This window comes from Mycolicibacterium brisbanense (genome assembly GCF_001570425.1).
Taxonomy (GTDB): domain Bacteria; phylum Actinomycetota; class Actinomycetes; order Mycobacteriales; family Mycobacteriaceae; genus Mycobacterium; species Mycobacterium brisbanense.
Map to the genome: position 1 here is coordinate 114,083 of NZ_BCSX01000015.1, position 56,902 is coordinate 170,984.

General features: G+C 65.5%; 57 protein-coding genes and 1 pseudogene (1 of these 58 only partly in view). 14 read left to right on the forward strand and 44 right to left on the reverse strand.

Going from position 1 to position 56,902, the window contains the following annotated elements:
• Window positions 1-65 carry the 3' portion of an alpha/beta hydrolase-fold protein gene (locus RMCB_RS05825; RefSeq protein ID WP_062828027.1) on the forward strand. The gene continues 1,291 nt to the left of window position 1, outside the view, so the window shows 65 of its 1,356 coding nt (coding positions 1,292-1,356); its start codon lies off the left edge, out of view; the stop codon is at window positions 63-65.
• A gap of 66 nt (window positions 66-131) precedes the next feature.
• On the opposite strand, the gene RMCB_RS05830 is transcribed toward RMCB_RS05825, so the two are convergent.
• Window positions 132-1,658, reverse strand: a complete 1,527-nt coding sequence (locus RMCB_RS05830; protein WP_109784185.1) for a DUF1254 domain-containing protein — start codon at window positions 1,656-1,658, stop codon at window positions 132-134.
• Window positions 1,659-1,931: 273 nt separating this feature from the next.
• On the opposite strand from RMCB_RS05830, the gene RMCB_RS05835 reads away from it, so the two are divergent.
• The gene (locus RMCB_RS05835) at window positions 1,932-4,259 is read left to right on the forward strand and encodes an arylsulfatase (RefSeq protein ID WP_062828028.1); all 2,328 of its coding nucleotides are present in this window, start codon (window positions 1,932-1,934) and stop codon (window positions 4,257-4,259) included.
• 12 nt (window positions 4,260-4,271) lie between these two features.
• Here the strand turns inward: RMCB_RS05835 and RMCB_RS05840 are convergent, their stop codons facing one another.
• The 16 genes from RMCB_RS05840 to rpsJ all read right to left on the reverse strand — a co-directional run bounded on the left by RMCB_RS05840 (window position 4,272) and on the right by rpsJ (window position 18,264).
• Entirely contained in the window at window positions 4,272-5,969 is a 1,698-nt protein-coding gene (locus tag RMCB_RS05840; RefSeq protein WP_062828029.1) for a glycosyltransferase family protein, read from the reverse strand.
• A complete protein-coding gene (locus tag RMCB_RS05845) occupies window positions 5,966-7,453 on the reverse strand; it encodes a glycosyltransferase (protein WP_062828030.1) in 1,488 nt (495 codons plus the stop codon). Before RMCB_RS05845 ends, RMCB_RS05840 begins: the two co-directional genes overlap by 4 nt.
• Entirely contained in the window at window positions 7,450-8,982 is a 1,533-nt protein-coding gene (locus tag RMCB_RS05850; protein ID WP_062828031.1) for a hypothetical protein, read from the reverse strand. Before RMCB_RS05850 ends, RMCB_RS05845 begins: the two co-directional genes overlap by 4 nt.
• A gap of 2 nt (window positions 8,983-8,984) precedes the next feature.
• The gene (locus RMCB_RS05855) at window positions 8,985-10,910 is read right to left on the reverse strand and encodes a cellulose biosynthesis cyclic di-GMP-binding regulatory protein BcsB (protein ID WP_234792013.1); all 1,926 of its coding nucleotides are present in this window, start codon (window positions 10,908-10,910) and stop codon (window positions 8,985-8,987) included.
• Window positions 10,911-10,990: 80 nt separating this feature from the next.
• Entirely contained in the window at window positions 10,991-12,541 is a 1,551-nt protein-coding gene (locus tag RMCB_RS05860) for a hypothetical protein (protein ID WP_062828033.1), read from the reverse strand.
• Window positions 12,542-12,893: 352 nt separating this feature from the next.
• The gene (gene rpsQ, locus RMCB_RS05865; protein WP_029369109.1) at window positions 12,894-13,190 is read right to left on the reverse strand and encodes a 30S ribosomal protein S17; all 297 of its coding nucleotides are present in this window, start codon (window positions 13,188-13,190) and stop codon (window positions 12,894-12,896) included.
• Window positions 13,190-13,423 (reverse strand): 50S ribosomal protein L29, encoded by a 234-nt coding sequence (gene rpmC, locus RMCB_RS05870; RefSeq protein WP_029369110.1) that lies wholly within the window; start codon window positions 13,421-13,423, stop codon window positions 13,190-13,192. The genes rpsQ and rpmC overlap by 1 nt, the downstream gene beginning before the upstream one ends.
• The gene (gene rplP, locus RMCB_RS05875) at window positions 13,423-13,839 is read right to left on the reverse strand and encodes a 50S ribosomal protein L16 (protein ID WP_024453873.1); all 417 of its coding nucleotides are present in this window, start codon (window positions 13,837-13,839) and stop codon (window positions 13,423-13,425) included. The genes rpmC and rplP overlap by 1 nt, the downstream gene beginning before the upstream one ends.
• A gap of 2 nt (window positions 13,840-13,841) precedes the next feature.
• Window positions 13,842-14,684 carry a 30S ribosomal protein S3 gene (gene rpsC / locus RMCB_RS05880; RefSeq protein ID WP_029369113.1) on the reverse strand — a complete coding sequence of 281 codons (843 nt, stop codon included), beginning with the start codon at window positions 14,682-14,684 and terminating at the stop codon, window positions 13,842-13,844.
• The gene (gene rplV, locus RMCB_RS05885) at window positions 14,684-15,172 is read right to left on the reverse strand and encodes a 50S ribosomal protein L22 (protein ID WP_029369114.1); all 489 of its coding nucleotides are present in this window, start codon (window positions 15,170-15,172) and stop codon (window positions 14,684-14,686) included. The genes rpsC and rplV overlap by 1 nt, the downstream gene beginning before the upstream one ends.
• A complete protein-coding gene (gene rpsS / locus RMCB_RS05890) occupies window positions 15,169-15,450 on the reverse strand; it encodes a 30S ribosomal protein S19 (RefSeq protein ID WP_003892827.1) in 282 nt (93 codons plus the stop codon). The genes rplV and rpsS overlap by 4 nt, the downstream gene beginning before the upstream one ends.
• A gap of 12 nt (window positions 15,451-15,462) precedes the next feature.
• Entirely contained in the window at window positions 15,463-16,299 is an 837-nt protein-coding gene (gene rplB / locus RMCB_RS05895; protein WP_029369115.1) for a 50S ribosomal protein L2, read from the reverse strand.
• Window positions 16,300-16,341: 42 nt separating this feature from the next.
• Window positions 16,342-16,644, reverse strand: coding sequence for a 50S ribosomal protein L23 (rplW, locus tag RMCB_RS05900; protein WP_018601839.1), 303 nt, complete (start codon window positions 16,642-16,644; stop codon window positions 16,342-16,344).
• Window positions 16,644-17,291 carry a 50S ribosomal protein L4 gene (rplD, locus tag RMCB_RS05905; protein ID WP_062828034.1) on the reverse strand — a complete coding sequence of 216 codons (648 nt, stop codon included), beginning with the start codon at window positions 17,289-17,291 and terminating at the stop codon, window positions 16,644-16,646. Before rplD ends, rplW begins: the two co-directional genes overlap by 1 nt.
• Window positions 17,291-17,944, reverse strand: coding sequence for a 50S ribosomal protein L3 (gene rplC / locus RMCB_RS05910; protein WP_029369117.1), 654 nt, complete (start codon window positions 17,942-17,944; stop codon window positions 17,291-17,293). Before rplC ends, rplD begins: the two co-directional genes overlap by 1 nt.
• A 14-nt stretch (window positions 17,945-17,958) precedes the next feature.
• A complete protein-coding gene (rpsJ, locus tag RMCB_RS05915) occupies window positions 17,959-18,264 on the reverse strand; it encodes a 30S ribosomal protein S10 (protein WP_003883485.1) in 306 nt (101 codons plus the stop codon).
• Between the two features lie 411 nt (window positions 18,265-18,675).
• On the opposite strand from rpsJ, the gene RMCB_RS05920 reads away from it, so the two are divergent.
• Window positions 18,676-19,161: a hotdog fold domain-containing protein gene (locus tag RMCB_RS05920; protein WP_062828086.1), complete on the forward strand. Its 486-nt coding sequence runs from the start codon at window positions 18,676-18,678 to the stop codon at window positions 19,159-19,161.
• A gap of 4 nt (window positions 19,162-19,165) precedes the next feature.
• Here the strand turns inward: RMCB_RS05920 and RMCB_RS05925 are convergent, their stop codons facing one another.
• Together RMCB_RS05925 and RMCB_RS05930 are read right to left on the reverse strand one after the other, a co-directional pair.
• Complete coding sequence (locus tag RMCB_RS05925) at window positions 19,166-19,519, reverse strand: nuclear transport factor 2 family protein (protein ID WP_062828035.1); 354 nt, start codon at window positions 19,517-19,519, stop codon at window positions 19,166-19,168.
• A gap of 2 nt (window positions 19,520-19,521) precedes the next feature.
• The gene (locus tag RMCB_RS05930) at window positions 19,522-21,162 is read right to left on the reverse strand and encodes a carboxylesterase/lipase family protein (RefSeq protein ID WP_081661359.1); all 1,641 of its coding nucleotides are present in this window, start codon (window positions 21,160-21,162) and stop codon (window positions 19,522-19,524) included.
• Window positions 21,163-21,239: 77 nt separating this feature from the next.
• On the opposite strand from RMCB_RS05930, the gene RMCB_RS05935 reads away from it, so the two are divergent.
• The gene (locus RMCB_RS05935; RefSeq protein ID WP_062828036.1) at window positions 21,240-22,493 is read left to right on the forward strand and encodes a cytochrome P450; all 1,254 of its coding nucleotides are present in this window, start codon (window positions 21,240-21,242) and stop codon (window positions 22,491-22,493) included.
• 8 nt (window positions 22,494-22,501) lie between these two features.
• On the opposite strand, the gene mftG is transcribed toward RMCB_RS05935, so the two are convergent.
• The 7 genes from mftG to mftA all read right to left on the reverse strand — a co-directional run bounded on the left by mftG (window position 22,502) and on the right by mftA (window position 29,072).
• A complete protein-coding gene (gene mftG, locus RMCB_RS05940) occupies window positions 22,502-23,917 on the reverse strand; it encodes a mycofactocin dehydrogenase MftG (protein ID WP_062828037.1) in 1,416 nt (471 codons plus the stop codon).
• A 59-nt stretch (window positions 23,918-23,976) separates the two neighbouring features.
• Window positions 23,977-25,389, reverse strand: coding sequence for a mycofactocin biosynthesis glycosyltransferase MftF (gene mftF / locus RMCB_RS05945; RefSeq protein ID WP_029369124.1), 1,413 nt, complete (start codon window positions 25,387-25,389; stop codon window positions 23,977-23,979).
• Window positions 25,386-26,129 carry a mycofactocin biosynthesis peptidyl-dipeptidase MftE gene (mftE, locus tag RMCB_RS05950; protein ID WP_062828038.1) on the reverse strand — a complete coding sequence of 248 codons (744 nt, stop codon included), beginning with the start codon at window positions 26,127-26,129 and terminating at the stop codon, window positions 25,386-25,388. Before mftE ends, mftF begins: the two co-directional genes overlap by 4 nt.
• 147 nt (window positions 26,130-26,276) lie before the next feature.
• A complete protein-coding gene (gene mftD / locus RMCB_RS05955; protein WP_062828039.1) occupies window positions 26,277-27,470 on the reverse strand; it encodes a pre-mycofactocin synthase MftD in 1,194 nt (397 codons plus the stop codon).
• Window positions 27,471-27,472: 2 nt separating this feature from the next.
• Window positions 27,473-28,666, reverse strand: coding sequence for a mycofactocin radical SAM maturase (gene mftC / locus RMCB_RS05960; RefSeq protein ID WP_029369128.1), 1,194 nt, complete (start codon window positions 28,664-28,666; stop codon window positions 27,473-27,475).
• On the reverse strand, window positions 28,663-28,974 hold the full coding sequence (mftB, locus tag RMCB_RS05965) for a mycofactocin biosynthesis chaperone MftB (protein ID WP_062828040.1): 312 nt from the start codon (window positions 28,972-28,974) through the stop codon (window positions 28,663-28,665). The genes mftC and mftB overlap by 4 nt, the downstream gene beginning before the upstream one ends.
• Window positions 28,975-28,976: 2 nt before the next feature.
• Window positions 28,977-29,072, reverse strand: a complete 96-nt coding sequence (gene mftA / locus RMCB_RS05970; RefSeq protein ID WP_063827636.1) for a mycofactocin precursor MftA — start codon at window positions 29,070-29,072, stop codon at window positions 28,977-28,979.
• A gap of 93 nt (window positions 29,073-29,165) precedes the next feature.
• Between mftA and mftR the strand changes: the two genes are divergently transcribed.
• A complete protein-coding gene (mftR, locus tag RMCB_RS05975) occupies window positions 29,166-29,750 on the forward strand; it encodes a mycofactocin system transcriptional regulator MftR (RefSeq protein ID WP_062828087.1) in 585 nt (194 codons plus the stop codon).
• On the opposite strand, the gene RMCB_RS05980 is transcribed toward mftR, so the two are convergent.
• The gene (locus RMCB_RS05980; protein WP_201028239.1) at window positions 29,751-30,467 is read right to left on the reverse strand and encodes a phytanoyl-CoA dioxygenase family protein; all 717 of its coding nucleotides are present in this window, start codon (window positions 30,465-30,467) and stop codon (window positions 29,751-29,753) included.
• 97 nt (window positions 30,468-30,564) lie between these two features.
• Between RMCB_RS05980 and RMCB_RS05985 the strand changes: the two genes are divergently transcribed.
• Window positions 30,565-31,080, forward strand: a complete 516-nt coding sequence (locus RMCB_RS05985) for an RNA polymerase sigma factor (RefSeq protein ID WP_062828043.1) — start codon at window positions 30,565-30,567, stop codon at window positions 31,078-31,080.
• Window positions 31,080-32,363: a VOC family protein gene (locus RMCB_RS05990; RefSeq protein WP_062828088.1), complete on the forward strand. Its 1,284-nt coding sequence runs from the start codon at window positions 31,080-31,082 to the stop codon at window positions 32,361-32,363. The genes RMCB_RS05985 and RMCB_RS05990 overlap by 1 nt, the downstream gene beginning before the upstream one ends.
• Before the next feature lie 23 nt (window positions 32,364-32,386).
• Here the strand turns inward: RMCB_RS05990 and RMCB_RS05995 are convergent, their stop codons facing one another.
• Together RMCB_RS05995 and RMCB_RS06000 are read right to left on the reverse strand one after the other, a co-directional pair.
• On the reverse strand, window positions 32,387-33,562 hold the full coding sequence (locus RMCB_RS05995) for an NAD(P)/FAD-dependent oxidoreductase (protein ID WP_062828044.1): 1,176 nt from the start codon (window positions 33,560-33,562) through the stop codon (window positions 32,387-32,389).
• 58 nt (window positions 33,563-33,620) lie between these two features.
• Window positions 33,621-34,067, reverse strand: coding sequence for an Rv2324 family transcriptional regulator (locus tag RMCB_RS06000; protein ID WP_029369136.1), 447 nt, complete (start codon window positions 34,065-34,067; stop codon window positions 33,621-33,623).
• Between the two features lie 116 nt (window positions 34,068-34,183).
• On the opposite strand from RMCB_RS06000, the gene ddaH reads away from it, so the two are divergent.
• Window positions 34,184-35,029: a dimethylargininase gene (ddaH, locus tag RMCB_RS06005; RefSeq protein ID WP_084388370.1), complete on the forward strand. Its 846-nt coding sequence runs from the start codon at window positions 34,184-34,186 to the stop codon at window positions 35,027-35,029.
• A gap of 2 nt (window positions 35,030-35,031) precedes the next feature.
• On the forward strand, window positions 35,032-36,267 hold the full coding sequence (gene rocD / locus RMCB_RS06010) for an ornithine--oxo-acid transaminase (protein WP_072278421.1): 1,236 nt from the start codon (window positions 35,032-35,034) through the stop codon (window positions 36,265-36,267).
• Between the two features lie 72 nt (window positions 36,268-36,339).
• On the opposite strand, the gene RMCB_RS06015 is transcribed toward rocD, so the two are convergent.
• The 4 genes from RMCB_RS06015 to RMCB_RS06030 all read right to left on the reverse strand — a co-directional run bounded on the left by RMCB_RS06015 (window position 36,340) and on the right by RMCB_RS06030 (window position 40,863).
• The gene (locus RMCB_RS06015; protein WP_029369141.1) at window positions 36,340-37,188 is read right to left on the reverse strand and encodes a mycofactocin-coupled SDR family oxidoreductase; all 849 of its coding nucleotides are present in this window, start codon (window positions 37,186-37,188) and stop codon (window positions 36,340-36,342) included.
• Window positions 37,189-37,289: 101 nt separating this feature from the next.
• Window positions 37,290-38,534 (reverse strand): arginine deiminase, encoded by a 1,245-nt coding sequence (locus tag RMCB_RS06020; protein WP_062828046.1) that lies wholly within the window; start codon window positions 38,532-38,534, stop codon window positions 37,290-37,292.
• A gap of 31 nt (window positions 38,535-38,565) precedes the next feature.
• A complete protein-coding gene (locus RMCB_RS06025; protein ID WP_062828047.1) occupies window positions 38,566-40,014 on the reverse strand; it encodes a basic amino acid/polyamine antiporter in 1,449 nt (482 codons plus the stop codon).
• Window positions 40,015-40,044: 30 nt separating this feature from the next.
• Window positions 40,045-40,863: an SHOCT domain-containing protein gene (locus RMCB_RS06030; protein WP_062828048.1), complete on the reverse strand. Its 819-nt coding sequence runs from the start codon at window positions 40,861-40,863 to the stop codon at window positions 40,045-40,047.
• Between the two features lie 86 nt (window positions 40,864-40,949).
• On the opposite strand from RMCB_RS06030, the gene RMCB_RS06035 reads away from it, so the two are divergent.
• Entirely contained in the window at window positions 40,950-42,323 is a 1,374-nt protein-coding gene (locus RMCB_RS06035; protein WP_062828049.1) for an MFS transporter, read from the forward strand.
• A 65-nt stretch (window positions 42,324-42,388) separates the two neighbouring features.
• Here the strand turns inward: RMCB_RS06035 and RMCB_RS35805 are convergent, their stop codons facing one another.
• From RMCB_RS35805 to RMCB_RS06090, 10 genes are all read right to left on the reverse strand, one after another.
• A complete protein-coding gene (locus RMCB_RS35805; RefSeq protein ID WP_062828050.1) occupies window positions 42,389-43,621 on the reverse strand; it encodes a hypothetical protein in 1,233 nt (410 codons plus the stop codon).
• Between the two features lie 572 nt (window positions 43,622-44,193).
• Window positions 44,194-45,411, reverse strand: coding sequence for a hypothetical protein (locus RMCB_RS06050; protein ID WP_062828051.1), 1,218 nt, complete (start codon window positions 45,409-45,411; stop codon window positions 44,194-44,196).
• A gap of 376 nt (window positions 45,412-45,787) precedes the next feature.
• Window positions 45,788-46,612 carry a cutinase family protein gene (locus tag RMCB_RS06055; RefSeq protein ID WP_062828052.1) on the reverse strand — a complete coding sequence of 275 codons (825 nt, stop codon included), beginning with the start codon at window positions 46,610-46,612 and terminating at the stop codon, window positions 45,788-45,790.
• A 139-nt stretch (window positions 46,613-46,751) separates the two neighbouring features.
• Complete coding sequence (gene tuf, locus RMCB_RS06060; protein WP_029369150.1) at window positions 46,752-47,942, reverse strand: elongation factor Tu; 1,191 nt, start codon at window positions 47,940-47,942, stop codon at window positions 46,752-46,754.
• Between the two features lie 83 nt (window positions 47,943-48,025).
• Entirely contained in the window at window positions 48,026-50,128 is a 2,103-nt protein-coding gene (gene fusA / locus RMCB_RS06065; RefSeq protein ID WP_029369151.1) for an elongation factor G, read from the reverse strand.
• An 88-nt stretch (window positions 50,129-50,216) separates the two neighbouring features.
• Complete coding sequence (gene rpsG, locus RMCB_RS06070) at window positions 50,217-50,687, reverse strand: 30S ribosomal protein S7 (RefSeq protein ID WP_018601866.1); 471 nt, start codon at window positions 50,685-50,687, stop codon at window positions 50,217-50,219.
• The gene (rpsL, locus tag RMCB_RS06075; RefSeq protein WP_003881867.1) at window positions 50,687-51,061 is read right to left on the reverse strand and encodes a 30S ribosomal protein S12; all 375 of its coding nucleotides are present in this window, start codon (window positions 51,059-51,061) and stop codon (window positions 50,687-50,689) included. Before rpsL ends, rpsG begins: the two co-directional genes overlap by 1 nt.
• Before the next feature lie 281 nt (window positions 51,062-51,342).
• On the reverse strand, window positions 51,343-51,957 hold the full coding sequence (locus RMCB_RS06080) for a TetR/AcrR family transcriptional regulator (RefSeq protein ID WP_029369154.1): 615 nt from the start codon (window positions 51,955-51,957) through the stop codon (window positions 51,343-51,345).
• 101 nt (window positions 51,958-52,058) lie between these two features.
• Complete coding sequence (locus tag RMCB_RS06085) at window positions 52,059-52,574, reverse strand: DUF3558 domain-containing protein (RefSeq protein WP_062828053.1); 516 nt, start codon at window positions 52,572-52,574, stop codon at window positions 52,059-52,061.
• 1 nt (window position 52,575) lies between these two features.
• The gene (locus RMCB_RS06090) at window positions 52,576-53,127 is read right to left on the reverse strand and encodes a DUF3558 domain-containing protein (protein WP_062828054.1); all 552 of its coding nucleotides are present in this window, start codon (window positions 53,125-53,127) and stop codon (window positions 52,576-52,578) included.
• 144 nt (window positions 53,128-53,271) lie between these two features.
• Here RMCB_RS06090 and RMCB_RS06095 point away from each other — a divergent pair, with 144 nt between their 5' ends.
• On the forward strand, window positions 53,272-53,655 hold the full coding sequence (locus tag RMCB_RS06095; RefSeq protein WP_084388372.1) for a DUF3060 domain-containing protein: 384 nt from the start codon (window positions 53,272-53,274) through the stop codon (window positions 53,653-53,655).
• Between the two features lie 18 nt (window positions 53,656-53,673).
• Window positions 53,674-54,087 (forward strand): DUF3060 domain-containing protein, encoded by a 414-nt coding sequence (locus tag RMCB_RS06100; RefSeq protein WP_062828055.1) that lies wholly within the window; start codon window positions 53,674-53,676, stop codon window positions 54,085-54,087.
• Window positions 54,088-54,285: 198 nt separating this feature from the next.
• On the opposite strand, the pseudogene RMCB_RS36955 reads toward RMCB_RS06100, so the two are convergent.
• A pseudogene (locus tag RMCB_RS36955) lies at window positions 54,286-54,498 on the reverse strand (glycerate kinase); the annotation flags it as partial.
• A gap of 126 nt (window positions 54,499-54,624) precedes the next feature.
• Here RMCB_RS36955 and RMCB_RS06110 point away from each other — a divergent pair.
• Complete coding sequence (locus tag RMCB_RS06110; protein ID WP_062828057.1) at window positions 54,625-55,824, forward strand: pyridoxal phosphate-dependent aminotransferase; 1,200 nt, start codon at window positions 54,625-54,627, stop codon at window positions 55,822-55,824.
• On the forward strand, window positions 55,821-56,780 hold the full coding sequence (locus RMCB_RS06115; RefSeq protein WP_062828058.1) for a 2-hydroxyacid dehydrogenase: 960 nt from the start codon (window positions 55,821-55,823) through the stop codon (window positions 56,778-56,780). The genes RMCB_RS06110 and RMCB_RS06115 overlap by 4 nt, the downstream gene beginning before the upstream one ends.
• Window positions 56,781-56,902: the final 122 nt, after the last annotated feature.

Sequence of the window (56,902 nt, forward strand, 5' to 3'; positions counted from 1 at the left end):
CGTGGCTGGCCGGTCGGCTGGGTACCTCTGATGCCGAGCAGCGCCCACTCCCGGGGAATGGCTAGCGCTCTTGGCCGATGCAGCCATCCAGTCCTATCGGTGGCCGCTTCCTCGGGCGCATACGCGCTTCGTCAGCTGGGTTGTACCGCTGGAGGTTTCCACGTGGCATCGACGATGGGTTGCTCGCCCCAGTAGGCGCGGATGTACAGCGAGAAGGGTCCGTCGGGGGCAGGAAGCCAGTTGGATTCGGCGTCCGGCCCTGGCGACTGGGCTCCCGCGTAGAGAGTCAGCGAGCCGTCGGGGCCGCGTTTGAGAGTTTTGTTCTTGGTGCCCAACGAATATCGGTTGAGGGGGTTCGGGTTGAAAAAGTGCTGTTCGTTGTACAACGTCAACGACCAGAACCCCTTGACCGGCGGCTCCTGGCCGGCCGGAAAGACAACCTTGTAGCTGCGCTGGCCGGTCAGCGCAGCGCCGGTCACGTCCCTGTCCGTATAGAAGTACTGAGTTTCGTTCGGCCGGTTCTCGAACATGTTCGACTTCGCCGTGGCCGTTCGGTTGAAGTAGTCGAACCCGTACTGGGCGTTGTTGACCGATCGGTTCCAATTGTTGCCGGCGGGAACCCCGTTGTGAACCCATTGAAGAAACGGCCGGATCACCTCTTCCTCGTTGGCTACGGCCGTGTCGGTCAGCACCTTTGCCAGATCTGGGCTGCCGTGTGCGGCGTCGAGCAACGAGTGAATCTGGGAATAGAGCGCTTCCTCGCCGGGCAGCGGCGCGACCGGCGCGATCACTGTGCCGAGTTGATCGAAGAACTTCTCGGGTACGACCCATTTCGTTTCTCCCCCGCCGTCTGAGGGCGGAGCCGGAAGGTTGGGCAGCTTGGCCCACTCCACCGTCTTGGTCTTACCGTCGAATTCACTCAAGGGGTAGATGTTGATCTGGTTGATCACCGGCTGGATCGCCGCGCGGTCCTCGGGGGTGTCGTCCATGAAGACCCTGGGTATGGCTGCTGCGAGCGCGGTTGACGACCGCAGCACGTTCTCGACTCCGGCGGGTTTGTCACCCTTCCAGTTCGGGCCGGCCAACAGATAGAAGCCCGGCTTGGATCCGTATGGCTTGCCGAGTTCGCCGAACTGGTCGGTCCGATTGTCGTAGAGCGCGTACACCCAGAATCGGTCACCGAAATCGGGAACCTGAATGATCACGGGTTCCTCGTCGAGGGACATGTACGACAGGCCGTAGACCACATCCTGGTTGGGGCATGCGATGAACGTCTGTGCGGGATCGATGTAATCGGACAGCATGGCCAACCGCCCTCGTGGAGCCGCCGGAAGGACCCCGTTGAGCCGACCGGGTTGTGGCACCTGGATGATCGCAGCATTGCGGTTGAACATGTTGACCAGTGGCCATGCCCACACATACGCCGTTCGTGCGAATGTCGTTGCGTACCCGGGCGACATGACGATGCCCGGTGCGGGCTGGGTCGCCGGCGGGGGCGGAGTGGGTGTACTCGGGGCCGCCGGTGTGCTCGGCGACGGGGTGCTCTCCGTGCGATTTTCGGTCGTTGCGCAGGCCGCCACCGCGGCGCCCCCGCCCACCGTGGCCGCGGCCAGTCCTGCCAGGTGCAGCGCCGACCGCCGCGAAATTCCATTGCTCATTTCTGAACTTCCGCTCGTTGGTCCCCAACGAAAGTAGCGTTGATCGACCACTGATGACCCCATTCCACCGATAACGCAATGAAACCGAGTCCCTGATACTGCCCGCGCCGTCTCCACCTCATCCTTTTTGGGCGATGCGTCGGCGTGACGCCATGAATAGTGTTGTCATTGAAGAAGTTGGGTGCGGTGTCCGCTTGAGGTGCACAATGCGCACTACCGCGCACACTGCCAATCGAATTCACGGGCAACGGCTTACGGACGGAAGGCACAGGCATGGCCGATCGGTTCAATGGCGTGATCAACATGGACGTGCGGGACTCCACCGAGGACTGGGGTCCGTTCGCGCCCCCGCAGGCGCGCGACGGCGCACCCAACGTGCTGTATGTGGTGTGGGACGACACCGGGATCGGCGCCTGGGACACGTTCGGCGGCCTGATCGAGATGCCGACATTGAATCGCATCGCCGAGCGGGGGCTGCGGTACTCGAACTGGCACACCACCGCACTGTGCTCACCTACGAGGTCCTCGCTACTCACCGGCCGCAATGCCCACATGAACGGTATGGCCTGCATCGTCGAGGGCGCGGGTGGCTATCCCGGGCAATCCGCGGTCATTCCGCCCGAATCCGGAACGGTGGCCGAGGTGCTCCGGGACAACGGATACAGCACCTACTGCGTCGGCAAGTGGCACCTCACACCGGAGAACGAATCCAACATGGGCGGCTCGCGCCGCACGTGGCCGCTCGGTCGTGGATTCGAACGCTATTACGGTTTCCTCGGCGGGGAGAGCAATCAGTGGTTCCCCGATCTCGTGTACGACAACCACACCGTCGACCAGCCATACCTGCCCGAGGACGGCTATCACCTGTCAAAAGACCTGGTGGACAAGTCGATCGAATTCATCCGGGACGGCCAACAGGTGAACCCCGACAAGCCGTGGCTCATGTACCTGGCTTTCGGTGCCAACCATGCACCCCATCACTCACCGAAAGAGTGGGTCGACAAGTACCACGGTGTCTTCGACGAGGGTTACGAGGTGTACCGCGAGAAGACGCTCGATCGCATGAAGCAACTGGGTGTCGTACCTCCCGACACCGAGATGGCTCCGATCAATCCCTGGCCGGCGCCCGACGTGATCGCCGAGATCGACCTTGTGCGCCCGTGGGACGAGCTGGGCGACGACGAAAAGAAACTGTTCACCCGCATGGCGGAGGTCTATGCCGGGTTCTCCAGCTATACCGACTACGAACTCGGCCGCCTCATCGACTATCTGGAACAGTCCGGTCAACTCGACAACACCGTCATCGTCGTCGTATCCGACAACGGTGCCAGTGGTGAGGGCAGCCCCAACGGTTCGGTCAACGAGAACAAGTTCTTCAACAACTGGCCCGACGACCTGGCCGAGAACCTGCAGAAGCTCGACCTTCTCGGCGGCCCCGACACCTACAACCACTACCCCACCGGTTGGGCCGTCGCGTTCAACACTCCGTACAAGATGTTCAAGCGCTACACGCTCGAAGGCGGTATCGCCGACCCGCTGATAGTGTCGTGGCCTGCCGAGATGTCGGCGGTGGGCGGCCAATTCCGCGACCAGTACCACCATGCGATCGACATCGTGCCTACCGTGTACGACTGCGTCCAGATCACGCCGCCCGACGCGATCAACGGCGTCACCCAGTACCCCATTCAGGGCGTGTCGATGCGGTACACCTTCGATGCACCCGATGCCGAAAGCACCCGGACCACGCAGTACTACGAGATGCTCGGGACCCGCGCTCTCTACCACGACGGCTGGAAGATCGTCGCGCGCCACGGTGCCTTGTCCGGTATCGGCAATTTCGGCAGCGACGTGTGGGAGCTCTACCACACCGAAACGGACCGGGCCGAAATGCACGACGTCGCAGCCGATCACCCCGACAAGGCCTCCGAAATGGTGGGCATGTGGTTCGCCATCGCCGGCCGTAACAACGTGTTCCCACTCGATGACCGAACCGCCCGCGAACGGCTCACCCAAGAACGACCGAGCGCCAGTGCCCACCGCACCGAGTTCACCTACTACCCCGGCACCGCGGACATACCCGAGGGCGTCGCGCCGAACATCCGCAACCGGTCGTTCAAGATCCGTGCCGACATCGACGTCACCGCAGACACACCCGCCGGGGTGATAGTCGCCCAGGGCAGCAGATTTGGTGGCCACTCGCTGTTCGTCAAAGACGGCCTTCTGCACTACGCCTACAACTTTCTGGGTATCGACGAGACACTGATATCCGGCGAACAGGCACTCACACCCGGACAGCATTCGATCGTCGCCGAATTCGTCAAGGACACCGAGGATCCACCCGGCGTGGCCAACGGCACGTTGCACCTGAGTGTCGACGGCACCGAAGTGGGCAGTGGCGCATTGCGGACTCAGCCCGGCAAGTTCAGCCTTGCGGGAGAAGGTCTGGGTGTCGGACGGGACACGGCCGACCCGGTCAGCAAGGAATACCCGGCGCGATTCGAACTCACCGGGCTCACCGTGGACCATGTCACCATCACGCTCGAAGGTGATCACTACATCAACGAGGACATCGAGGCACACGCGATGCTGGTGCGGGAATAGGGATTCGGCGACCTATCGTGCTCCCACGCGCTCATTGACCCGGTAGAGCCGCCAATCAGGCTGGCCGTCACCGTCGTTGGGAATCTCGAGCTCCAGGGTCGCGACGTCGGCTCCGGTGTTGTACAGCGTCGGGTACCGCAGATTGAGCGCGTCGGAGGTGCCGCGGCCGATGGGCGGCACCGCGAGCAGATACCGGATGCCGTTGGCACTCGGATCGTTGAGCAACTCGGTGAAGTCCGGGTCGGAGGGGATCACGAAGACCCGCGGACGTGGCGACGCGGCGAGAATGCCGAAGCCGTACACGGTGTCTGTGATCACCGAGCTGTCGGGCAGGTTCAACGACTGCAGATACTCCGCGATCTTGCGTTCGGTGCCGAAGGTCCGGGCGATGCGGTGTTCGGTGGCCTTGCGCACGGTGACGTTGTACGGGTCCGGTTTCAGCACTGCACCGAGTCCGTATTCCTGTGGGGCGTAGTCGGGTTGAGCCATGCCGACCAGCGTCACGGGGATCCCGATGGCGACGGTGACCGCGACCGCCACGTAGCGCGCGGCCGAGTGTCGTTTCGGTGTTTCGGCCGTGGGTGCGAGCACCTCGGGTGCATACCGGCCGCGGCGGGTCGGCGTCGCGAGAACACCGTCGGGTACCGCGAGCATGGCCAGACATGCTGTCATCGGAATTGCGATGATGAAGAACCGCAGGAACGGAAACGTCGACCCGGCCGCGTAGCTGTAGGCCTGGAACGCGAGCACGGCACCGAACAACGCCACCGGTACCAGCAGCACCTGCCAGTTGGGGCGTCCCCACCGCCGTATCAGCACCCACAACATCAGCGGGAGCAGCGTCGGGGCCAGCAGCATGATGCACACCAGGGCGAACTGCACGCCGTGCGCGAAATTCGGTGCAGTCTGGCCTGATTGCTCCAGTATCGCGGTGTTGCCGTATTGGGAGGTGAACTGCGCGAAGGCCTCACCGGTGATCAACCAGCCTGCGGCGGCCCAGCCCAGGAAGGCCAGTGCGCCCGGACCGCTCACGATCAGAAGATCCAGAATCGCGCGCCGAACACGCGGGCGTGGTGTGGCCCGCACATAGGTGGTCAAGCCCACCAGGATCCCTGCGGCGCCGATGCACGCCGCGGCGTCGTAACGGGTCAGATACGCCAACCCCATTGCGATGCCGCCCGCGGTGACCAGGTGGTGCACATCGTCGTCGACCATCCACATGATGAGCCGGCGCACCGCCCAGGACATGAAGAAGATGAACGGCGCCTCGCTCATGCCGTTCGAGCCGTAGAACACGATCATCGGGTTGAGCGCGAACAGCACCGTGATGGTCAGCGAATACGCCCGGGGCAGACCACGATCGGTGCCCATGCTCAGGATCTGCACGGCGCCGCCCGCCATGAAGGTCGCCGACATGATGGTGCCGGAGAACGCGCGTGCGGCGATGTCCGACCACAGGGTACTCAGTGCTATGGCCGGTATCTGCACCATCGCCGCGACCGGCGTGAAGATGAAGCCCAGGGCAGCGAGATGCGGATCGCGGCTGAACAACACGGATTGGGTGGCCGCCACCCGCGACAGTGTGTCGCCCATGATGAATCCGTGGCGGACCTGCAGCCAGTACCCCACCGCGAGATAGATGAAGAGGAACACGAAGAAGACGGTGAATTTGAGCCGGCGGTCCGACCTTGCCGGCGTCGTGCCGTTCATGCTGCGGCTGCCTCGTCGGTCGTGGTGTCGGCGGGACGTTCGGCCAGTCCGTGAAACGTCTTCTCCCAGAACGATGGCTGCCGGATCATCTGATAGCAGCCTTTGGCCGCGGCCACGCTCATCATCAGCCAGAACAGCGGCACACTCAGCGCTGCCAGCAACAGATCCGACCGGTCGTCCTCACGGAGGGCGACCATGTTCATGTACATCACGGTGAAGTTGCCGATGACCATCGCGATCAGCGCCGGGAAGTAGATGAACACGGGAAACACTTCGCCGACCACAGCGGGCTGGCCGAGGAACCACAACACCGTGATGAACCAGAACAGCAGATTCAGCACTGCGATGATCGGCGTGCCCGCGAGCACCAGGGTGAACCGGATGAAGCTGCGCAAGCCGAGAGTGCGGTACAGCTTGAGTGGCTGACGGATGTGAACCAGCCAGGTCTGCAGATAGCCCTTGTACCACCGGGATCGCTGCCGAATCCAGTTGATCGCATCGCTGTTGGCCTCTTCCAGCGTGAAAGAGTCGATGACTGCGGTGCGGTAGCCGTGCGACGCTATGCGCAGGCCGAGGTCCGCGTCTTCGGTGACGTTGAAAGGATCCCATGCGCCGATCTTGCGCAGGATGTCACGCCGCAGGTGATTCGACGTGCCGCCCAACGGGATCGGTGACGTGCTCACCATCATCCCGGGCAGCAGATAGCCGAACCACAGTGCGTACTCGGCGGTGAACCACGCGGTCAACAGATTCTGATGGCCGTTGTGGTAGACGAGCTTGGCCTGCACACACGCCACATTGTCCGGCAGCTGACGGAACGCCGTCACGACGCGGCGCAGCTGCAACGGTTCGGGCAGGTCCTCGGCATCGAAGATCGTGACGATGTCCCCGGTGGCGAAGTGCAGACCGTAGTTGCACGCTTTGGGCTTGGTACGCGGCTCTGCCGGCGGCACCAGAAGGATTGTGATGACGTCGGATTCGCCGCATGCCTCGGCGGCGTCGATGGTGACCTGATCGTCGGCCTCCAGCAACAGCAGCACCTGCAGCTTGTCGCGGGGGCATTCCAGCGCGTCCATCGCGCCGATGAGGTCGGCGACCACCTCCGGTTCGTTGTAGGCAGGTACCAGGATCGTGTACGACGGCAGATCGGCATCCGAAATCGAGCGGGCGGCCTCGTCGGAGATCACGATGGGCCGGGACGCCAACCCGCGCTTGAAGATCAGCACCCGGTCACCCAACGTCAACAGATAGGCCAGCGTGCACAATCCGATGAGCACGACCGCTGTCTGCATCGGCCGCCACACGCCGAAGGCGATGACGACCACCAGCAGGCCCCACAGCGCGGGCTTCTGCCAGCCCAGCAGCGGCGTCGACGCGGAGTGCACCGGATCGTCTTCCCGCAGGCCGTTGATCGCCCGGTGCAGTGCGTACTCCCGCTGATCGTCGGTGACGGTTTCCGGATCGAAGGTCTCGCCATACCTCATCGGCCGGTCTCCGCCCGCGCGAACTGCTCGGCCACCAGCGCCCGACCGAACTCGGTGAGCAGTTCGGCATCCTTGTACGTCGGCAACCGCTGCACCAGAACCGAGTTGCCGCGGAACAGCACGGTGAGCAGGTTGCGCAGAGTGGACACCAGGCCACGCTGCGGATCGGGGAACGGCGCATCGGGAAGGTGGTTGTCGACTGCGAAGACATCGACGAGTTGGTCTTTGTTCTTGTCGCCCCACGCGAAGCGCAGCACGTCCCAGGTCACCAGCAGGCGGTCGTCGATGGCCGAGAAGAGCTTTCCCCGCACCCCGTGGCCGAGGTCGACGGCGCGCGGAGCACTGAGCCGGGTACCGGTGGTGTCGTACAGCACCTGGCCCGGATAGGCATCGAACGAGAACGGCAGCTCGCTGACGATGCTGTCGACCATGAGTATTCGCGGCGCGGACAGTTTGTCGAAGCGGGCATCACCGACATTGGCGACCATCCGTTGGCGCACAAGGATCGCGTCATCACCGTAATAGCGCGCCACCCCGGTATAGGTCTGGTCCCCGACGGCCGTCCACCCGGGCGGCGCGGACAGGCGTCGTCCTGGGACGAGATCGTAGGGCGCACTGCGGCTTATCTCGGTCGCACTCAGTTGTCGCGGCAACGGCATCAGCGCCAGCGCGACCGCAACCGCCACCACGAGCGGGATGGCCGACCAGATCTGCTTGGCGGCAAGGGGTTCGATTTTGCGATCCAGCAGCTTCTTGGGCCGGCCCCGGCGGGTGTAGAGAAACGCCGAGACTCCGACCGCGACGATCGCCGTGAGCGAGGGAATCATCTGATACGCCAGGACCGGAGCGTCGGGCGCCAGAAGCTGCAGGACGAACAGAAGGACGAACCCGAAGAGGAACGCGCCGGCGGCACCGACTGCCGCGCGCCTGCGATTGCGCCCCACCGCAATGGCGGTCGCGGCGGCCGCGATGAACAGCGTCCCGACTCCAGCGGCGAACTTCCCGCCGCCCAGCGTGATCACCACCACCTGGTACGGCAGCGCCGACACGAGCGACAACAACACCCACACCCAGCCGAATCGGGCGATCGGACGTACGCCGAAGAGCACAATGCTGCTGCTGAGCACGAAGAGCCACATGGCCAGCAGGTCCAGGCGTATGAGGTGAAAGAACTCCGAATAGCGTTTGAGCAGCACGCCCTGGACCATGAGCGCCAGCCCCAAACCGATGATGCCCACGATGACATCGGTCTGCCGGTCGTGGATGGGCAATTCGGTACGGCGGCGGAAGTTCACGCCCACCGCGGCGAGCAGCCCCGCGATCGGAACCATCCACACGTATCCGATGAGGCCGCCTGCCAACGTGGTGTCGATGAGGTTGATCAAGCTGTGCCAGAACGCGACGAGCGTCAGCACAGCGATGAGAAGCCACCGCGACACCAGCCGAACGGTGGGATTGAGGCCGAACCACCACGACTGCAAGGACTCCCATCGCCCCGCGTCGGCGTCGGCGTCGACGGTGACGGTCACGGCTAGCCCCGCGACCGCCGGGCGCGCCAGGCGATCGCGCCGGCGCCGAGGGCAGCCAGCACGACCACGACGGCACCGATACCGAGGTACAGCGCCTTTCGGTCAGTGCTCGCCGCCAGCGACTCCGGTTGTGTTGCCGCAGTGTTGACTTGGATGGGGTCACGGTCAGCCACGGCGATCAGTGCATTGCCGGTCAGGCCGGACCATCGGGCCGTGTCGGCGTTGAGCCATCCGAGCAGCCGATCGAGCTCATCGGGCGTGTTGGTGGATGTCGCGACCAGCAGGGTGCGCCCACCGGAGAAGAGCGTCTGCAACGAGCCGAATCCGATTTTCGGATCCAGCGTGAGGGTGCTGGATGTGCCACTGCCGTCGACATTCTCGACGGTGATGACGTCCTGCGAATCCACCGACACCGGCAGGGTGATCGAGGCGGCGTCCCAGCGGTCGGGGCTCACCACGACAGCGGGGTTCGACGATGTGATGGCGTCCTGGCGGGAAACCACGGCCGTGTCGAACGGACGGGCACTCAGGCGCTGCAGGCCGGTGAGGATCAAGGCCGCGCGCTTGAGATTGGCGAAGCCGTCATCGATGCCGACCTCCAGACGCGGCATCAACGCCTGTGGCAATGCCTGGAAACCGCCAGGGACCGGAGGCTTGGCCAGCTTGCTCTCCACCGGTGTCTCGCCGTCGATGGTCAGGGTGATGGGCTGGAACTCCCCGCACCGCCCGGTGTTTCCCGCCGCATTCACCGCGATGTCCAGATTCGTGTACCGCTGCAACAACCGGTCCGGGACGTCGATCCAGCGGTCGATGCGACCGTCGGTCTCCGTCGCCCACCGGTCGATGGTCTGTCCCCCGATGCTCACGACGACTTGCCCCGCGACGCTGGACGGCAGTGGCGTGTAGGAGCCCTGCAGATGGACTCTGACGCCGTGCACCGACCGGCCGAGCCTGGTCTGATCCAGTGGCACGGTCACCCGCGGATTGACCAGTGCAGTGGCGTTGACTCCCGGCTGTCCGAGCTGGCGGATGGTGGTCATGTCACCAGGCAGCTGCGGAGTTGTCGACAACGGCCCGGCGACGGCTTTCGACCGGACGGCAAGTTTCGAGATGTCACTCGACAGCAGTCGCGCCTGATTGGTCAGCTCCCCGGGCGCCCCCGAAACCACGAGGGCAGGAACGGCATTGGGCCCCTCGAGGCTCAGGCCGGGCGCTTGCCCTTCGCGTACCACGATCTGGCGTTCGAGCGGGGCCGGAGGCGGCACGGGCCCGCCTGCGGCCGGCACGAGGTCGACAGCGGTGCGCTGCGGGCCATAACGCGCCACAGTGGCCGTGACGAGCCGCAGCGCCGCGTCCGACTCGGTCTTCGACGGATTCGCTGGCACGAACACCGTGAGCTTCTGCAACACCGGGGGCAGGAAGTCAGCGATGGTCGCGGGTGGCAGTTCCTGGCCCGCGTAGCGGATCGACGCGTCGACCAGCCGCAGCGGATTCGTCGGGTCGTAGACGCAGTACCCGTCCGGCAGCGTCAGATAGCTGCGCAGCAACACCGTGACGGCGTTGTCGACGACTCGGGCGCCGGCCAGCGGGATGGTTATGGGTCCTTGGTCAGGAGGCAGCGGGACCCGGGCCAGCGTGCGGTCCTCCTGAGTGACTTCGAGTGTTCCGCCCCGCGCGTTGACCGGCAGCACTGCGGTTGCCACCAATTCGGCCGCGGTGAGGCCGGGCTGCACCGGGACCGTCACGGTCTGCACACCTTCGACGCCGTAGAGCGCGATGTCAGGGTCGGAACCCAATGTCCGCAAACTCAATGTCGGCGAATTTGCGAGCGACGGACCATCTTCGGGCGCGGCGGTCGCGGTCCCTGGGAGAGCGGTTCCGGCAGCGATGATCACAGCAGCGAACAACGGCAGCATCCGTGCAGTCACAGGTCGAAGCCTAAGCCGGACGTGGCGGACGCGCCCGGGTTCACAGAAATCGTTACATCCGTAAGCACGGTGCATGAAAGTCATTGGCATGGCCCGCCGCAGGGAAACTGCGCAGCCACCAATGCTCGCCCGAAAAGGGTGAGCAGCTCACCGTCCTTGAAGGTCGGGGTCTGCTCGTCGAGAACGGCGTTGCCGCGGAACAACAACGTGGTCAATGTCCGCACGGTTGACGCGACATTCTCCGACGGATGCGGAAAGGGTGCGTTCGGCTCGTGGTTGTCAACCGCGAAAACCGTCACGCGCTGCGCCAGATCCTTGTCGCCCCAAGCGAATTGCAGCGAGTTCCAGGTCACGAGGAGATTGTCGTCCACCACCGACAGCATCTCGGCGTGTACCCCGTTGCCGAGATCGACCGGCCGCAGTTCGCTCAATCGCGCGCCCGTCAGCCCGTACACGACCCGGGCCGGATACACCCCGAACGTGAACGGACGCTGACTGACGATGCTGTCCACCACGAGGGTGCGCGGCTTGGCCAGCTTGTCCCAGCTCGGGTTTCCGGTATCCGCGCGCATGTATTGCCGCACCAGAACGGCATTGTCGCCATACAGCCGGTGTACCTCGGTGTGGTTTTCGCGAGCTGTCGTCGACCACCCCGGCGGTGCGTCCAGCGGCTGGCCGGGCGACAGCACATTCGGACTGGGACGACTGATGGGCGCGGTGGTCACCTGAGTGGGCAACGAGCAGAACGACAGTGCCACGGCGACCGCGACGACGAGAGGAACTCCTGCCCACACCTGCCTGGCGGCAAGAGGTTCCACCTTGCGGTCCAACCAGCGCTTCGGAACACCCCGGCGCGCCGCCAAATACATGACGACGTTGACCACACAGATCGCCGACAGCGCGGGCAGTTGTTGATAGACGATGAGCGGCGCGGCGGGGTGCACCACGCTGATGGTGATGAGCACCGCGAATCCGAACACCCACGCAGCAACCGACCCGATGACGCCGCGACGAACGGTCCGCCCGACGGCGATTCCGGTACCGATCGCCGCGACGATCAGCGTGGCCGCACCCGCGGCAAACTTCCCACCGCCGAGGATCACCACCGTCAGGTAGTACGGCAAGGAGAACCCCATAGCGAACAACGTCCACACCCAGAAGAACCGCAGTACCGGTCGAAGACCGAACAGCACGATGCAGCAGCACAGTACGAACAGCCATGCGGCGACCAGGTCCAGCCGCAGCAGGTGAAAATACAGCGCGTACCGGTCGAGCAGCGCGGCCTGGATCATCAGCGCCAAGCCCAAACACATGACGCCGACGATGATGTCGGTCTGCCGGTCGTGGATCGGGAGCTCGGTGCGGTTGCGTCGGGACACCCCGACGGCCACCAGCGCGGCCGCCACCGGCACAGTCCAGAGATAGCCGCCGATGCCGCCCGCTCTGGTGGTGGCGACGAGGCTGCCGAAGCTGTCGTGGAACGCGAACGCCGTCAGGCCGATGATCAAGGCCCACCGCAAGGCCAGTCGGTAAAACGGATGGACGTCGTAGTACCGCGTCAGAATCGTCGAGAACCCGGGCCGGTCCGCCGAGACTGTCGACGATGCCGTAGGCGAGGGTGCGGTGGTCATCGCCGACGGCGGGCGCTCATGGCTAACCGTAGCGTCAGCGCGGAGAGCCCGCGTTCAGCCCAATGACCGTGGATACCATGCCTTTTCCCCGCTCCCATACGCGAGATGGTATGACAGCGGCACCCCTGAGCAAACACAAATCAGCGACACAGACGGGACGTTGCCCCGGGCTGCGGATTCAGCAAATCCGGTCGCGAGGAGTGGACCCTGATGGGCGACAGCCTTTTGTCGCGCACTGCGGTGACGGCGAACAGGCGCGTATCATCGTTCGGATCCCGGTGCGACTCAATACCGAGCAAACGCAGAATCGCCCCTTTCCCGAAGGAAAGGGGCGATTCTCTGTCTGCGGTGCTTACTTGGCGCGCTCGAGCACCTCGACCAGTCGCCAGCGCTTGCTGGCCGACAGCGGCCGGGTCTCCATCAACGAGACGCGGTCGCCGATGCCGGCCTCACCGTTCTCGTCATGCGCCTTCACCTTCTTGGTGGTGCGGATGATCTTGCCGTAGAGCGGGTGGCTCTTGCGATCTTCCAGCTCGACGACGATGGTCTTCTGCATCTTGTCGCTCACCACGTAGCCGATGGCGGTCTTGCGACGGCCACGGGGCTGTTCGGTGGCCGGGGTGTGCTTGGGGCCCTTAGTTTCTGCCATTACGAATCCTCACCACCGGGCCCGGAAGCCAGACCCAACTCACGTTCACGCAGCACGGTGTAAAGCCGTGCAATCTCCTGGCGCACAGTGCGCAGCCGACGGTTGTTGGCGAGCTGCCCGGTCGCCATCTGGAAGCGCAGGTTGAACAGCTCTTCCTTCGACTCGCGGAGCTTGCTCGTCAGCTCGTCGTCGGTCAGTTCGCGCAGTTCACCAGGCGAAGTTCCCACTGCCATCAGAACTGCTCCTCTCGGGTCACGATGCGTGCCTTGATCGGCAGCTTGTGGATCGCGCGGGTGAGCGCGTCGCGGGCGATCTTCTCGTCCGGGTAGCTCAGCTCGAACAGCACGCGGCCGGGCTTGACGTTGGCGACCCACCATTCCGGCGAACCCTTACCGGAACCCATACGGGTTTCGGCAGGCTTCTTGGTCAGCGGACGGTCCGGGAAGATGTTGATCCACACCTTGCCGCCACGCTTGATGTGCCGGTTGATGGCGATACGAGCGGACTCGATCTGCCGGTTGGTGATGTAGGCGTGCTCCAGTGCCTGGATGCCATAGTCACCGAAGCTCACCGACGTGCCGCCGCTGGCGATGCCACGCTGCTCGGGGTGATGCTGCTTGCGGTGCTTGACCTTGCGGGGAATCAGCATGTTCAGCTCTCCGTGTTCTCTGCGGAGGGCGCTTCGGCAACGGCCGCGGCCGCTGCGGAAGAGGGTGCCTCCGCGGTCTCCTCGGCAGCACGGCCGGCCTCGGTGCTCGTCGCGGTGGTACCCGACGAACCGCTACGACGCGGACGGCTGCCCGAAGGACGCTCACGACGCGGACGGTCGGAACCGGCCGGCGCGGCGGCAGCGAGCTCACGCTTGCCACCGACGATGTCGCCCTTGTAGATCCACACCTTCACGCCGATGCGGCCGAAGGTGGTCTTGGCCTCGTACAGGCCATAGTCGATGTCGGCCCGCAGCGTGTGCAGCGGAACCCGGCCCTCGCGGTAGAACTCCGAGCGGCTCATCTCAGCACCGCCGAGGCGGCCCGAGCACTGCACCCGGATGCCCTTCACGTTGGGCTGACGCATCGCCGACTGGATGGCCTTACGCATGGCGCGACGGAACGCGACACGGTTGCTCAGCTGCTCGGCGACACCCTGGGCGACGAGCTGAGCCTGCGACTCAGGGTTCTTCACCTCGAGGATGTTGAGCTGAACCTGCTTGCCGGTCAGCTTCTCCAGGTCCGCACGGATGCGGTCGGCCTCGGTGCCGCGGCGACCGATGACGATGCCGGGACGCGCGGTGTGGATGTCGACGCGAACCCGGTCACGGGTGCGTTCGATCTCCACATCGGCGATGCCGGCCCGCTCCAGGCCGGTGGCCAGCAGACGACGGATCGCGACGTCTTCCTTGACGTAGTCCTTGTACTGCTTGTCGGCGTACCAGCGGGACTTCCATTCGGTCGTGATGCCGAGTCGGAAGCCGTGGGGATTGATCTTCTGGCCCACTACTCCGAGCCTCCCTTCGAGTCAGCGGACTTCGCGGCCGTGTCTGAGGCTGCTGCCTTCGCGGCAGCGGAAGCCTTGCTGCCCTGGGCACGACGGCTGCGAGCCGACTGTGCGGACGCACCCTTCTGCTTGGGCGGACGGCTTTCCACGATCACGGTGATGTGGCTGGTGCGCTTACGAATCCGGAAGGCACGGCCCTGGGCACGCGGCCGGATGCGCTTGGCGGTCGGGCCCTCGTCTGCGTAGACGGTGGCGACGACCAGCGTGGCTGGATCGAGCCCCTCGTTGTTCTGCGCGTTGGCGGCAGCGCTCGCGATCACCTTGGCGACCGGCTCGCTGGCGGCCTGGGGCGCCCACCGCAGGATGTCGAGGGCTTCCTCGACGCTCTTGCCGCGGACCAGGTCGATAACGCGACGGGCCTTGGTCGGCGAGATGCGCACGAAGCGCGCCTTCGCCGTCGCTGACGGGTATTCGGTAACAGTGCTCATCGACGCTTGCTCTTCCGGTCGTCCTTGATGTGACCCTTGAACGTGCGCGTCGGAGCGAACTCGCCGAGCTTGTGCCCGACCATCGCCTCGGTCACGAACACCGGCACGTGCTTGCGGCCGTCATGCACCGCAAAGGTGTGCCCGATGAAGTCCGGGATGATGGTCGACCGACGCGACCAGGTCTTGATGACCTGCTTGGTGTTCTTCTCGTTCTGAACGTCGACCTTCTTCAACAGATGGTCGTCGACGAACGGACCCTTCTTCAGGCTGCGTGGCATCGCTATTTACTCCTAGCGCTTCTTGCCGGTGCGCCGGCGACGGACGATGAGCTTGTCGCTCGCCTTCTTGGGCTTACGAGTGCGGCCCTCGGGCTTGCCCCACGGGCTCACCGGGTGACGACCACCGGAGGTCTTACCCTCACCACCACCGTGCGGGTGGTCGACCGGGTTCATCACGACGCCACGGACGGTGGGGCGCTTGCCCTTCCACCGCATACGGCCGGCCTTGCCCCAGTTGATGTTCGCCTGCTCGGCGTTGCCGACCTCGCCGACGGTGGCGCGGCAGCGCACATCGACGCGACGGATCTCGCCCGACGGCATACGCAGCGAGGCGTAGGTGCCTTCCTTACCGAGCAGCTGGATGCTGACACCGGCGGAGCGGGCCAGCTTGGCCCCGCCACCGGGCCGCAGCTCCACGGCGTGGATCACGGTGCCTGCCGGGATGTTGCGCAGCGGCAGGTTGTTACCGGGCTTGATGTCGGCGTTGGCGCCCGACTCGATCACGTCGCCCTGCTTGATGCCCTGCGGCGCGATGATGTAGCGCTTCTCGCCGTCAAGGAAGTGCAGCAGCGCGATGTTCGCGGTGCGGTTGGGGTCGTACTCGATGTGCGCGACCTTGGCGTTGACGCCGTCCTTGTCGTGGCGACGGAAGTCGATGACGCGGTAGGCGCGCTTGTGGCCGCCACCCTTGTGCCGGGTGGTGATGCGGCCGTGGGCATTACGCCCACCGGTGCTGCTCAGCGGACGAACCAGCGACTTCTCCGGAGTCGAACGAGTGATCTCGGCGAAATCGGAGACGCTCGAACCGCGACGACCCGGGGTCGTCGGCTTGTACTTGCGAATTCCCATATCAGTTAAATCTCTCTTTAATCCTCGATAGGATCCCGGCGATTACGCCGGTGCTCCGAACAGATCGATCGGCTTGCTGCCCGCGGCCAACGTGACGATGGCGCGCTTGGTGCTCTTGCGCTGCCCGAAGCCGGCGCGGGTGCGCTTGCGCTTGCCCTGCCGGTTCGCGGTGTTCACCGAATCGACCTTGACGTTGAAGATCTTCTCGATGGCGATCTTGATCTGCGTCTTGTTCGAATCCGGGTGCACCACAAACGTGTACACGTTGTCCTCGATCAGCCCGTACGACTTCTCCGAGATGACCGGAGCCAGGATGATGTCGCGGGGGTCGGTCACGGTAGCCATCAGGCCGACACCTCCTCTTTCGTGTTGGACGCGATGTACGCGTTGAGCGCCTCGACCGAGAACACCACGTCGTCGGCGTGCAGCACGTCGTACGTGTTGAGCTGATCCGGCGAGATCACGTGCACGCCAGGCAGATTGCGAACGCTCTTGGCGCCGACCTCATCGGTACGGCCGATGACGACGAGAACCTTCTTGTTTTCCGTCAGCGAGCCGAGGAACGCCTTGACGCTCTTGGTCGACGGGGTCTGGCCCTCGATCAGCTCGGTGACCGCGTGGATCCGCTCGTTGCGGGCCCGATCCGAGAGCGCACCGCGCAGCGCGGCGGCGATCATCTTCTTCGGGGTCCGCTGGCTGTAGTCGCGCGGCTGCGGGCCGTGGACGACGCCACCACCGGTGAACTGCGGCGCGCGGGTCGAGCCCTGACGGGCGCGGCCGGTGCCCTTCTGCCGGTACGGCTTCTTGCCACCACCGGAGACCTCACCGCGAGTCTTGGTCGCGTGCGTGCCCTGACGCTTGGCCGCCAACTGCGCGGTGACCACCTGGTGCATCAGCGCGATGTTGGGCTCAACGTCGAACAACGCAGCGGGCAGCTCGACGGAACCGTCGGTCTTACCAGCCGGAGTCTTAACGTCAATTTTCAGAGTCATTACTTCTCGCCTCGCTTGATTGCGCTGCGGACAACAACCAGTCCACCGTTACGTCCGGGGATGGCGCCCTTGATCAACAGCACGCCGTTCTCGGCATCGACCTTGTGCACCTTGAGGTTCTGCGTGGTCACCCGGTCGTTGCCCATACGGCCCGACATGCGAGTGCCCTTGAAGACGCGGCCCGGGGTGGCGCAGCCACCGATCGAACCGGGGCGACGGTGCACAGCCTGGGCACCGTGCGCGGCGCCCTGGCCACGGAAGCCGTGGCGCTTCATGGTGCCTGCGAAGCCCTTGCCCTTGCTGGTGCCTGTCACGTCGACGTAAGCGCCGTCGGCGAAGATCTCGGCGGTCAGTTCCTGACCCACCTCGTATTCGGCGGCAGCAGCTTCGTCATCGAGCCGCAGCTCGGCCAGGTGACGACGCGGGTTCACGCCCGCGGCGGCGTACTGGCCGGTGACCGGCTTGTTGACCTTGCGCGGGCTGATCTCGCCATAGGCGAGCTGCACGGCGGTGTAGCCATCGCGCTCGGTGGTACGGATACGGGTCACCACGTTGGGGCCGGCCTTCACGACCGTCACCGGGACGACTTTGTTGTTCTCGTCGAACACCTGCGTCATGCCCAGCTTGGTGCCCAAAATGCCTTTTCTAGCCATTTGATTCGGGTCTCCTACTGGATGTTGACGTCGACACTGGCCGGCAGATCGATGCGCATGAGAGCGTCAACGGTCTTGGGCGTCGGGTCGAGGATGTCGATCAGCCGCTTGTGCGTGCGCATCTCGAAATGCTCGCGCGAGTCCTTGTACTTGTGCGGCGACCGGATGACGCAATACACGTTCTTCTCGGTCGGCAGCGGCACAGGGCCCACCACACTGGCACCGGTACGGGTGACCGTTTCGACGATCTTGCGCGCCGAGGCGTCAATGGCCTCATGGTCGTAGGCCTTGAGCCTGATGCGGATCTTCTGTCCCGCCACGCTTCTCCTACCTCGCTCCTGCTTCGTACATCGGCCGGCCGTCCCGGGGACGAACCCGTCGGGCCTGGTGCCCCGGCGCGGATCGCGCCGAGATTTGCCGCCGCTGTTTACCTGTCTATGGTTCACCGGCCCCCGCGGTCGGGTGTGTCGCCCTCCCGCACACTCGTTCGCTCGGGAAATCCGTCACAATCGAGGCTGGAACCGGATGCGCCCATGTGGACGCTGGTCGGATGCCCGGGCCAGGGAGTACCCAGCTCAAGGCAACCTGAACAGTATGCCTTAGATCGCCGCGGGCTCCAAATCCCTGGTCGAAGTGGCTCGGCCGTTGGGGTCCAGCCTACGCAACACGGCGGTACACGTTGAACGGGCAGCGCGTCCAACCCTATCTTACTCATGAGTAAGATAGGGGTCATGACCACCATCTCAGGGGCGCCGAGCGCCACCTACCGGGCGTGGCAACAATTGGCAGGCAAGCCGCTGGGCACCCGATTGTTCTCCGTGGCGGCCATGGCACGCGTGCCGTATTTCGCCTCGATCGTGCCGCACGTCGTGCGCATGGAGCCCGGCTTGGCCGAGGTGACGGTGCCCAAGTGGTTCTTCATCTACAACCACTTGCACACCGTGCACGCGATCGCGTCGTGCAATGCCGCGGAGATGGCGATGGGCATGCTGATGGAGGCGACGGTGCCCACCAGCCACCGTTGGATCCCCAAGGCCATGACGGTGAGCTACCTGGCCAAGGCCACCACATCACTGCGCGCGACGGCACGACTGGACCCGCCTGACTTCACGCTGATCACCGAAGGCGCCGACGTCGTGGTGCCCGTCAGCGTCACCGACGGCCACGGTGTCGAGGTCGTACACGCCGACATCACCACCTGGGTGACCCCGGCCTGACGCCCTACTCGAGGTAGGTGCCGTGCCCTTCGCGCACGAGTTCACCGTCGAATATCAGCACCTCGTTGACGAGCCCACCGAGGTGGTTGCGGTAGTTGATCACCAAGCTGGATTCGCCGCGGTACACCGCGAGCACGTCGAAATGCAGATCCGGCATCCCCGCGAGCGCCGTGGTCCAGTAGTCGCGCAGCGCGGCCTTGCCCCGCACCACTCCGCGGCTTTCAGGCACGACGCGCGCAGCGACCGGTGAACTGAACACCACGTCGTCGTGGAAATGCGCCAGGACCGCCTCGACGTCGTGGGCGTTCCAGGCCGCGACCCAGGTGTCGGCGAAAGCCTGTGGTGGCGGTGTCGGCATCCTCAGCGGCCTTTCAGTCCGGCCCAGAACGGGCACTGGTGTTCCTGCGCGAAACCGTCGGCCATGTGACTACCGCTGGACTGCAACGACATTCGGGGCGAACCCGACGCACCGTCCCAGGCCGGCCAGCCCGGACTGCCACTGGAGACGAATCGGCTCCAGTCGTCGATCATGGTGTCCGACAACGTCTGTTGCGCGGGGTTCAGGGGCGGGGCACCGCCGATGTCGAACAGATAGCGCAGTTCCAGCGAGTGGCTCGCACCGACCGGGAAAGGCAGGGTGCGGAAAGGATCGGGCGCGGGAGCGTCCCGGTCGTTGAATTCGTAGGCGTACACCGGCCCCGACAGCGTCGCAGCCATCCGGTCTGCCACACAGGAGAAGTCAGCATCGGTCACCGTGGCCGAATATGCCAGTGCCACACCACCATACCGATCGGGAGGATACTGCGCGGCAACCTTGCCGGCGTCCGCGCCGAACGTCTCGGCGAGCAGCCGGGGGTATTCGTCCGCGGTGAAGCGCTCGCCCTCCTGCAGGTAGCGCATCGCCACGAACAACGTGAACTCATCCCGGGTGGTGCCCACCATCACGGGCACCCGAGACCCCTTCCCCGCTGCGAACGCCGCCAACGGCGCAACCGGCAGGACCTTGGTGCCGGTGATCGGGCCGGTCAGCTCATCGCGGCCGATGTTGTAGTACCAGACCGGTTTTCGCAGCCGATCCACCGGAAGGGCGCGCAGGCAGGCCGCCGCGGTCGCCGGGTCGGGGCAGCCGACAGCAGCCGCGTAGTCGAGGCTTCGGCGCTGCGCGGTGGCCAGGTCCGCCTGCGCCTGACACGGCGCGCTCATCAGGATCGCCGCCCGGAAGAGCCCTGCCGAGCCTGGCGCCACCAGGTGATTGCAGACCGACATCCCGCCTGCGGATTCGCCGGCGATGGTCACCTGATCGGGGTCGCCGCCGAACGCTGAGATGTTGTCATGCACCCACCGGAGCGCAGCCTGCTGATCGAGCATCCCGTAGTTGCCGACCTCGCCCGCAGGCCCGAGTGCGGGATGAGCCAGGAATCCGAGAGTGCCGAGGCGGTAGTTGATGCTCACGACGACGATGTCGCCGCGTGCCGCCAGCCAACGGGCGTCGTACACCCCGCTGCTGCCGTTGACGAACGCGCCGCCGTGGATCCACACCATCACCGGCCGACGCTCGCCGGATGCGGGCGGCGTCCAGACGTTGAGACTCAGGCAATCCTCGGAAGTGTTACGTCCCCGCTCGGGGTCGGCCGTCGGATCCTGCACGCATCGCGGCCCGAACACCGAAGCGTCGCGCACCCCGGCCCAGCCGGGTGCCGGAGCCGGCGGCGCAAATCGCAATGGTCCGACAGGCGCTGCGGCGTAAGGGATCCCGGCGAACAACCGGTGGTCGGCCGCCACGTTACCGCGCAGCGTGCCCTGTGCGACGTGGACGTACGACGGGTCCCCTGCCGGTTCCGCCGACCCCGACACGGTCCGACCTCCGCTGCGCCCGCACCCGGCGAGCACCAATCCCAGGATGACCACGACCACGGCGAGGACGGCTGTCAGACGCCGACCCGGATGGCGCACCTTTGCTGGCTGCACAGTCGCCGAGCCTAGCCGGTGGTGATCCGACATTCCGGTGCCCGAAGTGGCGCCGATCACATAGACTGGCTACTTGACACCCGTCAACTGCTGCTAGGAGGAGTATCGGGATGAGCGCGCCTGCGATGGATGACGCCGCCAGGGTCCTGGCCGATCCAACGGCCTACGCCGACGACGCCCGCCTGCACGGGGCGCTGACCCGACTGCGCGCCGAGAACCCGGTGGCGTGGGTGGACAACCCGCCATACCGCCCGTTCTGGGCGATCACCAAGCACGCCGACATCATGGCCATCGAACGCGACAACGATCTGTTCATCAGCGAGCCACGGCCGCTGCTGGCCACCGCGGCCGCCGACGATCTCGCCCGGCAACAGCTGGAAGCCGGGATGGGTCTGCGGACCCTGATCCACATGGACGATCCGCATCATCGCAAGGTTCGGTCCATCGGCGCAGACTGGTTCCGCCCCAAGGCAATGCGAGATCTGAAAATCCGCGTCGACGAACTGGCCACCCGCTATGTCGACAAGATGGCCGCCGCTGGGCCGCAATGTGATTTCGTCACCACCGTGGCGGTCGACTTCCCGCTGTACGTGATCATGTCGCTACTCGGGCTGCCCGAAGAGGATTTCGGTCGCATGCACATGCTGACCCAGGAGATGTTCGGCGGTGACGACGACGAGTACAAGCGCGAGGGCGGGTCGCTGGACGACCAATTGGCCGTGCTGCTCGACTTTTTCGCGTACTTCTCGCAGTTGACCGCGTCGCGACGGGCCAACCCGACCGGAGACCTCGCGTCGGCCATCGCCAACGGCCGCATCGACGGGGAACCCCTGTCGGACGTCGACACGGCGTCGTACTACGTGATCGTCGCCAGTGCAGGCCACGACACCACCAAGGACGCGATCTCCGGAGGGCTGCTTGCGCTCATCGAGAACCCCGGCGAGCTGCAGAGGTTGCGGGCCAACCCCGGCCTGATGGGCACCGCGGTCGAGGAGATGATCCGGTGGTCGACACCGGTCAAGGAATTCATGCGGACGGCGACGGCCGATACGACGGTGCGTGGAGTGCCGATCGCCAAGGGCGAATCCGTCTACCTCGCTTACGTTTCCGGCAACCGCGACGAGGACGTGTTCGCCGATCCGTTCCGCTTCGACGTCGCGCGGGACCCCAACAAGCATCTGGCTTTCGGCTACGGCGTCCACTTCTGCCTGGGCGCGGCGCTGGCCAGGATGGAGATGGCGAGCCTGTTCACCGAACTGCTCTCGCGGCTGGACCACATCGAATTAGCCGGTACGCCCGTGCTTTCCGCCACGACCTTCGTCGGAGGGCTCAAACACCTGCCGGTGCGCTACTCGTTGCGCTGACACCTCGCTCAGCCGGCGATGAACTCCGCGGCGCGATGGCCGATCATCGCGATGGTGGCGTGCGGCCCACGGCTGGTGATCGCGGGCATGATCGAACCGTCCACCACCCACAGCCCGGTGATCCCGTGCACTCGGCAGGTCGGGTCGAGCACGGCGTCCGGGCCGTTGCCCATCGGGGCGGTGCCTGCCAGATGCTGTGACGTCGACCACGACGGTGCACCGACTTCCGCAGTGCCCCCGATCAATTCACGAGCCATCTCCGCGCCTTCGCGGAGCGCTTCGACATCGGAAGCCACGCTGTCGTAGCGGTGTTCGATAATCGGAGCCGTCGTCGGGTCCGTCGAGGCGAGCCTGACCCGGCCGCGGGACCGCGGCCGCATGAGTGCCACCCCGAGGTGCGGCAACTCGGCGGGATCGTGCTCGGGTCCATGCACCATCGCCGCGAAGCCCGCCGTGTACGGGCGCACCTCGATACCGTCTGCGGTGGTGAGCACGGCCTCCAAGGGCGGCAGGTCGTGGGTGGGCGTCCAGTCGACGGGCAGCACCCACTCGGGGTGGTCGACCGTCGCGGCCCCGACCGGCAATCCCGCCACCACTGTGATGCCCAACCGTTCGAGATCGACGGCCGGGCCGATGCCGGACAGCATCAACAGCTGAGCAGACCCGATTGCCCCGCTGCACAACACAATTCGGTCGGCAGTAAGGGTCTCACCGCCGAGGCACTCCACGCCCACGGCGCGGGTTCCCGCGAAAAGGATGCGGCAGACCCTGGTGTCGGCACGGACTTCCAGGTTGCGGCGCTGCAATGCCGGCTGCAGGTAGGCACCGCCCGGGCCGAGGCGAGTTCCGCCGTTGATGTTCAGCGGTACCGCGCCCGCCCCTGCCGGCAACGTCGCATCGATGTCCGATCCGTTCAGATCAGGCAGCCAGCCGAAACCCGCCGCCGTCGCCGCGGATACGAAAGAGGCCGTACACCCGTCGAATTCATGCACGCGCCGGACCAGAATGGGTCCGTCGGAGCCGTGCAGTGCGGTATCGAAGTCCAGATCCGTCTCGATCGCAAGGAAATGCGGTAGCACATCGCGCCAACTCCAGCCGGGGACCGCCCAGCCGTCGAAGTCTCCGGGTAGTCCGCGGCAAAAGTAGCCCCCGTTGACCGCTCCCGAACCGCCGACGACCGAACCGCGGATGATCTCGGTGTGGCGGGGCGGATGCTCGGTCAAGGTCGACCGATAGTGGCGCACGACGCCGCTGGCAGTGCCGATCGGTAGCCGCAACCCGTCGGTGATCTGAGCGGCCACCCGCGGGTCCGATGGGGCGGGCCCGGCTTCGACGACACACACGCGACAGTCGGGATCGGAGGAAAGTCGTTCGGCCAAGACGGATCCGGCGCTGCCGGCGCCCACAATCAGTACGTCGCGCACGTGAGGAGCAGATGAGGAGGGGCGCACGTGAGGAGCAGAAAACGCATCAGGCCTCAGCGCTAACTCCGCAGCTGCGGTTTGAGAGCGCCGAGGTTGCGCTCGCGCACGACGCCGGCCCACAGACCTGTGCCATACGCGATGTCGTCGAGGCGCTTGAGCATGATGTGGGTCAGCAGGCCGACGGGCTTGGTGTCGTCGTCGGCGTTGCCGCGTCTGGTCGCCCAGTCCACCACCCCGTCGACCACCGCCGCCAGCAACACCGCCTGGCGGGCCCGGCGGAAGAGCAGCGCGGCGATCAGCGCGATCGGCCAATAGTGCCGACAGATCGCTGAACACAACTGCAGGGCGGCGGACCACAATCCGGTCGCGGTGACGACGGCGACGTCGCGGGGTTCGGTGTCGACCGTGCTGAGCGAGCGCGCGATGCGCCTGCCGGTCATGACAGCGACGACCAACGAGGCCAGATAGCCGACGCACGAACCGACGGCCAGCAACAACCAGACCACCAGGCTCCAGCCGGAGATCACCAGCGGCGCCGTCTTCCCAGGATGCCGCACGGTCAGCGGAGCAGCCGATGTGCCATAGAACGCCTTGCGGCTGAACCACTCTCGAAGATCGGTGCGGTGATCGTGGGCCACCAGGGCGATGGGTTCGTACCGTAGCCGGGCGCCGGCCTCGACGAACCGCCAGCACAGGTCGACGTCTTCGCCGGACTGCATGGTCTCGTCGAATCCCCCGACACTGAGCAGCGCCGAGCGCCTGCAGATGATGGCAGCGCTGGGCACGTAGGACACCGTGCCGTACGGGACCACCGGCGCCTCCCGGACACCGAGGTCCAGCGATGACCGCACAGCCTCGTACCGGGCAACCAGATTGTCGGTCGTGTGCAGCCCGACGATCCGGGGCGCGACCAACGCCACGGCTGGATCGCAGAAGTGGCCCAGCAACGCTTCGAGCCAACCGCGGCGCGGGACCACGTCAGAGTCGAGGAACGCCACGAAGTCTGTCTCGCAGGCCGCCAGGCCAGTGTTGCGGGCAGCCGCGGGTCCGTTGCTGCGGGCGTGCCGCAGGACCTGGACATCGCAGTGCATCGAGGCGAACTCCTCCTCGGACACCGGCACCGCGGAGCCGTCGTCGACCACGATGACCCGAAGGCCACGCAGCGTCCCGATCAGCCGATGCAACCCAGATACGTTGTCTCGTACCGGAATAACCACGGTGACGTCGCGATGCGACGGCCCACTGGCGGGACGCGGATGAGCGACTGTGGCGTCGAGCAGGGTGCGGGCGAGTTGCGCGCTGACAGCGTCGTGGACCTCGAGGCGACCGCCGTTGAGCATGGTCTGTGCAGTCGGGGCGAGTCGCAGCAGACGCGTCGGCGAACCACCCAGCAGAGCTGAGCCCTCACCGAGCACCTTGACGCGACGATCCACCTGAACGGCAAAGCCGTCAGGCAGCCTCGGCCCGGTCACGTCAGCATCCCGTTCCGGTCGGGCCGCCAGCGACGGATCCGATCCGTACACCCCTCGACCATCTCAGCAAAGATACGCTCCCCCTCGGACGCAGTGGCGGTGGTCGGATCACCGAGCACTCCTGCCGCGCTGACCGCGGCAACGCCACCACGACGCAACTGCGGCATCAATTCCGCCAGTGGCGCGGTGTTCCCCGGTGCGACCTCGTCGCACCACACATCGCTCGGTGAAATATGTAGCAATACAGAAGTTTCGGTATGGCCGGCATGCGCGTCGGCGCCGACCGCCGCGCACGGTACCCAGGCGACGTCGCGGCTCTCGGACCGGAGCAGCGCAGTCGCCGTCGCCAGCGCCTCCACATTGCCCCCGTGGCCGTTGACGAACACCAGGCGCGACACCCAGCTCGTTGCCGACCTGCCGTACTCCACCAGCAAAAGCCGCAAAGCCTCGGTGCCGATCGATATGGTGCCCGCGAAACCCTCGTGCTCGCCGCTGGCTCCGTAGCCGATCGCCGGCGCGACTACCCAGTCGGAACCGGACCCGCCGCCGAGCCGCTCCACCGCGGCGCGCGCCACCGCCGAGGCGATGCGCGTGTCGGTGTCCAGCGGCAAGTGCGGTCCGTGCTGTTCGGTAGAACCGACCGGGATTACCAACATGGGCGACACGTTGCGTAGCTGCCTCGTCGTCGAGTTCCCGAGCTCGCTGGGGAAAGCCACGTGCCGATGGTAGGCCGAATTCACCTGGAGTGCGCCAATTGTTGAAGCATGAGCAGCAATTGATTTCCCGGAACTTCTCCGCCGGCTCCCCAAAGCCATCTCGTGCGCCTCTCCAGCCACCCCTGTCACGGGGAGGTTACGCGCTACGGACCGTCCCGACCAGTCCCCCGGTCAAATGCCAGTGGTCGGTGGCACGCCCAGCGACCGCAGGAATCCCGGCGGCACCAAGATGTCATCGGGAGAAAGATCGTGGATCGAGGCCTTACCGAGCCCACGCAGCGCGGAGTCGATCCCGCCCGACAAGATGTCGAGCACGTTCTCCACTCCGGCCTGTCCGTTGGCCGCCAGACCCCACAGATACGCCCGACCGATCATGACGGCCCGCGCACCCAGCGCCACGGCCTTGACGACATCGCTGCCGCGCCGGACACCGCCGTCGAGCAAAACCTCCACCTGGTCACCGACGGCCTCGGCGATCGCAGGCAGGCACCGAATCGCCGCCGGCGTGCCGTCCAGGTTGTTGCCGCCGTGGTTGGACACCGTGATCGCCGAAACCCCAGCGTCGACAGCACGTTTGGCGTCGTCGACCCGCACCATGCCCTTGAGCAGGAACGGACCACCCCACTGCTCGCGCAGCCACGCGATGTCCTCCCAGGTCGGCGGCGGCGTGCCCATCCACTGTCCGTACGCCTCGAAGAACGTCGGCCCCGGCTCGCCGCGTCGCCCCTGATTCGGAACCCGCAGGTCCGGCGGACGCAGATGCTTGCCGAAGCTCCACAGCCAGCGCGGCTTGGTGAGCACCTCCGGCGACATCTTGATCATCGTCTTGAGATCCATGCGCTCCGGAATCTTGGGGCTGCCCCAGTCACGGCCGTGGCTGAAGCTCCAGTCGGTCGTGGCGATCAAGCCGACCGCGCCCGCGTCCTTCGCACGCTGCACGCGCTCGGCGATCTCGTCGCGGCTGCCGAGCCAGTAGATCTGGAAAAAGATCTTGTCGTTGACGGCGGTGACTTCTTCCATCGGCTTGCTGGCAAACGACGATAGACCCATCGCGGTACCGCGTGCGGCCGCCGCACGGGCAACCGCCACCTCGCCGTCGGGATCGATTGCCTGCACACCGGTCGGCGAGATGATGACGGGCATCGAAATGTCCTGACCCATCACGGTTGTCGCCATCTCACGCTTCTCGGTGACCCCGACCACATGCGGGGCGAAGCCGAGTTGGGCAAAGGCCTCGACGTTGTCGGAGACCGACACGCCCTTCTCACTGGCCGAGATCAACGACGAGTAGGCGGAGCGGGGCAGACGTTTCTTCGCTCGCTGCTGAGCGATGGCGACGGTTTCGAACCAGGTATCGCGGGCCATGATCAGATCGGACTTTCGTTGCAGAATTTCTTCGGAGGGACGGTGAGGAGCTTGAGCGGGATCGGCCCCTTACTCGAGCGGGAATGGTCGACGCTGGACTTGGGCTTGTCCCGCTCCAGCGCGAGTGCGGGCTCACCGTAGCCCTGCACACACTCGGGATCGGGCCCGTCCATCGGCAGACCGGTGAAGAACTTGGCGGCCATGCAGCCGCCGCGGCAGCTGTCGTAGTGCCCGCAGCTGCCGCAGGCACCGGCCGACTGCGGTTCCCGCAGCTCGCGGAACAACGGCGCGTTTTGCCATACGTTCTGGAAACCGTTGTCTGACAGGATGTTTCCCGCGAGGAAGCGGTCGTGGATGGCGAACGGGCAGGCGTACACGTCGCCCACCGGGTCGATCAGGCAGACCACCCGGCCGGCTCCGCACAGGTTGAGACCGGCCAGCGCACCCGGTTCGCCGAGGCCCGACAAGTGGAAGAACGAATCCCCCGTGAGCACCCGCTCACCGTGAGCCACCAGCCAGTCATACAGCTGACGCTGCTGGGCCGCGGTGGGGTGCAGTTCGTCCCAGACGTCGGCGCCGCGCCCCGAGGGCCGCAGCCGCGTGATGCGCAGCGTGGCGCCGTACTGATCGGCCAACGCCTTGAAATCGTCGAGCTGGTCGACGTTGTGGCGAGTCACCACCACCGAGATCTTGGCGTCCTTGAAACCGGCGGCCTTGAGGTTCTCCAAGGCCCGGATGGCCATGGCGAACGAGCCGGGTCCGCGCACCGCATCGTTGATCTCGGCGGTCGCTCCGTCCAGGGAGATCTGGACGTCGACATAGTCGCTGGCCGCCAGTTTCGTTGCCACCTGTGGCGTGATGCGCACGCCGTTGGTGGAGAACTTCACGCCGACGTGGTGCGCGGTCGCGTAGTCGACGAGCTCCCAAAAGTCCGACCGCACAGTGGGTTCCCCGCCACCGATGTTGACGTAGAACACCTGCATGCGTTCGAGCTCATCGATGATGTCCTTGCACTGCTGCGTGCTGAGCTCACGCGGATCGCGTTTGCCCGAGGACGACAGGCAGTGCACGCACGCCAGGTTGCATGCGTAGGTGAGCTCCCAGGTCAGGCAGATGGGCGCGTCGAGGCCATGCTCGAACTGCTCGACCAGTCGCGGTACGGGCGCCGGCGCGGGTGCCGAATCCAGAACGGTCATGGGACCTCCTTGAGAACGAGCATCTTGGACTGGGCGAGCACACCCAGGGCATGCAGGTACGGGGCCTGCTGATCGTCGCCGACCCCGGCGGCCCGGCACGCCGACCGGACATCGGGATGGTCGGCCAGAGATTTGACCACCGTCACGATCGTCCGGTTCTTCAGGAACGAAAGCTTGCGCGTACCAAAGTGATACAGCAATGCACCGAACGGCTCCGGCCGCACCGCCACCTGGTGGTGCAGCCGCCAGCCGCGTTCCGGATCGAACGACGGTGCCGCACCGGTGGGTGCGGACACAGGCCCGGCCATGGTCAGTAGACCCCGCACATCCCGTCGATCGACACCTCTTCGACGAGGGTCTCGGTGACGAGTTCGGTGTCGGATTCGACCTGCTGATTCGGCTCCATGGATTTACCCCTTTCGTACGATGGGCCTCGACTATTGTGACCCAGGTCGCAACAATATGGCATCGAGTGCCGAAATGGAAGGCCGGGTTTCAGATGAGTGCGGGACGGCGTCGGTCGACCACCCAGGACCACATCGCCGGAGTGGCCATCGAGTTGTTCGCGGCCCGCGGGTTCGACGAGGTCAGCGTCGACGACGTGGCCGCCGCGACGGGCATCTCGCGGCGCACGCTGTTCCGGTACTACCCGTCGAAGAACGCCATCCCGTGGGGCAACTTCGATGCCCACCTGCAGCAGTTGCGTGAACTGCTCGCGACGCTGAGCCCACGCGTGACTCTCGAGGAGGCTCTGCGCGAGGCGCTGCTGGCGTTCAACACCTACGAGGCCGACGAGATGGCGCAGCACCGGCAGCGCATGCGCGTTATCCTGGAAACCACTGGGCTACAAGCCTATTCGATGACCATGTACGCAGGCTGGCGCGAGGTCATCGCCGGTTACGTGGCGGTACGCACCGGTCGGGCATCCACCGACCTGATCCCGCAGACCGTGGCATGGCTGATGCTCGGCGTCGCGCTGTCAGCCTATGAGCACTGGCTCGCCGACGAGGCGGTGTCGCTGACCGACGCCATCGGCGAAGCATTCGACATCGTCGCGCCGGGACTTGACGTGCTGGCCGGGTAACTAGCGCCATACGCAGGAGAGCACCGTATCGCCGGCAGGAGAGAGCGGTTCGGTCAGCACAATCGGGGCCTGCGACATGAATCTTGGTGTGCTGCCTCGATGTTCGTCGGCCGCATGCACGGTGAACGGGTGCAGCAGATACATGTCGCCGGGTAACCCCGTCGCGTGAGCAACCCGCCGGGCACGACTGACCGCGTCGACCATCGCACCCGCCGTGACCGCGTCCACCGGCTCCCAGCCCAGCACCGTCGCGACGTCGTGGTGTGACCCCACCCGAATGCGGGTCGGCGCGTCGTCGGGCCCCACTTCCGACAGCAGCGTCAGCAGCAGCATCGTGTGCGGCCGACCGCTGACCATCCAGCCACCGGTCGAATCCGGCGTGTTGAGGTCGATGTGCCAACCCCGGTCATCGGCGGGCGGACGCACCGGAAACCGCACCGGGATGTTTCCGAGCGCGTGCCGAGGCTGCCAACCACCGGCACCGCACACCGCATCGAGCGCCGCGGCCAGCCGCGCACTGGCCACCAGTTCACCGAACGGGCCGGCACCGGTCAGATCAGCGGTCCAGACCACCGGCTGCGTCCACGACTGCGGCAGAGCGGGTGACAGTCCCATCTGACGCCACAGCAGATTCCTTGCCTGATCGGCGATCTGGCGAGGTGCCGCCTGTTCCACCTTGACGAACCCGTCCCGGATGAAAGCGTCAACGTCGACCACGGCATCCACCATCGCCTACACGCAGCCTGACAGGCCAGCGATTTTTCGTCGAAAATTGGGGTGTCGGAGTTCGGGCTCCAACGGCGACGATAGAGATGTGAGCGCCGAAACAGACGCTCCGCGGGCACTGTTAGCCCTCTATGACGAGGCGCTGCCAGTGGTGTACGGGTATTTCGCCCGGCGCTGCGGTGACCGCGGAACTGCCGAGGACCTGACGTCGGAGACGTTCCTGGCGGCGATGGATGCCGCCCGCAAACCGTCCCCGCCGCAGCTCTCGGTGCCGTGGCTGATCGGGGTGGCCCGGCACAAGCTCGCCGACCACTACCGGCGCCGCCACGACCGATTGACCGTCCCGGTCGCCGAGTTGCCCGAGCCGGTCGACCCGGCCGACGACTGGGATGCCGAGCTGGACCGCATCGTGGCCGAAAGTGTGCTGGCCCGGCTGCCCGAGCAACATCGCACCGTGCTCGCACTGCGCTACATGGACGACTGCTCAGTGCCCGAATGTGCCGAGCTGATCGGTCGCACCGTGCAGGCCACCGAAGCCCTGTTGGTACGGGCCCGCAGGGCGTTTCGAACGCAGTATCCAGGACCGGAAGGAGGGAAGTCATGATCAACAACAACCACGATCCGCTGACCGTGCTGACTGACGCCGACCTCCCGGTTTCCCCCGATCCGCAGTTCGCGGCGCGGCTGCGAGCGCGTCTGGAATCGGCTCTCACACTTCCGAATCGAACGCAAGGAGTTGTCATGACCGGCACCGATACCGCTATCGCAGACCTCAATGCACCCGGCGTCACCGCGCAGGAACCACCCCGCAGTGCCGCACTCCCTTACCTGGCCGTGCCCGACGCCCGCGCCGCCATCGCGTGGTACATCGAGGCACTCGGTGCGGTGCAGGTGGGCGAGCCGATCGTGATGGATGACGGCCGCATCGGCCACGCCGAACTCAGCCTCGCCGGGGGCCGGTTGTACCTCGCCGACGAATTCCCGGAGATCGGCATCAAGTCCCCAGCGCCACAATCGGTTTCGGTGAGTCTGATATTGCACGTCCCCGACACCGACGCAGCGTTGAATCGAGCCCGCCGCTACGGCGCACAGGTGCAGCGAGAACCGTATGAAAACTACGGATCGCGCATCGCGACCATCCTCGACCCTTCCGGCCACCGCTGGATGTTGTCCGGCCCGATGACTGGTGCCCCGGCCCTGATCCAGCACGGTGACGTCGGGTACATCTCGGTGTGGGCCCCGGACCCCGACAAGGCCGCGGCGTTCTACGGTCATGTGCTGGGCTGGATCTACGACCCGGTCGCCCGAAAGGTCACCAACACCGTGCAGCACGTCGGGATCTATCCGATGCCCGGTGCGCCAACGCTGTTCTGCTGCTACGCCGTCGACGATCTCGATGCAGCCCGGCAGGCCATCATCGCCGGGGGCGGCACGGTCGGGGAACCCGACGCACGCGAATTCGGCACGATCCTCGACGCCACCGATCCCAGCGGAACCGCCTTCGCCGTGTTCCAACCGTCCACCGAGGTTCCCCGCCCCGCCCTTAATGGCGCAGGGCCAGGCGAACTTTCGTACCTCACCTACGAAGTGACCGATTCAGCGGCGTTCAAGGAGTTCTACGGCCGGGTGCTGGGCTGGACGTTCGAGCCGGGGCGGATCCAAGACGGCTGGGCCGTCGAGGGCAGCCAACCGATGTCGGGAATGGCCGGCGGCAGCGCGACCACCACGACCGTGCCGATGTGGACCGTCACCGACATCGAGGCCGCTGTCGCGCGCGTGCGGGAAGCCGGCGGGACCGTGCTGCAGGAACCGAGCCAGCAACCGTACGGATTGATGGCCGAGTGCACCGACGACCAGGGCAGCCGGTTCTACCTCGGCCAGTTCTAGAACGAGCCGTTTCCAGAGGGAAGTCAGCCGAGGACGTCGGCGATGGGAGCGCCTGCGGCGATCTTGCTGCGGACCTTCATCACCTTGCCCGGCATACCGCCGCCGACCACTCCGACGAGCACGCCGTCACGCTCGTAGTAGGCCAGGAACTTGCGGCCGTCGTCCTCGACGACATGCACGGTGTCCTCGGCCTCTGGCTCGCCGAGGCATTGGATCTTGACGTCGTACTGGTCGCTCCAGAAGTACGGCACCGAGCTCACCGACGACGCCTCCTGGCCGAGCAGCGCAGGGACCAGAGCACGCGCCTGATCGGCAACGTTGCTCCAATGTTCCACGCGCACTTGGTCTCCGACGGCGGTACGCCATGACGCCACATCGCCGATCGCCCACACATCGGCGATGTTCGTCCGGCCGACCTCGTCGCACACCACGCCGTTGTCGAGCGCGACTCCGCTGCCGTCCAGCCATTCGATGGCCGGATGCGAGCCGATGCCCACCACGACCAGGTCGGCGTCCAACTCGGTGCCGTCGCCCAGCACCACCTGCTCGACCTTGTCGGTGCCGCGGACCTCGGTGACACCGACGCCGCAGCGGACATCGACCCCCTCGGCTTGGTGCAGCCGGGTGACCAGAGCGCCGATCGTCTCGCCCAGCACCGACGCCAGCGGCGTCGGCTGCGGCTCAACCAGCGTGACCTCCACACCGAGCTTGCGCAGGCTCGCTGCCACCTCACAGCCGATGAAGCCGGCCCCGACCACCACGGCGCGCCGGGCCGATCCGGCATCGGCACGCAGCGCCAGGCTCTCGTCGTAGGACCGCAGCACTCGGATACCCGGCAGGTCCGGGAAAGAGCGAATGCGCTTGGGTACCAAGCCCGTCGCGATGATCAGCTGGTCGTAGACGACGACGCTGCCGTCGGCCAGCGTGACCGACTTGGCACCGGTGTCCACCGACTGCGCGGCCGAACCGAGGCGCAACGTGATGTTGTTGTCTGCATAGAATTCGGCGGGCTTGAGCGTGACGTCATCGGTTTCGGCGCGCAGCACTTCCTTGGACAGCGGTGGCCGATCGTAGGGCAGATGGTCCTCGTCGCTGACGATCGTGATCGCTCCGGAGTACTCCGAACGTCGCAGCTGCTCGGCGGTCCGGGCAGCCGCGAGGCCGCCTCCGACGATGACGATGCCCCCAGGTGTAGTCACGAGGGGGTTTCTACACGATCATCCCGCAGGGTGGTAGGCCACCCTACTCAAGGCGCTGTTACGGTCTGGCCCGCTCGATGAGCCTGGAGAGCACCACGATGCTCTCGCTGCGCTCGATGTCGGCACTGGCCCGGATGCGCTCCAGCGCCTCCTCGAGGTGCCGCATGTCGCGCGCGAGGACATGCAAGATGGCGTCGGCGGTGCCGGTTACCGTTGCGGCACTGACGACTTCGGGAATGCCGACCCACGCCGCCCGCAGCTCGGCGGGCGCGATGGTGCCATGGCAGAACACCTGAACGTAGGCCTCGGTACGCCATCCCAGTGCGTTGGGATCAACCACGGTGGTGAAGCCACGGATCACCCCGTCGGCGATCATGCGGTCCACTCGCCGTTTGACCGCGGGCGCCGAAAGGCTCACCCGCTGTCCGATCTCGGCGTAGGTGGCCCGGGCGTGTTCGGCCAGCTCGGCGAGGATCTGCTCGTCGGTCTCGTCAAGACGTTCCATGTCGTTCCTCTGCACGCAACAAAACACCGCAACGCTGCTGTTGTTGCAATGTATCGCTGGTATGCGCGCAATAACCAGCGATTGATTGCGTGACGGCGGGTTTCTATGGTCGATTCATGACAACACTGCACGATGTCATGCCCACGTCCGCGCCCACACCTCGCCGGGCCACCACCCGCCGCTACGCCATGACAGAACCCCGGTTTTTCGCCGTGGAGTACGCGATCAATCCATGGATGGACACCTCGAACCCGGTTGACCCGAAGCGCGCGGTGCAGCAGTGGGAGGCGCTGCGTCGGACCTACCTGGACCTCGGCCATACCGTCGACCTCGTCGCGCCCCGCGCGGGCTTACCCGACATGGTGTACGCCGCCAACGGCGGCATCATCGTCGGCGACACCGCCGTGGTCGCGAGGTTCGCGTACCCGCAACGCGCGCCCGAGGCCGACGCCTACGCCGATTGGATGGCTGCACGTGGCTTCACACTCGCCCGTACCCGACATGTTAACGAGGGTCAGGGCGACCTCCTCGTCGTCGGATCAACCTTGTTGGCGGGCTGGGGTTTTCGCACAGAACGCGACGCGCACGACGAGATCGCCGCCATCACAGGACTGCCCGTGGTGAGCCTGGAACTCGTCGACCCGCGCTTCTACCACCTCGACACCGCGCTGGCCGTGCTCGACGACACCACGGTCGCCTACTACCCGCCGGCGTTCACCGATGCCGGCCGGACTCAGATAGCTGAGCTGTTTCCCGATGCCATCGAGGTCGGCGACGCCGACGCCCATGTGCTGGGCCTCAATGTCGTCTCCGATGGACGTCACGTCGTGATGCCTGCGGCAGCCACCGGTTTCGCGACCCAACTCCATGACGCCGGTTTCGAGCCGATCGGCGTCGACCTCACCGAGCTGTTGAAAGGCGGCGGATCCGTCAAATGTTGCACCCTGGAACTACACCCGTGAGCATGCTGGATGGCGTGGACACCGACACCGTCTCCGCAGCCATCGCACTCGACGATCGCTACGTCGCACACAATTACGCGCCGCTGCCGGTGGTGGCCGCGAGCGCTGAGGGGGTGTGGATCACCGATGTGACCGGCCGCCGGTACCTGGACTTCCTCGCGGCGTATTCGGCCGTCAACTTCGGCCATCGTCACCCGGAGATCATCGCGACCGCGCACGCCCAGCTCGACACCCTCACGCTCGTCAGCCGCGCATTCCACTCCGATCGGCTGGCACCCTTCTGCGCCGCACTGGCTGGGCTGTGCGGCAAAGACATGGTGCTACCGATGAACAGCGGCGCCGAGGCCGTCGAGAGCGGAATCAAGGTGGCCCGCAAGTGGGGCACCGACGTCAAGCGCGTGGCCCCGGACGCTGCCAATATCGTGGTCGCCCAGAACAACTTCCACGGCCGGACCACCACGATCATCAGCTTCTCCGACGACGAGACCGCGCGCCGCGGCTTCGGCCCGTACACCCCCGGGTTCCGCGCGGTGCCGTTCGGTGACGCCGACGCACTGGCCGCTGCGGTCGACGACAACACGGTCGCGGTGCTGATCGAGCCCATCCAGGGCGAGGCCGGGATCATCGTCCCGCCCGCCGAATTCTTGCCGCGGGTCCGCCAGATCTGCACCGAGCGCAACGTGCTGATGATCGCCGACGAGATCCAGTCCGGGCTCGGTCGCACCGGACGCACGTTCGCCTGCGAGCACTGGGACGTCGTCCCCGATGTCTACTTGCTGGGCAAGGCACTCGGTGGCGGCGTCTTGCCACTGTCGGCAGTGGTGGCCGACCGCGACGTGCTGGGTGTGCTGCATCCAGGCGAGCACGGTTCCACCTTCGGCGGTAACCCACTGGCCGCCGCGATCGGCAGCACCGTGGTGACCATGCTGCAGCGTGGTGAATTCCAGTCCCGCTCAGCAGAACTCGGCGAGCACCTGCACAGCCGGCTACGGAGCTTGATCGGTCACGGCGTTCAGGCGGTGCGGGGTCTCGGGCTGTGGGCAGGCGTGGACATCGACCCGGAACTCGGCACCGGCAAGCAGCTGTGTCTGGCGCTGGCCCAACGTGGCGTGCTCGCCAAGGACACCCACGGGTCCACGCTGCGGTTCGCCCCGCCCCTGGTGGTCACCGCTGACGAGATCGACTGGGCCATCGATCAATTCGCCGACGCGCTCACCGACGCGCGCCAGTCGCGTTAGCTGGGCGAGCAGACACCGCGGTGCGCCAACCGCGGCGTGTCGCGGACTTTGACGTCTGCTCGCGGGAGAAACTCAGTACTTCAGCACACCGCGGTCGACGGCGATCTGGCTGCCCGACAGCGTGGCCGAGCCGTCCCCAGCCAGCCAGGCCACCACGTCGGCGACCTCTTCGGGTGTCATGAAGGTGGACAGCCCCTTGCCGTCCTGCCCCACCGGCTGCAGTGGCATGGGCGCGAAGCTGTGCAGATAGTTCGGGTACTTCGAGAACACCGCGGCCATGGCCTCCGGCTCGATCATCGGGGTGTCGATCGAGTAGGGGTGGATGGAGTTGACGCGAATCCCGTACTCCCCCACCTCCAAAGCCAAGGCATTGGTCAGCGCCACCAAGCCGTGCTTGGACGCCGAGTAATGACCGTTGCCCGGCGTGGCCTTGAGACCGGCCGACGAACTGACGATGACGATGGACCCGCCGTTGCCGGCCTCGATCATCGCGGGCACCGCGGCGCGGATGGTGCGCCAGGTGCCGTTGAGGTTCACGTCGACGACGGTGTCCCACTGCTCGGGCGACATCTCGAAAAGCCTGCCCCAACTGAGCACACCGGCATTGGCCACGACGATATCGAGACGGCCGAACTGCTCGACACCGTCGGCGACCACTTGTTGTTGAGCGGCCAGGTCCCGGATGTCGACCTCGCGGGCCAGCACCTTGCGGCCCGCGGCCTCGACCGCTCGGACCGTCTCGGCGAGATCCTCCGGCGTGGCCGGCGCATAGGTGATGGTGTCGTCCACCGCGCGGCACACGTCGATGGCGATGATGTCGGCGCCCTCGTTCGCGAGGCGCACCGCATGGGCCCGGCCCTGACCGCGGGCCGCCCCGGTCACGAATGCCACCCGACCCTCGAGCGTTCCACTGTCTGCCACGTCACCGGTCCTTTCGCTGAGCCAGCGACCAGGCTAACAGCAAAAGTAGAACGTGTTCTAGCCCCAGTCGCGACCTGGCCGGATACGAAGTTGTCCGCCCGTCACCACTGCACCGGGTCGCGGATGATCGGGCAGGTCATGCAGTGCCCGCCGCCGCGGCCTCGGCCGAGTTCCGCGCCGACGATGGTGATCACCTCGATGCCCGCCTTGCGCAGCAGCGAGTTGGTGTGGGTGTTGCGGTCGTAGGCGAACACCACGCCCGGTTCGACGGCAACCAAGTTGTTGCCGCTGTCCCACTGCTGACGCTCGGAATCGTATTTCGTGCCACCGGTTTCCACGACGCGCAGGCGACCGAGCCCCAGCTCGGCGGCAACCATCTCGACGAACGGTTTGGTGGCTTCCTCGACCTCCACCCCCGGCGCGGTATCGCTGGGGCGCAGCACGAACGTCTGGATCGCATCGACGATCTCGGGATAGATGGTGACCACGTCACGGTCGGCGAAGGTGAAGACGGTATCGAGATGCATCGCCGAGCGCAGCTTCGGCATGCCCGCCACGAGCACTTTCTCGGCCGCTTCGTTGGCGAACAGCTCAGCTGCCACCTGCGTGATGGCCTGCCGCGATGTCCGCTCGCTCATCCCGATCAACACGATGCCGTTGCCGGGCACCATGACGTCCCCACCCTCGATGGTCGACAGCCCCCAGCTCTCTTCGGGATCGCCCCACCACACGGTGGCCCCGACATAATCGGGATGGAACATGTAGATGGCCTTCATCAGCAGCGTCTCGTCGTGACGGGCCGGCCAGAACAGCGGATTGAGCGTCAGGCCACCGTAGATCCAGCAGGTGGTGTCGCGGGTGTAAAGGGTGTTGGGCAACGGCGGCATGAGGTATTCGGTGATGCCGGCGGCCTCCCGCGCCAAAGAGCGGTAACCCGAACACATTTCGGGAGGAAGGTCACGTATCGACATCCCGCCGATCAACAGTTCGGCGAGCCGTCGTGACGTGAGTGAGTCGAGGAAGCCGCGGGTGTCGTCGACCAGGCCGAGGCCGACCTCGTTCGGCACGATCTTGCGGTCCAGCAGCCATGCCCTGGCCTCGGGTATGTCCATGGTCTCGGTCAGCAGGTTGTGCAGCTCGACCACTTCGACCCCACGCTCGCGCATCTTGTCCATGAAGTCGAAATGGTCGCGCCGGGCATTCTGCACCCACAACACATCGTCGAACAACAAGTCGTCACAATTGGTCGGGGTCAACCGTTCGTGGGCAAGGCCGGGCGAGCACACCAGCACCTTGCGCAGCTTGCCCACCTCGGAATGCACGCCGTAGTCCTCGGCCGAATCCATGTCGTTTCCTCTCGTCGCACCCTCGAAATGGCTAGATCTGAATAGCTCCCGAAGCCAGGCCGTACACGCCGCCCGCCGCCCCGATCAGGATGACCGCGAAAAGTGCCGCCTCGGCGGGACGGAACACGCGCAGGCCACGCTCGCGCCGTGCGGTCCAATACAGCAGGGCCCCAGGGGCGTAGAGAATGCACGACAGCAGCAGGTGATCCCACCCGGCGGCGTAGACCAGGAACAGCGTGTAGAACGTAGCCAGCGCCGCAATGACCGAGTCGGGAACCAGTGAACGTCGGTCGCCGTACGTCTCGCGCGTGATGGTCAGTTTCAGGGCGTACCCCGCGGCCAGCAGGTACGGGATGACCGCCAGCGCCGCCGTCAGATCCAGCATGAAGTCGAGAGCCTCGGACGTGAACAGCAGCAGGATCAGCAGCAGCTGCACAAGCCCACCCGCCATCACCAGTGCCGTAACAGGTGCGCCCTTGGCGTTCTCCCTGGCCAAAAACCTCGGCATATCGTCGGTTTTGGCCGGAATGTAGAGGATTTCGGCAGCCATCAATGTCCACGCGAGATAGGCGCCGAGCACCGACAGGATCACCCCGACCCTGATGAAAATCGAGCCCCAGTGCCCCACAATCGATTCCAGCACCGATGCCATGGACGGCTGAGCGACTCCGGCCAACTCGGACTGCGGCAGCACGCCATAGGACGACAACGTCACGAGCATGAACACCGCCAGCACCGACAGAAAGCCGATCACGGTGGCGCGGCCGACATCCTCGCGCTTGCGGGCAAACCGCGAATACACACTGGCACCTTCGATACCCATGAACACGAAAACCGTGATCAGCATGGTGCCCTTGGCCTGATCGAAAAGCGAAGCCCAAGAGTAGTTTCCGTCGCCGCCCCAGAAGTTGTCGGCAAACACTCCGCCCTTGAACGCGATCAGGGCGATCACGATGAACACCAGGATCGGGACCACCTTGGCGAAGGTCGCGATCCGATTGATGATCGCGGCTTCCTTGACGCCCGACAGGATCAGGGTGAAGAACAACCAGACGCCCACCGACGAGCACAGCACCGCGATGACCGTGTCCCCGGCGCCGAGCGCGGGAAACAGCGCGCTCGTCGTCGTCATGATCAAAACCCAGTACGACGTATTACCCGCGCACGCCGACGCCCAGAACCCGAACGCGGAATTGAAGCCGACGTAGTCGCCGAATCCCGCCTTCGCGTAGGCGTAGATACCGGCGTCCAGATCGGGCTTGCGCGTGGCGAGCCGCTGGAACACGAACGCCAGCATGAGCATGCCGGTACCTGCGATGGCCCAGGCGATCAGTGCACCGGCGACGCCGGTCTCGACGCCGAAGCGGCGCGGCAACAGAAAGACACCAGAGCCGACCATCGATCCGACGACCATGGCGGTCAACGTCGGAAGGCTGACCTTTTGATCCTTCTCTGCTGTTTGTTGGTCGGATGCGACCACTGCCGTCCCCCCGAGTTGATCTGCCGGCTCTCAGAACTCCGCGATGATCTGCTGGCGTTTCGCCGTGTACTCCGTGTCCGTGATGGCGCCGGTGGCGCGCAGAGTCTCCAGCTCCTGTAGCCGTTGCGCGGTCGACGGTTCGGGAGCGGGCATGGTCGGTGCCGGCGCCGGTGCGGCCGCCGGGGCCTGCTGTGCTGCCGCACGCCGCACCACGTTGGTGACTTGTTGGCGCACCACGGGGTTGGACCTGATGTCGACGGTGCCGTTCATCGGAACGTTGTTGGCCTTGAGAATCCGCAGGATCTCCAGCAGCGGCCCGGCCTGCCCGGACAAATCGTAGGTCCGGTGGTCTTCGTCCACGGTGAACTGGGCCGGCACCAAACCGCCCACCAAAGCACTACGTTGCCAATCGATTTGATAGTCGTTGGTGGCAGGGTCGACGAGCACGACGAGTTTGCGGGAAGTGATCAGCGGCAGCCGCGTCACCGAGGCGATGACCCGGTCCTGGCTCTCGAACGGGGTCAGACCCGGCCCCTCGATCCGGAGATCGAGCTTGACCAGTGGTTGGTCGTTGATCTGGGTGCCCGTCTCGGCGATGCCGATGACCTGAGCCAGTGCGAGCACACCCTGCTGCTCCAGGAACTGCGATTTGGCAGCCGACTTGGCGCCGTAGTTCGTCATGGCCAGCGCGACCAGGACGTCCGCCGCGGTGATCAGCAGACCGGCCCAGAACATCCACCGCACCAGGTCGCTCTCACCGATGGCGAAGTACACGATGAGGAAGATCGGCCCGACCAGGCCGCCGCACAGCAGCACCCACAGCTGAGCCTTCAAATACCGCCCGACCACGTGACCCTCCTCGGATCGCCGATACGGGTGTCAGATTATCGCCATTCATGCTCGATGTCTGGGGTGCGCGCAGGAAACTTACGGCTGTGACAGATCACCGGGCGGCGACCGCACCACGCCACCGCTGGATTCTGGCGGCGGTGTCGACCGCGTTGCTCTGTGTCCAGTTGGACTATTTCGCCGTCAATCTCGCACTGCCCAAGATGGCAGAGGACCTGGGTACCACGGCCACCGACCTGCAGTGGGTGATCAGCATTTACATGCTGGCACTAGGAGCATGCATGGTGCCCGCCGGTCGCATCGGTGACATCTTCGGTCGCCGCCGCATCCTGCTCATCGGCATCGCCGTCTTCGGTGCGTCGTCGGCGGTGTGTGCCGTCGCCCCGTCCGCAGCGTGGGTGATCGGGTCGAGAGCGGCCCAGGGAGTGGGCGCGGCGCTGATCTTCCCCGTCTCGGTCAGTGTGCTGACCAACGCGTTTCCGGTGGGTCGGGCGGCCAGGGCCATCGGATTGGCCTATGGGATAGGCGGTTTGGGCAATGCAGCGGGCCCGTTGGTCGGTGGCCTGCTCACCCAGACCGTCGGATGGCGCGCCATTTTCTGGTTGCTCGTGCCACTGGCCCTCGTCTCCGCGGTGATCGGCGGCATCACCATGCCGGAGAGTTCCGACCACACCGTGCCACGCCGGGTCGATCTCAGTGGGCTCGCTCTGATCACCATCGGCATCGGCCTGTTCACGCTGACGTTCGATCGCGGCCCGAGTTGGGGTTGGTTGTCGCTGCCGACGGTGGCGGCGTTCGTCATCTCGATGATTGCCATGGCGGCGTTCGTCGTGACCGAACGCCGGGTCAAGTGGCCGCTGGTGGATCTCTCGCTCCTACGGGACCAACGGTTCACCATGCTGATTGTCACGGGCACTGTCGCCAACATCGCCTATGTGGTGGCGATATACCTCTCGACCTTGAATCTGCAGGAGGTTCGGGGCCTCGATCCCTTGACGGCCGGGCTGGCATTCCTGGGGCCATCGGCGGGCGCAGCGGCGGGCGGTGTGTTCTCGGGACGGCTGGCCACCAAGTATCCACCCATGGTAGTGATGGGTACGACAGGCGCCGCCGCGGCGATTTCGCTTGCCGTGCTAGCCCTCTCGCACAGCTGGCCGCTCTATCTCATCGCACTGACGGCCTGCGGCTTCACCATGGGGCTGGTGTACGCGTTCACCACCGTGGCGACGCAGGCGGTGGTTCCGCCGGAGCAGGCCGGCGCCGCGGCGGGCGTGGCACTGACCTCCATGGTGACGCTCGGTGGCGTCGGGATCGCGGTAACCGGCACCGTACTGGAGATGCTTGAGCACGCGGGATCGCCTGCCAGCAGCGGTACTTCGGCCATCCTCTTGACGATTGCGATCCTGCTGCTGCCCAGCTCGCTCCTGGTGCTGGGGCGGGCCAAGCGGACCAACCGGTGAGAGAAGCGCTGGACCGCCGCCGGTGACGGCGACGGTCCAGCCTTCAGTGATTCCTTTTCGCGGTGTCAGCCGATCTTGACGCTGCTGCCGTTGCCGTTGAACTTCGAGGTGTTGACGCTCGTCTTGTTCTTCGACGTATTGCCGCTGTTGGCGCTCGAATTAGCCGAGCTGGTCGCACTTCCACTGGTGGCACTGCCACCCGTCGCGGTGCTGGTGCTCGACTGGACCGAGCCGGCGCTGCCACCCTTGGTGGTGCCGCCCGTGGTGTTGCCGGTAGTGGCGTTACCACCGGTCGTCGCGCCGCCCGTGGCCGAGCCGCCCTGACCGCCACCCGATGTCGCGGATCCACCTGTGGCCGCGCCTCCGGTGCCTGCACCGGCGGTCTGGTTGGTGGTGGCGCCGCCGCCCGTTCCGCCGCCTGCCGTCTGGGCATTGGTCACCGCACCGCCCGTGCCGGCACCGCCGGTCTGAGCAGTGGTCGCACCGCCACCGGTCGCCCCACCACTTGAGGTGTCGCCACTGGTGGCACTGCTGGTGGTGGTCGGGCCGGTCGGGCCGCCTGCCGTCGCGGTGCCGTCTCCGGTGCTGATGACGGCTGCTGTACCGCCAGTCTGGGTGTTGACCGGTGCCGTTGCGTCAGTCGCCGGGTTGGCGCTGACGACGGCGTCCGTCGCCGGGCCGCCCGTGGTGGCACCGTTGACATTGGAGCCGCCTGCTCCGACGCCGCCGGTGTCCACGGCCGCGTTCGTACCACCGGTCGCGGGTCCACCGGTGGTGGCGCCGTTGACATTCGAACCGCCGACACCTGCCCCGCCGACTCCCGAACCACCCGTCGAAACGCCACCCACGCCGGCTCCGCCGACCGCCGGGCTGACGCCCGTCGTGGTGCTCGCCGCCGTACCGCCCGTCGTGGGGCCACCGACAGCCGCGCCACCCGTGTTGACCGCGGTATTGGCCGACGTGCTCGTGCCGGCTCCGCCGACCGCCGACGACGTGGCCGGGCCGCTGGTGGACACGCCGCCGATGGCCGGGCTCAGCACGCTGGCCTGCGGGTTGTTGATATTGCCCGACGCGGTTGCCTTCTGGGTGGTGTTGCCATTGCCCGTGGTGCCGACCACCGTGGTGGTCTTGGGGCTCGGGTTGAACAGGTTGGAGAAATTGAACAACGAGGCGTTGGCCATCGGTGAGTCCAACGCCGCCAGGGCGCCGAATCCCAGCGCGGTGGTACCGGCAACAGTGCCAGCAGCGAGCGTCTTGTTCCACGATGTCGGCTTGCGAGGCTTGGTGTGCTTACCCATTTTCTGAGCTCCTTAATATTTGCTGTTTTTGGGCATGGCTGTATTAATTGAGGGACCCGTTTAGGTCCGATTCGCGAAATGCATTCGTATATGTCCGGCCTGCATCAGCCGCCAAACAGAAAAGGCGTCGACCCCGCCTAACCGCCAGGTGGACTACGGCTTATGTCTTCCAATTCGTACGCACTGGGCCTGCAGAGTGTCATACCTATGCACCTCCCCTGGAATGCCATTCGCGCTGGAATCTATTGCGGTTACACAAGCGTGTCAAGCATTTAATTTCGCTCGTGTTGTTTGCTTTTTCAATTGCAAACATAAACCCAGCGATTATCGTTTCGCGGGGTCACACGCACGCGAAAGCACGTCACAGCAGATTAAATTGCGCGTCAAATGCACCGCAGGCAGCATCGAATTGCAGCACAATTCAACGGGCAGCCGTCGGCGACAATTAAGCCCATCGTCCATCGCATAGAAGGCGATGGCTCATCGACGGCGCCCGCACGGGCCCGTCCGCGGTAAGTCAACCAGCAGGCGCCCTCACGGCGGCAGGTCGGTGTGCTGCTGATAGCGCGGTGTCATCCGTCGGCCTTCGCGTGTCGCGGGGCGCCACCGGACTGACCGGACAGCTTTGAAGCGATCGACCGCAAACCGCCCAGCGCGCTACCGGACGAGGTGGCGCGCGTCTTCGGCGCCGGCGATGACGCGGCCGATGCGGAAACAGACGTGACGCCCGCCCCCGTGGACTGCGTCGACGCCGGACCGGAAGTCGACGTCGGCGGCCGGAACGACAGAGATGGCAGAGCCGAGGTCGTCTGGCGATTGAAGATCTGCCCCGAACGGGTGGACTGCTGGGTGGTGTTGCCGTTACCGGTCGTGCCGACGACGGTCGTCGAACCGCCGCCCCCGCTCACATCGGTGCTGCTGCCGTTGCCGTTCCCGCTCGACACATTGCTGGTCGTCGTGTTGTTGCTGGTGTTGCTTCCGCCAAAGCTGCGCTGCGGATTGATGATGTTGAAGGACAGGAAGGACGTCTGGACGGTGTTGCCGTTTCCGGTGACGCCGCCGACGGCGGTGGTTCCAGATCCGCCCGTCGAGCCGACCGTGGTGCTGCTGTTGTTGCCGTTGCCTGCGGATATGTTGCCGACTGTCGTGTTGTTGCTGGTGTTGCTACCGCCGAAGCTCCACTGCGGGTTGATGATGTTGCCCGACCCGATGGCGATCTGCGTTGTGTTGCCGTTGCCGACCGCCGCGCCGACCATGGATGTCCCGGCGCCCGAGGTCACCGTGGTGCTGCTGTTGTTCCCGTTGCCGGTGGCGACGTTACTGACCGACGAGTTGTTGCTCGTGTTGCTGCCACCGATGCTGACCTGCGGGTTGATGACGTTGTACGAGAAGATGTCGACCTGAGTGGTGTTTCCCGTCCCGGTCGTGCCCGCCAGGTTGATGGTCTGGGACCAGAACGTCGACCCGCCGACGACCGTGCTGTTGTTGCCGTTGCCCGTCGCAATACCGCCCGCTGTCGAATTGCTGCTGACGTTGGACCCCGGGATCGCAATCTGAGGGTTGATGATGTTGCCCTCGAGGATGTTGAGCTGGGTGGTGTTCCCGGCACCGCCGGCCGGGAGAATGATCGACAGCGCTTCGGCCGCGGGGGTCTCCGCGACGGCGCCGATACAGAAGGCCGCACCCCCGGCGGCGACTGTCCGGGTGAGTATCGAGTGTTTCGCCTGCATCCTGTGCGCACCACGGGTGCGTCGCGGGTTCTTGCCAGGACTGTGGTCGTTACCAGCCATCAGCGTCGCTCCCCTCAACTGACAGCACTGTCAATTTCGATTTCGCAAGCAGACAGTAAGCTTTGCCATAAGGTGTGTCAAGGATCACGTTGTAATCAAGTGGGGAGATGTGCGGCAAAGCCCGATAGGCCTTGTCGGAGACCTCTCTTGCCTTCGCATCGGTAGCCCAGAAACTGATATATGTGCAGCTCAAGCGCTATATCAACGCATCGAAGCCTCCGGTCCAGCAAAACGATCGCATTACCCACAGCAAACTTTCAGCTAAACTCAAGCAGGCACGCTCGATCTAACCGTTATCTGCCAAAAAATTTGCCAGAATCGCCAACTCAGGTGCGATTCAACTGGTAAGGTGATCAGCCGCTCTGCGCGGGGACCGTCACATCGGCGGTCCGGCGGCGCCGACAGTGCCTGTCGGCAGCGCCGATCCCAGCAGCTGGTACAGGGGCCAGGTCCACGCGTATCCGCCGGACCGGGCCCGCGCATAGCTCGTGTGGATGGCCACCCCGGCGGGCGTCACCTCGTCGTCGTCCGTGATCGCGTCACAGACCGGATCGCCGACGTCACACACGCTGATGGTGCGGGAGCCGACGGATACCGGCAGCGGAGTCGTCGGCGCATGCGCCATGAGCGGCCACTGTTGGGCCATCCCCTTCCCAGCGGCACCTCGCACAGCGGTCGCACTGCCGAGGTTGTATGTCGGGTCGGCGGGCAACCGGTCACCGTCGGCGATCAGCAGAACAGCCGCCAGGTTGGGGTTGCCAGCCAGGGATTGCAGATTCCGGTGGACCACCATCGCGCCCTGTGAATAGCCGGCGAGCACGACCTTGGTGGCGGGGCACTGCTGGGTGAAGGCGGTGTACTGATTGGCCAGCGCGGCGACGCCGGTGTCGACACTGCTCATGAAGCCTGCCCAGCCGAGCAGATTGCCGGTGTCGGGCACCGCCACCGCCGGATAGTTGACCGCTTCGGCGGTCATGGTCCTGCCGTCGCTCTGCACCTGCTGGGACAGGTCCTGCAATGACTGGTACACCACCCGGCCCATGCCGCCGTACGAAGCCGGATCGTCGCGTTCACCCGAGCCGGCAACGCCCATCCAGTGAACGTCTGGACACGCCACGGCGTTGGCTGGGGCGGCCGTCGATCCGATGAGCCCGACGACGCCGACCGCACAACACACGGCCACGAACAGACGACGAATCACAGCGGAACCCCCTACCCATACACAGCAAAGCTACCTGCACTATCGCCCCAGTAGTCACAGGCGTTACGCAATCGCTGCGCAAAACGCAGAAACGGCGCCCACCCGAAGGTGAGCGCCGCTTCTGGCGCAGTCAGATCAATTACTTGTTGATCTTGGTAACACGGCCGGCGCCGACGGTACGGCCACCCTCGCGGATCGCGAAGCGCAGGCCCTCGTCCATGGCGACGGGCTGGATCAGCTTGACGGAGATGTCGGTGTTGTCACCGGGCATAACCATCTCGGTGCCCTCCGGCAGCGTCACAACACCGGTCACGTCGGTGGTGCGGAAGTAGAACTGCGGACGGTAGTTGTTGAAGAACGGCGTGTGGCGGCCGCCCTCGTCCTTGGACAGGATGTAGACCTGGCCCTCGAACTCGGTGTGCGGGGTGGTGGTGCCGGGCTTGACCACAACCTGGCCACGCTCGACGTCCTCACGCTTGATACCACGCAGGAGCAGACCGACGTTGTCACCGGCCTGGCCCTGGTCGAGCAGCTTGCGGAACATCTCGACACCGGTGACCGTGGTCTTGGTGGTGTCGGGACGGATGCCGACGATCTCGACCTCTTCGTTCACGTTGATCACGCCACGCTCGACGCGACCGGTGACCACGGTGCCACGACCGGTGATCGTGAAGACGTCCTCGACAGGCATCAGGAACGGCTTGTCGGTCTCGCGAACCGGATCCGGGATGGACTCGTCGACCGCGTCCATCAGTTCCTCAACCGACTTGACCCACTTCTCGTCGCCTTCCAGCGCCTTGAGCGCCGAGACGCGGACGACCGGGGCCTCCTCGTCGAAGTCCTGCGCAGCCAGCAGCTCGCGGACCTCCATCTCGACGAGCTCGATGAGCTCCTCGTCGTCCACCGCATCCGACTTGTTCAGCGCGACCAGGATGTAGGGCACACCCACCTGGCGGGCCAGCAGCACGTGCTCGCGGGTCTGCGGCATCGGGCCGTCGGTGGCGGCGACCACCAGGATGGCGCCGTCCATCTGGGCCGCACCGGTGATCATGTTCTTGATGTAGTCGGCGTGACCCGGGGCGTCCACGTGGGCGTAGTGGCGCTTGTCGGTCTGGTACTCCACGTGGGAGATGTTGATGGTGATACCGCGCTGACGCTCCTCAGGCGCATTGTCGATCTGGTCGAATGCGCGCGATTCGTTCAACTCCGGGTACTTGTCGTGCAGAACCTTGGTGATTGCTGCAGTAAGCGTGGTCTTGCCGTGGTCAACGTGACCGATGGTCCCGATGTTGACGTGCGGCTTCGTCCGCTCGAACTTCGCCTTCGCCACTGTGGTGTCCTCCTGGACTGTGTTGGTGCTTGTACTTAAGCAGTGTTGATGTGTTCAGTTGTGCGGTCTGCGAGGCTACCGGGCTACTGACCCGTCGCCTTCGCAATGATCTCCTTCGATACGTTCGCCGGAACCTCGGCGTACGAATCGAACACCATGGAGTAGTTCGCCCGGCCCTGGGTCTTCGACCGAAGGTCGCCGACGTAGCCGAACATCTCCGACAGCGGAACCTGCGCCTTGACGACGCGCGCACCACTGCGCTCCTCCATGGCCTGGATCTGACCACGGCGGGAGTTCAAGTCGCCGATCACGTCGCCCATGTAGTCCTCGGGCGTGGTGACCTCGACGGCCATGATGGGCTCGAGAATGACCGGCTGAGCGGCCTGCGCGGCCTTCTTCAGCACCTGCGAGCCGGCAACCTTGAATGCCATTTCCGAGGAGTCGACCTCGTGGTAGGCGCCGTCGAGCAGGGTGACCTTGACGTTCACCAGCGGGTAGCCGGCGAGCACGCCGTACTGCATGGCGTCCTGCGCACCGGCATCCACCGAAGGGATGTACTCGCGCGGGATGCGGCCACCGGTGACCTTGTTCTCGAACTCGTAGGTCGCACCGTCTTCGCCGTGGAACGGCTCCAGATCGATGAGGACCTTTGCGAACTGGCCCGAGCCACCCGTCTGCTTCTTGTGGGTGTACTCGACCTTCTCCACCTTGCGGCGGATGGTCTCGCGGTAGGCCACCTGCGGCTTGCCGACGTTGGCCTCGACCTTGAACTCGCGACGCATGCGGTCCACCAGGATGTCCAGGTGAAGCTCGCCCATGCCGCCGATGACGGTCTGACCGGTCTCCTGGTCCAGGTGCACCTTGAAGGTGGGATCCTCTTCCGCGAGCTTCTGGATCGCGGTGCCCAGCTTCTCCTGGTCGCTCTTGGTCTTGGGCTCGATGGCCACCTCGATAACCGGGTCCGGGAAGGTCATCGACTCCAGCACAACCTGGTTGTTGGCGTCGCTCAGGGTGTCACCGGTGGTGGTGTCCTTGAGGCCGATCACCGCGTAGATGTGACCCGCGGCGGCCGTCTCGACCGGGTTCTCCTTGTTGGCGTGCATCTGGAACAGCTTGCCCAGACGCTCCTTCTTGCCCTTGGTGGCGTTGATGACCTGCGCACCGGACTCGACCTTGCCGGAGTACACACGCACGTAGGTCAGCTTGCCGAAGAACGGGTGCACGGCGATCTTGAACGCCAGCGCGGCGAACGGCTCGTCGGTGGACGGACGACGCAGGATCTCCTCGTCCTCCTTGCCCGGGGCATGGCCACGGACCGACTCGACGTCCAGCGGCGAGGGCAGGTAGTCGATGACCGCGTCGAGCATGGGCTGCACGCCCTTGTTCTTGAACGCGCTGCCGCACAGCACCGGGTAGAGCTCGCTCGACACGGTCAGCTTGCGGATCGCGCCCTTGATCTCTTCGACGGTGAGTTCTTCGCCGCCGAGGTACTTCTCCAGAAGCGCCTCGTCGGTCTCGGCGACGGTATCCAGCAGCTCGCTGCGGTACTCGGCGGCCCGGTCGGCCAGCTCAGCGGGGATCTCGACGGTCTCGTAGCTCTCGCCGAGCTTGGTCTCGCCGCGCCAGACCTTGGCCTTCATCTCGACCAGGTCGACGATGCCTTCGAAGTCGTTCTCGGCACCGATCGGCAGCTGGATCACCAGCGGCTTGGCGCCGAGGCGGTCCTTGATGGTCTGCACGGTGAAGTAGAAGTCCGCACCGAGCTTGTCCATCTTGTTGACGAAGCAGATACGCGGCACGTCGTACTTGTCGGCCTGGCGCCACACCTGCTCGGACTGCGGCTCCACGCCTTCCTTGCCGTCGAACACGGCCACGGCGCCATCGAGAACCCGCAGGCTGCGCTCCACCTCGACGGTGAAGTCGACGTGCCCGGGGGTGTCGATGATGTTGATCTGGTTGCCGTTCCAGAAGCACGTCACAGCGGCGGAGGTAATGGTGATACCCCGCTCCTGCTCCTGCTCCATCCAGTCGGTCGTGGAGGCACCGTCGTGCGTCTCACCGATCTTGTAGTTGACGCCGGTGTAGTAGAGGATGCGCTCAGTCGTCGTCGTCTTGCCGGCGTCGATGTGCGCCATGATGCCGATGTTGCGGACCTTGCTCAGGTCAGTCAGCACGTCCTGTGCCACGGAAGTCTTCCCACTCTTTCGCTTGCTTGATTAGGTGTTCGGATGCACCCTCGCGGGCGTCCGACACTGGACGCCCGGAGGGCGGACATCACCAGCGGTAGTGCGCGAAAGCCCGGTTCGCTTCAGCCATCTTGTGAGTGTCCTCACGACGCTTCACAGCGGCGCCGAGGCCGTTGCTCGCGTCGAGGATCTCGTTGGCGAGCCGCTCGACCATGGTCTTCTCGCGACGGGCCTTGGAGAAGCTCACCAGCCAGCGCAGGGCCAGCGTGGTGGAACGATCGGGGCGCACCTCGACCGGCACCTGGTAGGTGGCGCCACCGACACGGCGGCTACGCACCTCGAGGGCAGGCTTGACGTTGTCGAGCGCACGCTTGAGGGTGACGACCGGATCGGTGCCGGTCTTGTCGCGGGCCTGCTCCAGCGCACCGTAGACGATGCGCTCGGCCAGCGACTTCTTGCCGTCCAGCAGAACCTTGTTGACCAGCTGGGTGACCAGCTGCGACCCGTAAACCGGATCGTTGACCAACGGACGCTTCGGCGCGGGACCCTTGCGCGGCATCAGCTCTTCTCCTTCTTGGCGCCGTAACGGCTACGGGCCTGCTTGCGGTTCTTGACACCCTGGGTGTCCAGCGACCCGCGGATGATCTTGTAACGGACGCCGGGGAGGTCCTTCACACGACCACCACGCACCAGCACCATCGAGTGCTCCTGCAGGTTGTGACCCTCACCCGGGATGTAAGCGGTGACCTCAACCCCACTGGTCAGCTTCACGCGGGCGACCTTACGAAGCGCCGAGTTCGGCTTCTTCGGGGTGGTGGTGTACACGCGGGTGCACACGCCGCGGCGCTGCGGGCTGCCCTTGAGGGCCGCGGTCTTGACCTTCGCGACCTTGTCGCGGCGACCCTTGCGGACCAGCTGGTTGATGGTTGGCATGTACCGGCTTTCTGTGTGTTGCTTTGTGCTGCTCTGTTGTTCTTCAAGTCTCTGTACTGCAGTTACCCCCGAGGCGCGTACCCCGCGGCCGGGCGTGTCGCACGTGCCCACACCGGAGAAATTCCGATGCGTGTAAGACATGCGAATTGGCCCGGCGTGCGGGCACGCTTGCGAAACCACTCAGCCGCATGCGCTTACCGGCCAGGCACGATCCACCACAATACCAGGGCCGACCGCGACGAACCAAACTCGTGCGCAGTCGACTAATCGCAGGTCAGAGCCTACGCCTGTCGACGCTGCATGCCGGACGCCAGGCGCAGCAGCATGTCGGTGAACACCGCATCGGTGTCAATATCGTCCATCACGCCGGTCATCTCCAGCAAGACAAAACCGTGCAGAGCCGACCAGAATTCCAGCGCGGCATAGAACGCGTCCTCCCCTTCCAGCCCGAAGGAGGCCAGGACATCGATCACCGGTCCGGCGGCGGCCTTGGTGGCCGCGGAGTACTGCGGGTCGTCGCCCCCGAACGGCATCCGGGTGAACGCCGAATACCGGCCCGGGTGGTGATGGGCATAGCTGCGGTACGCGCTGGCCATGGCCACGATGGCGTCTTCGCGGGTGCGGCCCTGCCCGACGGTGTTGAGCATCCCGATGATGTCGTCGATGACCCGCATCCGGACCGTGCGGCGCAGGTCTTCGAGACTGTCGACGTGGTTGTACAGCGACGGCCCCTTGGTGCCGAGCTGGCTGGCCAGTGCGTTGATGGTCAACGCGTCCCAACCGTCGCGATCGAGGAACGTCAAGGCGGCGTTCACGATCGCGTCACGGCTGAGCCGGGTGGTCCGCGCCGGGCGCGGTCGGCCACCGGCCGCCTGCGATTCCGGCCGAGATGACATGTGCGCTCCACCTAGTCGGGTCGACGGGACGTTTCGGGTCGACGGGAATGGACCCTGAACTGGGTCGCGGTGAAACTCTAGCCGTTCCCTGTCGGTAAACGTCAGTTCACGCGGTCCTGGCTGACTTGGGCGAGTTGCCCGGTGACAGTGCACAGATCGGGCAGAACAGCAGGGTTCATCGACTGGATCGACCAGGTGATGACGTCGCTGCCTTTACTGACATAGATGCTGCAGACATTGGCATCCTGGGCTTTGAACCCCTTGTTGCCGTTGATCGACACTTCGGTCAACGTGCGTCCGGCGCGCTGCTCCAACATCCGCTCGGCGTCCATGTCGCTGCCCCGGTACCACCAGGTCGATATCCCCATGCCGGCCCCGAAGGTGCCCAGCAGGGTGTTTTCCTGCCAGAAGCAACCGGTGTCGTTGACCACGGCCTTGGTGAACATCGAGCCCGCAGCCTTGGCCACATCGGCATCGGTGATGCCATTGCAGTCCACCGAGTGGAAACCCCCACCGGACGCAGGGGCGGCCGGTGGGTTGGGCTGCTCGGACGGTCCGCACGCCGTCAGGACCGCCGCGCCGACCGCGGCGCCGAGGATCAGGGTTCGCGCCGCCATCTCAGAGCTCCGCCTGCAGGGTCTTGGACAGCAGCATCTGGGCGTCCTTGCACGGATCGCCGCTGGTCTGCCCGCGGTACTGCACCCACCAGCTCAGCACGCCCGATCCCGCCGCCGCAGTGGCGGCGCATGCCGCGCCGGTGACGTCGCGGCGTGCCAGGAACGCCTGATGGCGCTCGACGACGGTGTCGGTGATCTGCGCTTTGCGCTCCTGCGCCACCGCCCGTTCCCGCTCGAGCGATCCGGACTCGAACCAGGAGAAGACGACATCGAGCATGATCGGCGACGCGTTGGGGCCGGCCTTGCGGGACAGCACGTACTGGCAGACCGCGCCGCTGTAGGGCCGGACGATGTTGTCGGCTTTGAGCAGTTCCTGGACCGAGCTGTCGGTCAGCAGACCGCAGCGGTCGTCGACATATCCGTAGCCGCGGTCGGTGCCTGCACCGCCGGAATCGGCCCGTTGCGCCGTCCCGCCGACGGTACGCGAGCACCCCGCGACAGTCACTATCGCGGTGACCGCCACGGCAGCAGCCTCCACAACACGCCGACGCATCGGACAACACGGTACCGAGCACTGCGAACTCCCGCGACTGATCAGCCGGGCGCACCGAACCGCCCAAGCGCCGCCGAAGCAATGGCGGCGCAACGTACGCTTCCCTGCAACGGATGTCGTTGCACCGGATTCAGACGAAGGGGAATGACCGTGCGTTGGACAGCTGCGTGCCGGAGAGTGAGTGCGGGCTTGGTCGCGGTGCCACTTGCGCTGGCCGCAGGTGTGGCCCCGGCCTCCGCCAAGGATGGCGACACCCACATCACGGGGCAGGGCATCAACCAGACCATCGATTGCAACGGCGCGACACTGTTCGTCAACGGCACCGGCAACACGATCAACGCCCTCGGAACCTGTTATGCGGTCACGGTGCAGGGCTCGTCGAACACCGTCGTCGCCGACAACATCATCAACGACGTCACGGTTTACGGCTTCGATCAGACGGTGTTCTTCAAGGGCGGTGACCCGGTCCTGGTCGACCGTGGCCGTGAGCTCGGGATGACGAACCGGCTGGATCGCGTACCCGCCTGATACGGAAAGTGAGAGACCATGCATAGCTACACCACCGGGATCATCGGCGTCGTCGCGGCAGGTGCCGCCGTTTTCGCGCTGTCCGCATGCGGCGGCGGATCGGACAACAAGAACTCGTCGCCGTCGGCGACGGCGGGCACGTCTGGCCTCAACGTCGAGATCGGCAACACCATCAACTACGCGTCGGTCGGCACCACCGCCGACATCGATTGCGCCAGCGGCAAATCGCTCACGGTGGGCGGCACCAACAACACGCTGACCGTCAAGGGCACGTGCAGCAGCGTCAACATCGGCGGCTCCGACAACAAGATCACCTTCGAGAAGGTCGACAAGGATCTGGCCGTGCTCGGCTTCAACAACACCGTGACCTACAAGGCCGGCGACCCGAAGGTGACCAACACCGGTAGCAACAACACGGTCAGCAAGGGCTGACCGGACCCTAGCCTTTCGACGGCTCGGCACAGCTCGACCGCAGTGCGCCGGCGGCCATCTCGCGGCCGATCTCTCCGAGCAACCGCGCCTCCGCGAAATCCGCTGCCCGCCAAGGCTTTTCGTATGGGGCGGCACACAGAGGCTGCGCTCGTCGAACGATCCCCCGTCGTCGACGACGGGGCCTGCGCCGACGAGTCGGTGACGCAGGCGTACGAGGTCGACGACTACTTCGACGCCCGGTCGCCGCGCGGCACCCGACGCGAGCAGTGCGGCGAATCCAACGCCACCCGCCGCTCCGGCGCCAGGCATGAGCGCGAGGTCGCGTTCGCCCAGTGGGCGGCTTCTTCCGCCCCGAGGGCGCCCTTGAACCTGTCCGGCGCGATGACAATGCGCGCGGTGTTCCCGAGGCATGCGAAATTGATCCGCTTTCCCCTCTCGACGTGCTGATACATCAGTAATATACTAGTCGCACGCCAACCATATACCAATGGCGAAACTCGGCCATCGCCGTGATCAGCTGATGAGGAGTACGACAGGATGCATCAACTCGCCCACCGGCTCGAACGTCTGGGGACCGAGACGGCTTTCAGCGTCGCGCAGGCCGCCGCGGCCTGGAAGGCGAAGGGACACCGCGTGTATCCCTTCCATCTGGGCGACATCAATATCCCGACGGCCCCGCACATCGTGGACGCGATGAACAGGGCGATCGCCGACGGCTACACGGGCTACTGCCCGGGCCCCGGCATCCCCCAGCTGCGGGAGGCCCTCGCCGAGGACCTGGGGTCCGCCCGCGGCATCGACCTGTCCCCCGACAACGTCGTCGTGATGACGGGAGGCAAGCCCGTCATCACGAAGTTCCTGCAGACCATCATGAACCCCGGCCAGGAAGTGCTCTACCCGAACCCCGGCTTCCCGATCTACGAATCGCAGATCGAGTACCTCGGCGGCACAGCTCTGCCCTACCGCTACGTCCCCACCGACGAGGGCTTCGCGATCGACCTCGATCAGCTGCGGGCCTCGATCACGCCGAACACGGTCGCCATCATCTACAACGACCTGCAGAACCCCATCTCGGCCGAGTCGACGGCCCCCGAGCGTGAGGCCATCGCGCAACTCGCGCAGGAGCATGACCTCTGGGTGCTCTCCGACGAGGCCTACTTCGAGACGCGCTACGAAGGCGTCTCGAGTTCCATCGCGTCACTTCCCGGCATGCTCGAGCGCACGGTCATCCTGTACACGTTCAGCAAGAAATTCGCGATGACCGGCTCACGGCTCGGCTGTGCCGTCGCCCCCGTCGATGTCGCGAAGGTGTTCAGCACGCTCAACACCAACGACGAGTCGTGCACGACGCACTACGTGCAGTGGGCAGGCGTCGAGGCGCTGCGCGGCACCCAGGAACCCGTGCAGCAGATGCTCAAAGCCCTGCGCGAGCGCCGCGACGCGGCATGCGAGGCGGTGAACGCCATTCCGGGTATGAATGTCGCTGTGCCCCACTCGACGTTCTACTTGTTCCCCGATGTCACCGAGGCCATGGATCGCATGGGTTACACCGCGGTCGGCGATTTCGCCGCCGTCGCACTGCACCAGACGGGCGTCTCGTTCTGCACCCGCGAGCACTTCGGCCGCCGCCAGCCGGGCGAGGAACGCCAGTACATCCGCCTCGCTTACTCGGGTATCGAAGTCGACGACATCCGCGAGGGCCTCGGCCGTCTGAACGAGTGGATCAGCGCCAAATGAGCCGCGTTGTGGTCACCGGGCGAGTTCCGGATGCCGCCCTCGAGAAGCTGCGCGTCGAACACGAGGTCGACGCGTGGCCGGGCCCGGAGTCGATCAGCCGCGATGAGCTGCTGCGCCGCGTGGCCGGCGCCGACGCCATCCTGACCCTGCTCACCGAACGCGTCGACGGCGAGCTCCTCGACGCCGCCGGTCCCCAGCTCAAGGTAGTCGCGAACGTGGCCGTCGGCTACGACAACATCGACGTCGCGGCGTGCCGCGAGCGCGGCGTGGTCGCGACGAACACGCCGGGCGTGCTCACGGAGGCGACCGCCGACATCGCATTCGCCCTCATCCTCATGGCCACCCGCCGACTCGGCGAAGGCGAGCGCATCATCCGCGACCGCCAGCCGTGGAAGTGGGGCATGTTCTTTCTCCTCGGCACCGGCCTGCAGGGCAAGACCCTCGGAGTCGTGGGCATGGGCGGTATCGGCCAGGCGACCGCACGCCGCGCCAAGGCGTTCGGCATGGACGTCATCTATCAGTCGCGCAGCGAGATCGATGCCGACGTCGCGGCCGAGCTCGGCGCGCGGCGGGTGGACCTCGATGAGCTGCTGGCCGTCTCCGACGTCGTCTCGCTGCACTGCCCCTACGGGCCGGCCACCCATCATCTGATCGGCGCCGAGCAGCTCTCCGCAATGAAGAGCTCCGCATACCTGGTCAATACGGCGCGCGGACCGATCGTCGACGAGGCGGCGCTGGCGACCGCGTTGCGCGACGGCACTATCGCCGGCGCAGGCCTCGACGTCTTCGAACGGGAGCCCGAGGTGCACCCCGAGCTGCTTGAGCTTTCGAACGTGGCGCTCGTGCCACACCTCGGGTCGGCGACCATCGAGACGCGAACCGCCATGGCGACGCTTGCGGCCGACAACGCCCTCGCCGTGCTGGGCGGCGAGCTGCCACCCACGCCGATCGGCTGACCACTGGCACCCGACTACCTTCGGGTGGTCGGGTGCTTTCGGGCGGAGGCGAATTCAGCCCGTACGCAGGATCACGTGGCCGACGCAGTCCCGAGGCCGCACACAACATTTTTCGCAAACTC

What these genes read in the sequence shown, in the direction of transcription:
- rplC (WP_029369117.1), bottom strand. Translation starts at nt 17,944, where the DNA reads ATGGCTAGAAAAGGCATTTTGGGCACCAAGCTGGGCATGACGCAGGTG.
- rpsQ (WP_029369109.1), bottom strand. Translation starts at nt 13,190, where the DNA reads ATGGCAGAAACTAAGGGCCCCAAGCACACCCCGGCCACCGAACAGCCC.
- ddaH (WP_084388370.1), top strand. Translation starts at nt 34,184, where the DNA reads ATGACAACACTGCACGATGTCATGCCCACGTCCGCGCCCACACCTCGC.
- rplV (WP_029369114.1), bottom strand. Translation starts at nt 15,172, where the DNA reads ATGAGCACTGTTACCGAATACCCGTCAGCGACGGCGAAGGCGCGCTTC.
- RMCB_RS05845 (WP_062828030.1), bottom strand. Translation starts at nt 7,453, where the DNA reads ATGAGGTATGGCGAGACCTTCGATCCGGAAACCGTCACCGACGATCAG.
- RMCB_RS05935 (WP_062828036.1), top strand. Translation starts at nt 21,240, where the DNA reads ATGAGCGCGCCTGCGATGGATGACGCCGCCAGGGTCCTGGCCGATCCA.
- RMCB_RS06080 (WP_029369154.1), bottom strand. Translation starts at nt 51,957, where the DNA reads ATGTCATCTCGGCCGGAATCGCAGGCGGCCGGTGGCCGACCGCGCCCG.
- rocD (WP_072278421.1), top strand. Translation starts at nt 35,032, where the DNA reads ATGCTGGATGGCGTGGACACCGACACCGTCTCCGCAGCCATCGCACTC.
- RMCB_RS05925 (WP_062828035.1), bottom strand. Translation starts at nt 19,519, where the DNA reads ATGCCGACACCGCCACCACAGGCTTTCGCCGACACCTGGGTCGCGGCC.
- mftA (WP_063827636.1), bottom strand. Translation starts at nt 29,072, where the DNA reads ATGGAGCCGAATCAGCAGGTCGAATCCGACACCGAACTCGTCACCGAG.
- RMCB_RS05920 (WP_062828086.1), top strand. Translation starts at nt 18,676, where the DNA reads ATGACCACCATCTCAGGGGCGCCGAGCGCCACCTACCGGGCGTGGCAA.
- RMCB_RS06115 (WP_062828058.1), top strand. Translation starts at nt 55,821, where the DNA reads ATGAGCCGCGTTGTGGTCACCGGGCGAGTTCCGGATGCCGCCCTCGAG.
- rpmC (WP_029369110.1), bottom strand. Translation starts at nt 13,423, where the DNA reads ATGGCAGTGGGAACTTCGCCTGGTGAACTGCGCGAACTGACCGACGAC.
- rpsS (WP_003892827.1), bottom strand. Translation starts at nt 15,450, where the DNA reads ATGCCACGCAGCCTGAAGAAGGGTCCGTTCGTCGACGACCATCTGTTG.
- rplP (WP_024453873.1), bottom strand. Translation starts at nt 13,839, where the DNA reads ATGCTGATTCCCCGCAAGGTCAAGCACCGCAAGCAGCATCACCCCGAG.
- RMCB_RS06090 (WP_062828054.1), bottom strand. Translation starts at nt 53,127, where the DNA reads ATGCGTCGGCGTGTTGTGGAGGCTGCTGCCGTGGCGGTCACCGCGATA.
- rplB (WP_029369115.1), bottom strand. Translation starts at nt 16,299, where the DNA reads ATGGGAATTCGCAAGTACAAGCCGACGACCCCGGGTCGTCGCGGTTCG.
- rplD (WP_062828034.1), bottom strand. Translation starts at nt 17,291, where the DNA reads ATGACTCTGAAAATTGACGTTAAGACTCCGGCTGGTAAGACCGACGGT.
- rplW (WP_018601839.1), bottom strand. Translation starts at nt 16,644, where the DNA reads ATGGCTACCGTGACCGACCCCCGCGACATCATCCTGGCTCCGGTCATC.
- RMCB_RS05860 (WP_062828033.1), bottom strand. Translation starts at nt 12,541, where the DNA reads ATGACCACCGCACCCTCGCCTACGGCATCGTCGACAGTCTCGGCGGAC.
- RMCB_RS05830 (WP_109784185.1), bottom strand. Translation starts at nt 1,658, where the DNA reads ATGAGCAATGGAATTTCGCGGCGGTCGGCGCTGCACCTGGCAGGACTG.
- mftD (WP_062828039.1), bottom strand. Translation starts at nt 27,470, where the DNA reads ATGGCCCGCGATACCTGGTTCGAAACCGTCGCCATCGCTCAGCAGCGA.
- RMCB_RS05835 (WP_062828028.1), top strand. Translation starts at nt 1,932, where the DNA reads ATGGCCGATCGGTTCAATGGCGTGATCAACATGGACGTGCGGGACTCC.
- mftB (WP_062828040.1), bottom strand. Translation starts at nt 28,974, where the DNA reads ATGGCCGGGCCTGTGTCCGCACCCACCGGTGCGGCACCGTCGTTCGAT.
- RMCB_RS06020 (WP_062828046.1), bottom strand. Translation starts at nt 38,534, where the DNA reads ATGGATTCGGCCGAGGACTACGGCGTGCATTCCGAGGTGGGCAAGCTG.
- RMCB_RS06000 (WP_029369136.1), bottom strand. Translation starts at nt 34,067, where the DNA reads ATGGAACGTCTTGACGAGACCGACGAGCAGATCCTCGCCGAGCTGGCC.
- RMCB_RS06085 (WP_062828053.1), bottom strand. Translation starts at nt 52,574, where the DNA reads ATGGCGGCGCGAACCCTGATCCTCGGCGCCGCGGTCGGCGCGGCGGTC.
- mftR (WP_062828087.1), top strand. Translation starts at nt 29,166, where the DNA reads ATGAGTGCGGGACGGCGTCGGTCGACCACCCAGGACCACATCGCCGGA.
- RMCB_RS06050 (WP_062828051.1), bottom strand. Translation starts at nt 45,411, where the DNA reads ATGGCTGGTAACGACCACAGTCCTGGCAAGAACCCGCGACGCACCCGT.
- RMCB_RS06100 (WP_062828055.1), top strand. Translation starts at nt 53,674, where the DNA reads ATGCATAGCTACACCACCGGGATCATCGGCGTCGTCGCGGCAGGTGCC.
- mftC (WP_029369128.1), bottom strand. Translation starts at nt 28,666, where the DNA reads ATGACCGTTCTGGATTCGGCACCCGCGCCGGCGCCCGTACCGCGACTG.
- rpsL (WP_003881867.1), bottom strand. Translation starts at nt 51,061, where the DNA reads ATGCCAACCATCAACCAGCTGGTCCGCAAGGGTCGCCGCGACAAGGTC.
- rpsG (WP_018601866.1), bottom strand. Translation starts at nt 50,687, where the DNA reads ATGCCGCGCAAGGGTCCCGCGCCGAAGCGTCCGTTGGTCAACGATCCG.
- RMCB_RS35805 (WP_062828050.1), bottom strand. Translation starts at nt 43,621, where the DNA reads ATGGGTAAGCACACCAAGCCTCGCAAGCCGACATCGTGGAACAAGACG.
- RMCB_RS06110 (WP_062828057.1), top strand. Translation starts at nt 54,625, where the DNA reads ATGCATCAACTCGCCCACCGGCTCGAACGTCTGGGGACCGAGACGGCT.
- RMCB_RS05840 (WP_062828029.1), bottom strand. Translation starts at nt 5,969, where the DNA reads ATGAACGGCACGACGCCGGCAAGGTCGGACCGCCGGCTCAAATTCACC.
- RMCB_RS05930 (WP_081661359.1), bottom strand. Translation starts at nt 21,162, where the DNA reads ATGTCGGATCACCACCGGCTAGGCTCGGCGACTGTGCAGCCAGCAAAG.
- RMCB_RS06095 (WP_084388372.1), top strand. Translation starts at nt 53,272, where the DNA reads ATGACCGTGCGTTGGACAGCTGCGTGCCGGAGAGTGAGTGCGGGCTTG.